This window comes from Streptomyces sp. NPDC033216 (genome assembly GCF_055577115.1).
Genome location: NZ_JBVIQK010000016.1, coordinates 1 through 55275, shown reverse-complemented (window position 1 = coordinate 55275; position 55275 = coordinate 1). Strand labels below are relative to the sequence as shown.

Genomic DNA, 55275 nt, shown 5'->3' with positions numbered 1-55275 from the left:
CGCCCTCCCGGCCCGGACAGCGGCAACGGCAACGGGAAGGCTTCAGGCGCTCTCCACCCTATTGCCTCGGCCATCGCACCCGGTCACTGCGGTACGCACGGGTCGCAGGCCTACGGGGACCGCCCGCCGCCCCCGGACGGGCACCCGGGTGCCCCCGCGTGTCCCCCCGTGGACCCGTCGGCGGCGGCGCTCATCCCGCGTCCGGCATGCCTGCTCCCGCGGTCGGACCGTCCGGCTCGTCGCCCTCCTGCCGAGGCTGGGGCAGGACCGGCTGGAGGACCAGCATGCGTTCGACGAGACGGAGGAACATCGCCACGTCGCGTATCAGGTCGTCGGCGTCGCGGCGGCTGGCCGCGCCCTGGATGCCGGCCTCGGCGCGGGCGCGGCGCCGGGCTCCGGAGGCGAACAGCGCGCACCACTCGGTCAGTTCGGGCGCGATCTCGGGGAGCACTTCCCACGCGCTCCGGATCCGGGCCCGGCGTCGGGGTGTGGTCTCCGGGCGCCCCCGCGCGGCGAGCACGGCGGCGGCGGTGCGCAGTGCGGCCAGGTGCGCCGTGGCGTACCGCTCGTTGGAGGTGTCGAGGGCGGTGGCCTCGTCCAGTCCGGCGTGGGCCTGGGCGAGCAGGTCGAGGGCGGCGGGCGGGGCCGTGGTCCGGCGCAGCACGGGGTGCACGTCGCTCGCCGGGCCGGTCAGTGAGGGGGCAGGGCCGGTGGCGCGTCGCCGACGTGCGGCTGCTGCGTGGGAGCTGGCCATGACGAACCTCCTGTCGTCTGTGTGACGGCACACTCCTGTCGGGTGGTGCCGTATGTGCCCATCGTGAGCTATGCCACTGACAATCCGTTCTGACCTGGTCTTTTGCTTCGCTCGAAGGTTCGGGTCAACTCGTTGCGCCCGTTCCTGCCGATGGGCCGACGCCGTCGGGGCGCTGCGCCGGCTCAGCACGGGCGGCGGCCCGGAGCCGGTGCGGCACCCCCGCCTTGCGCTGATCGCCTTGACCGCGGAGGCCTTGCGCTGACCGCTCTCCGCGCGCCGCCGCCATGTGTGGGCGCTGGTCCGGTTGCGCCCGGAGCTGCCCCTGTGACCGTGCCACCGCGGCCTCCGGCCGGCCGGGTTCCTGTGACAATCGGGAGCATGGACAGCACCACCACGCCGGTCGGCCGCACCCGCCGCGAGGCCACCCGGCAGAAGCTCTACGAGGCAGCCGTCACGCTCATCGCCGAGCAGGGCTTCTCCGCCACCACCGTGGACGAGATCGCCGAGCGGGCGGGCGTCGCGAAAGGCACCGTCTACTACAACTTCGCGAGCAAGTCGGTCCTCTTCGAGGAGTTGTTGCGGCACGGGGTGGGACTGCTCACCGCCTCCCTGCGGGAGGCCGCCGAGGGCACGGCGCGGGAGGGCGGCAGCCGGGTCGACGCGCTGGACGCGATGATCCGGGCGGGCCTGGTCTTCATCGACCGCTATCCGGCGTTCACCCAGCTCTACGTGGCCGAGCTGTGGCGCACCAACCGGGCCTGGCAGTCCACGCTCATGGTGGTGCGGCGGCAGGCGGTGGCCGTCGTCGAGGGCGTGCTGCGCGAGGGCATCGACAACGGCGAGTTCAGCGACGAGATCGACGTGCAGCTGACCGCTGCCGCGCTGGTCGGCATGGTCCTGGTGGCCGCCCTGGACTGGCAGGCCTTCCAGCCGGAACGGTCCCTGGACGACGTTCACGCGGCCCTGTCCCGGCTGCTCCAGGGACGGGTGAGCGGTCGTCGTTAGCGGCGGAGGCGGACGCGGGCGTACCGCAGGACGCACGGAAGCGCCGGTCCGCTGTGGCCACGTCCCCCGTGTGCCGCCGCGAACCGGCGCTTCCTCGTGCTCCCCCGCTTCCCCCGTTTCCCCCGTTTCCTCCCCCGTTCCCCCGTCTCTCCCCGTCCGGTCGGTCCTGCCTCCGTCCGGTCGGTCCCCCGTGTTTCCCCCGTCCGGTCGTTCCCCCGGGACCCCGTGCCTCGCTTCCGCCGACCGGGCCGACGGAAGGAGCGGTCCAGGACCGGCACCGTCCGCCGCCCCGTGTCGGCGGTGCGGTGCCGGGCCCCGTTCCGTGGGCTCCACTCTTCCGTCCACGCGGGCCGGTCCCCATCCGCGCGCGTACTCATCTCGGCGGCTAGGTACGGCTACTCAGACCCGGATGCCGGCCTCCAGGGCGCCGCACCTCCGCCTGGTGACGATCACCCCCGTCTCCCTACTCCCTGCGGTGCTCACGAGAGGCTGGGCCGACCACGTCGACGTCCACGCGGTGGTGGTGTCCCAGGCCTGTTCAGCGCGGTGGAGGGCGGCTGACAAAGCGGTGGAGGGCGGCCGATAAAGTCGCGGGCATGGCACGGATTACGGTGATCGGCGCCGGGATGGGCGCCATGGCGGCTGCCGCCCGGCTGGCCGTCGCGGGCCACCGGGTGACGGTGTACGAGCGTACGGAGACGTACGGCGGTGCGGTGCGCCGCTTCGAGAGGGACGGGTTCTCCTTCGACACGGGACCCGGTCTGCTGACCCTGCCCGCGGTCTGGCGCGATCTGTTCGTCAAGACCGGCAAGGAGCCGCTGGAGGCCTGCGTCGAGCTGGTCCAGGTCGACCCGTCGGCACGGCACGTGTTCGCCGACGGCACCCAGGCCTCTCTGCCGAACGCCTCGCGCGCGGGTGTCGTCTCCGCCCTGGACGAGGCGCTCGGTCCGGGGACCGGCGGGCGCTGGGGTGACTTCCTGGTCCGGGCCCGCGAGGCCTGGGACCGCACGCGCCGCCCGCTCCTGGAGGAGCCGCTGTGGCCGAACTGGTCGGTGCTGGCCGATCGCGAGCCCTATCCGTCGGTGCCGCACAAACGGCTGCTGCGCACCCGCCGGGCCGGCACGCTCGCCGAGGTCGGCGCCTGGGAGCTGCGCGACCCCCGCCTCGTCGCCCTCCTGGAGAGCCACGCGCTCGCGTACGGCCTCGATCCGCGGGTCACCCCGGCGAGCGCGGCCGTGCTGCCGTACATGGAACACGCCTTCGGCATGTGGACCGTGCGCGGTGGCGTCCGCGAACTGGCCCGTGCGGTGTACGAGCGATGCCTGGCCCGCCGGGTGGAGTTCGTCTTCGGTGCCGAGGTCACCCGGATCGTGGAGAAGGACGGCCGGGCCGTGGGCGTGGAGCTGGCCGGGGGCACCTCCCTGGCTCTCGGCTCCGGAAGCGGCGGGGTGGCGGAGGCGGACTTCGTGATCGCGCCGGGGACGGGCGGCGCAGCGGGTCTGCCGCCTCGCGGTCCGGGCGAGGTGGTGCCCCAGCGGGGCCTGCCGAGCCGGCTGACCGTGCTGCTGGCCCTGCGGGGCGGGCGCCCGGCGGGGACCGCGCACCGGACGGTGGTGCACACGCAGGACCGCGAGGGCGAGTTGGAGGCCCTGTTCGGTACGGCCCCCGCGTCGGCCGCCGGTCCGCCGGTCACGGCACCGACGGTCACGGTGCTGCGGCCCGAGGACCCCGCTCTGGTGCCGGACTCCGCCCATGAGGCGGTCACCCTGAGTGTCGTGGTCCCGGCCGGAGCCGAGCCGCGGACCGATCTGGTGGAGGCGGTGCTCTCCGCCTCCGAGCGTGCCCTTCCAGGCCTGCGGGACCGTGTCCTGTGGCACGAGGTGCGCACCCCGGCGGACATCGCGGAGGAGACCGGGGCGGAGGGCGGGTCCGTCCCCGCGCCCGCGCTGGCGGCGGCCGGGGGCCGACTGCTGCACCCGGCCAACTCCACCGCCCTGCCGGGCCTGTTCACCGTGGGCGGCTGGACGCACCCGGGCGGCGGGCTCGCCCACGCGGGCATGTCGGGCGCGCTGGTGTCAGGACTCGTCGTGGAGGGACCGGAGTTCCGGGGCTCCCAGTGAACGTCGCCCGTACTCGCATCACTCGACACCGGCTGACATGAGCGTCCGTCAGAAGCGGTACTGCTCGTCGTACCCGTGCCCCTGCTGCTGCCCGTCGCCCTGGTAGGGGTACGGCTGCTCTGCCGGGAGTTCACCGGCGTGCGGGTCGTCGGTGGTGCGCTGCTGCGGGACCCAGACGCCGTCGGCCGGGGTTCCGTCGTAACCGCCGGTGCCGTAGTGCTCCTGGCCGTAGCCCTGCTGGGCGTACTGCTGCTGGTCGTACCCGGCGTCGTAGGAGCCGCCGCCGTAGGTCTGGGTACCGATGTAGGGGTCGGAGTAGGCCGCGTACTGCTGCTCGCCGGTGGCGTCGTAGCCGTACTGCTGCTGGCCGTAACCGGAGTAGCCGTCGTAGCCGTACCCCTGGTCGGCGCCCTGGGCGGCGGTCGCGTAATGGTCCTGGGGCTGGGTGGCGGAGGCGGGTGCGGTGTCGCTGTAGACGCCGTAGGAGCCGGTGTCGTCCGGCAGGGGCTGCGGCTCGTACACGGAGGTGGTCTCGGCCGGCGTGGGTCCAAAGGTGCGGGCGACGGGTGTGAACACGTCGTCGCGGTCGTGGTCCTCGTCGCCGTAGCTCTTGTCCTGGCCGTACGCCACGCCGTCGCCCGTGAACGGCGTGCCCTCGTCGTCCTGGCCGTACGCGTCGGGGCCGCCCTCTCCAGCCTCCAGACCGGAGACCTCCAGGGTCGGGTTCTGGCGCGCTCCCTTGCCGCGGCGGCGCTTGGTGCCGTCGTCGCCGGGGCGGCTGACGGCCCAGCCCTCGGCGAAGCCGCGGCGGAACGACAGCGTGACGTACGTCTGGCCGACCGCGAAGGCGGCAGCGCCCACACCGATGACGACGACGGACGGGATCAGCACACCGACCACGACACCGAGGAAGCCGCCGAAGGCGAGCAGCCGGTAGCGCAGCCGGGCCTTGTACTGAAGCAGCACCTCACCGAGCAGCCACAGCGCGACGATGCCGAACGCGATGTAGAGGACCGTCCAGCCCATGTACGCCCCTCTCCCAGCGGCCGCTCCGCTGTGTGTCGTAAGGCGGAGCGACCGGTCTAGGCCTGCGGTGGGTGGTGCAGACCCAGGTTCTCGTAGATTTCCAGCGTCGCCGTGGAGTTGTTGAGCGTGATGAAGTGCAGTCCGGGCACTCCCTCGGCGAGCAGCCGAGCGCAGAACTCCGTGGCGAAGTCGATGCCAATGGAGCGTACAGCGGCCGGATCGTCTTTGGCCGAGAGGATCCGTTCTTTCAGCGCCGCCGGGAAGTGGGCGTTGCTGAGCTGGGGCAGCCTCTCCAGCATCTTCACGCTCGTCACCGGCAGGACCTCGGGGATCACCGGGGTCGCGCAGCCGGCCACCGACACCCGGTCGCGCAGGCGCAGGTAGGAGTCGGGCTCGAAGAACATCTGCGTGATGGCGTAGTCGGCGCCGGCCCGGCACTTGTCGACGAAGCGTGCCACGTCCGTGTCCCAGTCGCTGGAGCGCGGGTGCATCTCGGGGAAGGCGGCGACGCCGACGCAGAAGTCGCCCGACTCCTTGATCAACTGGACGAGTTCGGCGGCGTAGGTGAGGCCCTGCGGGTGCGGCACCCAGTCGCCCATGGGGTCGCCGGGCGGGTCACCGCGCACGGCGAGCATGTTCCGGATCCCCGCGTCGGCGTACTGGCCGATGATGTTGCGCAGCTCGGCGACGGAGTGGTCCACGGCTGTGAGGTGCGCGACCGGGGTGAGGGTGGTGTCGACGACGATCTGCTGCGTCTCCTTGACCGTGGTCGCCCGCGTGGTGCCGCCGGCGCCGTAGGTGACGGAGACGAAGTCGGGGGCCACCGCCTCCACCCGCCGGAGCGCGTTCCACAGGCTCCGCTCGCCCTGGGAGGTCTTCGGCGCGTAGAACTCGAACGAGTACGTCGTCTTGCCGGTGGCCAGGATGTCACGCACGGTGCGGGCGCGGTCGGTCCTGGTGGATGCGGTTCCGAGGGCCATACCCGCAGGTTAGCCAGGGGATGGTCCTCCCCCAACCAGAACTCGGAAATTTGCCCGAATTGTCGACTTGTTGTCCATCCCTTGGACAGGGGGGACGGACGGGCCGGTGTCCAGGCCGCCGGCTCAGATCCCGCGCAACCGCTCGGCGAACTCCGCCGCCGCGGCACCGGGGTCGTCGGCCTCCGTGATCGCCCGGACGACCACGACACGTCGGGCACCCGCCTCCAGCACCTCGTCGAGATTGCCGAGGTCGATACCGCCGATCGCGAACCAGGGGCGCCCGGTGCCCAGCGCCGCCGTGTGACGGACCAGGCCGAGGCCGGGGGCCGGACGGCCCGGCTTGGTGGGGGTCGGCCAGCAGGGGCCCGTGCAGAAGTAGTCGACGCCGTCCTGTACGGCCGCGGCGTCCGCCTCCGCCTCGCTGTGCGTGGAGCGGCCGATCAGGACGCCGTCACCGAGGACGGCGCGGGCCGCGGGGACCGGCAGATCGCCCTGGCCGAGGTGGAGGACGTGGGAGCCGGCGGCGTGGGCGACGTCCGCCCGGTCGTTGACCGCGAGCAGCCTGCCGTGGCGGGCGCAGGCGTCGGCGAGGACCGCCAGGTGCTCGAGCTCCTCGGCCGCCTCGATGCCCTTGTCGCGCAGCTGCACGATGTCGACGCCGCCCGCCAGGACGGCGTCCAGGAACTCCGGGAGGTCGCCCTGGCGCTTCCGGGCGTCCGTGCAGAGGTAGAGACGGGCGTCGGCGAGCTGGGAGCGGGCGGTGTCGGGCATGCGTGGGCCCCCCGGGGCGGTCGGTGGCGCCTCGGGCCTCTCCCGGGGCGGGCGGTGTGCGGCCGTGGCGGACCACGGCCGCACACCTGGCGGTCGTTCGGATCTACGGGGTTCTGTGGAGCGGCTCTCCGGCGGATCTCCGGCTCAGACGGCGAGCGCCTGGGCGCGGCGCTTCACCTCCGTGCCGCGGTTCTCACTCAGCGCCTGCGCCGGCGTCCCGGGCAGGGAGGGGTCGGCGGTGAACAGCCACTCCAGCATCTCTTCGTCCGAGAAGCCGTCGTCCCGCAGCAGGGTCAGGGTCCCGGACAGGCCCTTGACCACCTTGTCCTCGTCGATGAAGGCGGCGGGGACGTGCAGCGCCTTGTTCTCACCACGGCGTACGGCGATGAGCTGGCCGTCCTTGACCAGCTGCCTCACACGCGTCACGTCGACATCGAGCATCTCTGCGATGTCGGGCAGGGTGAGCCAGGCGGGGACGAGAGCATCGATCTTTGCGTCAATCTCGGTCACCCCTCAAGACTGCCATCCCGGACCGACAGTCGGTAGCCGAGCCTCCTCGTGGCGGGGTGAGCCGCCCGCTGGACACGGGGTTCACGCCGTCGCCGCCTTGAGCGGTCTCGCCGGGTCCATGAGCAGCTCCGGGTTCATCGGCGCGCCCGACTCGATCAGCCGGCGGCCCTGCGCGAGGTCGCGGGGGCGGCCCACCGCCAGCAGCGCGACCAGACGGTCCTCCCGCAGCCAGCAGACCGTCCAGGCCGGACCGGCGGGGTCGCCGCGCCACAGGGTGGTGTCGGCGCCGGCGTGGTGGCCGGCGTACTGGACGAAGCGGCCGAACTGCTCCGACCAGAAGTACGGGACCGGGTCGTAGACCGCGGGAGTTTCGCCGGTGGCCGCGCCGAGGATGTTCGCGGCGACCGTGCGCGGGCCCTGGAGGGCGTTGTCCCAGTGGTGGACGAGGAGCCGCTCGCCGTACCGCCCGGAGGGGAAGGACGCGCAGTCGCCGACCGCGTACACGTCGGGCACGGAGGTACGCAGGCTCGTGTCGGCCACCACGTCGCCGTGCGGGCCCAGCTCGATGCCCGAGCCGGTCAGCCAGGCCGTGGCGGGTCGGGCGCCGATGCCGACCACGACGGCGTCGGCGGGCAGCCGGGACCCGTCGTCGAGGAGGACCGCGCCGGGCTCGACGCGTTCCACGCGCGCGTGGGTGCGCAGTCCGGTGCCGCTGTCGGCGTACCAGGCGGTCATCGGGGCGGCCACCTCGGCGGGCAGGGCGCCGGCCAGCGGCCGGTCCGCGGCCTCGACGACGGTGACCGCGCAGCCGGCCTCGCGGGCGGCGGTGGCGAACTCGGCGCCGATCCAGCCGGCGCCGACGACCACGATGTCGTGGCGGTCGGCGAGCACCGGCCGCAGCCGTTCGGCGTCGTCCAGGGTGCGCAGCAGGTGAACGCCGGGGACGCCCTCGGTGCCGGGCAGCCGGATCGGTTCGGCGCCGGTGGCGAGCACGAGGACGTCGTACGGCACGGGGCCGGACCCGGTGTCGAGTTCGTGGTCGGCGGGGCGTACGCCGAGGGCCTCGCTGCCGAGCCTGAGTTCGACACCGAGGCTCTCGAAGTCGACATCGAAGGCGGAGTGCTCGGCCGTGCCGAGCAGGACGGCCTTGGACAGCGGGGGCCGGTCGTAGGGCTGGTGGGGTTCGGCGCCGATGAGGAGCACCGTGCCGTCGAAGCCCTGTTCGCGCAGGGCGACGGCGGTCTGCACCCCGGCCATTCCCGCGCCCACCACGACCACCCGCCGGTCCGCCGGCCTGTCTTCTTCCGTTGTCTGCTCGCTCACCTGATCACCTTAGACAGCTGACGAATCGTCAGTCACCGGCCTGCTCCGTGACCTGCTCCACAACGCTGGTCCCGCTGCCGGCCCGCGACTCCCACTCCCAGGTCTCCTCGAGGCGCAGCCGCCCGTCGGCGAGCTCGACGACCGCCGACACGCAGTGCCCGGACGACGTCGTCCCGTCGCGTCCGAGCTGGACGTACCGGAAGTCGAGCCGGTCCCCCTCCCGGATACCCACCAGGTGCCCGCGTACGACGTCGCCGCCCGCGTAGTCGGCCCAGACCACGCCGTCGCGTTCGTGGTACGTGAAGCGGGTGCGGGTGCCGACCTGACCGGGGGCCTGGTCGGCCACCGGGGCCAGGACCAGACCGTCGAGCGAACGGGCCACGAGCGGAGGCTCCCTTACTGAGACGGACGACGGGGGGCTAGGGTGGCCAACGTAGAGCACTCGCGGGAGCCCGGACGCACCGGGCTGAGAGGGAGGCTGGCGGCCTCCGACCGTACGAACCTGATCCGGGTCATGCCGGCGAAGGGAGGGGCTGGACGCCCATGTCCTCACGCACGTCAGAGGTCCTCGTCCTCGGGGGCGGCATCATCGGGCTGGTCACCGCGTGGCGAGCCGCGCAGCGCGGGTTCGCCACGGCGGTGGTGGACCCCGAGCCGGGCGGCGGCGCCGCGCAGGTGGCGGCCGGGATGCTCGCCGCCGTCACGGAACTGCACTACGGCGAGCAGACGCTGCTCGGCCTGAACCTGGAATCGGCCCGCCGGTACCCGGACTTCGTGGCCGAGCTGACCGAACTCACCGGCCACGACCTCGGCTACCGCCGCTGCGGCACGCTCGCGGTCGCGCTGGACGCCGACGACCGCGCCCATCTACGCGAACTGCACGTTCTGCAACGGCAGTCGGGCCTCGCGTCGGAGTGGCTTTCCGGGCGGGAGTGCCGACGGCTGGAACCCATGCTCGCCCCCGGGGTGCGGGGCGGACTGCGGGTGGACGGGGACCACCAGGTCGATCCGCGGCGGCTGGCGGCGGCGTTGGTGGCCGCGTGCGAACGGGCGGGCGTGACCTTCCACCGCGACTGGGCGGAGCGGCTGACCGTGTCGGCCGGGCGCGCCACGGGGGTCCGCACGCGCGCGGGTACGACGCTCGTCGCGGCGCAGGTGGTGCTCGCGGCGGGCAGTCTGAGCGGGCGTCTCGCGGGCGTCCCGGCGGAGGCGCTGCCGCCGGTGCGGCCGGTGAAGGGGCAGGTGCTGCGGCTGACCGTGCCGCGGCGGTACGCGCCGTTCCTGTCCCGGACGGTACGGGCCGTGGTGCGCGGCAGTCAGGTCTACCTGGTGCCGCGCGAGAACGGCGAGCTGGTCGTCGGGGCCACGAGCGAGGAGATGGGCTGGGACACCACGGTGACGGCCGGGGGCGTGTACGAGCTGCTGCGGGACGCCCACGAACTGGTCCCCGGTATCACCGAGCTGCCGCTCACCGAGACGCGCGCGGGGCTGCGTCCCGGATCACCGGACAACGCGCCGCTGCTCGGGCCGACCGGGCTGGAGGGACTGCTGCTGGCGACCGGGCACTACCGCAACGGCGTGCTGCTGACACCGGTCACCGGGGACGCGATGGCGCATGCGCTGGCCACCGGTGAACTCCCCGACGAGGCCCGTCCCTTCACGCCCAGGCGCTTCCACGCCGCCGCACTCTCGGAGCAGCCCGCATGAAGATCTCGGTGAACGGCGAGCGGCGCGAGGTCGCTCCCGGCACGGCCCTCGACAGCGTCGTACGGTCCCTGACGCCGGCGCCCTCCGGGGTGGCCGCCGCCCTCAACGAGACCGTCGTCCCCCGCGCGCGGTGGTCCGCCACCGCCCTCTCCGACGGAGACCGCGTGGAAGTCCTCAGCGCCGTCCAGGGAGGCTGAGCCATGGCCGACGACCCCTTCGTCCTCGGCGGGACGACGTACTCGTCCCGCCTGATCATGGGAACGGGCGGTGCGCCCAGCCTGGAGACGCTGGAGCGGGCACTGGCGGCGTCCGGGACCGAGCTGACGACGGTCGCGATGCGGCGGGTCGACCCCTCGGTGCACGGGTCCGTGCTGTCGGTACTGGAACGGCTCGGCGTGCGGGTGCTGCCCAACACGGCGGGGTGCTTCACGGCCGGGGAGGCGGTGCTGACCGCGCGGCTGGCGCGGGAGGCGCTGGGGACCGATCTGGTCAAACTGGAGGTCATCGCCGACGAGCGGACGCTGCTGCCCGATCCGATCGAACTGCTGGACGCGGCGGAGACGCTGGTCGACGACGGCTTCACGGTGCTGCCGTACACGAACGACGATCCGGTGCTGGCGCGGAAGCTGGAGGACGTCGGGTGTGCGGCGGTGATGCCGCTGGGGTCGCCGATCGGATCCGGGCTGGGGATCCGCAACCCCCACAACTTCCAGCTGATCGTCGAGCACGCGCGGGTACCGGTGATCCTGGACGCTGGGGCCGGTACGGCGTCGGACGTGGCGCTGGCGATGGAGCTGGGGTGTGCGGGGGTGATGCTGGCGTCGGCCGTGACGCGGGCGCAGGAGCCGGTGCTGATGGCCCGGGCGATGCGGGGGGCCGTGGAGGCGGGGAGGCTGGCCCGCCTCGCGGGCCGCATCCCCCGGCGGCACTTCGCGCAGGCGTCGTCCCCGACGGACGGCCGCGCCGCCCTGGACCCGGAACGTCCGGCGTTCTGACCACGTCTCCCACGCGCGCACCACCGGCGACGGGTACGGCGCTCCCCCGACGTCCTCCGCGTCGTGACCCGGCGCCGCGGTCCCGCGCCGCCGCCCCACCCGCGCACCGCCGGTGGCGGTCGGCCCGGCGGTGTCCCTCGCCCGTGGGGGCCAGCGTCACCGGCCGTCCGCGCCGAGCGTCACGGGTGGTGCGAGGGTGGGAGACCCCTGTGGGGCGGGGCACCGGCGCCCGCTCGTGTCGCTCGTCACAGGTCCGCTTCAGTCCCGCTGCGATACCGGTGTGAGCGGTGAGGGGTGGCGGTGCGGACTCGTAGACTCGCCTGCGTGGACACGACCCTTCAGGACCCTCTGGTCGGGCAGCTGCTCGACGGGCGCTATCGCGTGGACGCGCGGATCGCGGTCGGCGGGATGGCCACGGTCTACCGGGCCGTGGACACCCGCCTCGACCGGGTCCTCGCGCTCAAGGTGATGCATCCGGCCCTCGCGGCCGACGGCTCCTTCGTCGAGCGGTTCATCCGCGAGGCCAAGTCCGTCGCCCGACTGGCGCACCCGAACGTCGTCCAGGTGTTCGACCAGGGGGCCGACGGGTCGTACGTCTATCTCGCCATGGAGTACGTCGCCGGCTGCACCCTGCGTGACGTGCTGCGCGAGCGCGGCGCGCTCCAGCCGCGGGCCGCGCTGGACATCCTGGAGCCGGTGCTGGCCGCGCTCGGCGCCGCGCACCGGGCCGGTTTCGTGCACCGGGACATGAAGCCGGAGAACGTGCTGATAGGGGACGACGGCCGGGTCAAGGTCGCCGACTTCGGCCTCGTCCGGTCCGTGGACACCGTGACCAGCACCACCGGAGCCGTCCTCGGCACCGTCGCCTACCTGGCGCCCGAGCAGATGGAGCAGGGCACCACCGACGCGCGCGTGGACGTGTACGCGTGCGGGGTCGTGCTCTACGAGATGCTCACCGGCGACAAGCCGCACGACGGCGACACCCCGGCCGTGGTGCTGTACAAGCATCTCCACGAGGACGTGCCCCCGCCCTCCGCCGCCGTCCCCGGCATGCCGGTCGCTCTGGACCAACTGGTGGCCTCGGCCACCGCCCGCACCCCGGACGTCCGTCCCGCGGACGCCGTGGCGCTGCTCGCCCAGGTCCGCGAGGCACGCGGCGCGCTCGACGAGGCGCAGCTGGACGCGCTGCCGCCGCAGGCCCTGTCCGCGGACCGCGACATCGCCGAGGACCGCACCAGCGTGATCCCGCGCTCGCTCACGGTCCCGCGCCCCCTGCCGGTGAACGAGGACGCCGACGGCCGCGACGGCGACCCGATGAACCGGACGTCCCGGTTCGCGGCCGAGCCCCCGCCGCCGCCCCGGCGCCGCTCGGTGCGGCCCCGCCGCGGGCTCGTCGCGATCGTCGCCGCCGTCCTGCTGGTGTTCGGCGTCGGCGCGGGCGTCTGGTACATCAACTCGGGCCAGTTCACGAGGGTCCCGGCGGTTCTCACGCAGACCGAGGCGCAGGCCAGACAGCGGCTGGAGGCCGCCGGGCTGGACGTCGGCAAGGTGAAGCACGCCTACAGCGACACGGTGAGGCGCGGCACGGTCATCAGCACCGACCCGGAGCCGGGCGCCCGTATCCGCGACCACGACTCGGTGACCCTCACCGTCTCCGACGGCCCGGAGACCGTGAAGGTGCCGGATGTGAAGGGTTCGCGGCTGGACAAGGCCAAGGAGCTGCTGAAGACGGACGGACTGGAGCCCGGCCGGGTCACCGAGGCGTTCAGCGAGGACGTCGTCAAGGGCTTCGTGGTCAGCAGCAGCCCGCAGGCCGGCACGGAGCGGCGGGCCGGCTCCGCGGTCTCGCTCGTCGTCAGCAAGGGCGGCCCGATCGACGTCCCGGACGTCACCGGCAAGGATCTCGACGACGCACGGGCCGAGCTGGAGGAGGCCGGCCTGGTGGTCGAGGTCTCCGCCGGGGGGGTCAGTTCCGAGTTCGACAAGGGCCGGGTCGCCGCCCAGTCGCCGGGCGCGGACAAGCAGGCCGCCGACGGCGACACGGTGACGCTGACGCTGTCCAAGGGCCCGGAGATGGTCGAGGTCCCGGACGTGGTGGGCGCGAGCGTCGACGACGCCGAGGCCGAGCTGGAGGAGGCGGGCTTCGAGGTCGACGAGGACCGCGGCCTGCTGGGTCTCTTCGGCGACACGGTGAAGAGCCAGTCCGTGGACGGCGGCGACAAGGCCCCCAAGGGATCGACGATCACCATCACCATCCGGTGACGGTGCACGGCGACCACGACGGCCGTCATCGGTGGCGGTGCCGTCCGGTGACCGGGCGGTAGGGGGAGCATGACACCCTGAACGGGTGAGTTCTCCGTCCTCCCCCCTCTCCCGCAACCCTGTCGGCGGTCATGTCCCCGTGGCCGGCGGCCTGCACTCCGTGGGCCTGTCCTACGCCCGTGACCTCACGGCGGAGGCGGTCCAGGTCTTCGTCGCCAACCCGCGCGGCTGGGCCACACCGGCGGGCAACCCGGCGCAGGACGCGGCGTTCCGGGAGGCCTGCGCGGCCGAGTCGATCCCGGCGTACGTGCACGCGCCGTACCTGATCAACTTCGGCTCGCACACCGAGGCGACGGCGCAGAAGTCGGTGGAGTCGCTGCGGCACTCGCTGCGCCGGGGACGGGAGATCGGCGCGCTGGGCGTGGTCGTGCACACGGGGAGCGCGACGGGCGGGCGGGCGCGGTCCGTGGCGCTGAAGCAGGTCAGGGAGTATCTGCTGCCGCTGCTGGACGAGCTGACCCATGACGACGACCCGTTCCTGCTGCTGGAGTCCACGGCCGGTCAGGGCGCCTCGCTCTGCTCGCGGACCTGGGACTTCGGGCCGTACTTCGAGGCGCTGGACGCCCATCCGAGGCTCGGTGTCTGTCTGGACACCTGCCACATCTTCGCGGCCGGGCACGACCTGACCGGCCCGGCGGGTATGCATCAGACCCTCGACCTGCTGGTGGACACCGTCGGTCAGGGCAGGCTGAAGCTGATCCACGCCAATGACTCCAAGGACGTGGCGGGCGCCCACAAGGACCGGCACGAGAACATCGGCGCGGGTCACATAGGCGAGGATCCGTTCCGCGCGCTGATGACGCACCCGGCGACCGCGGGCGTGCCGCTGATCATCGAGACGCCCGGCGGGAAGGAGGGGCACGCGGCGGACGTGGAGCGGCTGAAGAAGCTCCGGGACGGCTGACCCGTCCGGGGCTCCCGACCCGCGCGGAATACCCCCATGGGGTATACGGTTGTTCCAGTCCGACACAGCAACCGTCATCCGACGTTGGGGGCACCGATGCAGCATGACGCGCACGGCACACACGCTCACCACCACGGGACGTCGGCCCGGCCCGCCGGCACCTGGGCCCTGGCCGTCCAGGCCACCCTGCACTGCCTCACCGGCTGCGCCATCGGCGAGGTCCTCGGCATGGTCGTCGGCACCGCGCTCGGCTGGGGCGACGCGGCGACCCTGATCCTGGCGATCGTTCTCGCCTTCTTCTTCGGTTACGCGCTCACCCTGCGCGGCGTGCGGAAGGCCGGCGTCGGCCTCCGAGCGGCCGTCCGGGTGGCGCTGGCCGCGGACACCCTGTCGATCGCCGTGATGGAACTGGTCGACAACGGCGTGCTCGTGCTGTGGCCGGGCGCGATGGAAGCGGGGCTCGGCGACGCGCTGTTCTGGGTGGCGCTGGCGATCGCCCTCGCCGTCGCCTTCGTGATCACCACGCCGGTCAACAAGTGGATGATCGGCCGAGGCAAGGGCCACGCGGTGGTGCACCGGTACCACCACTGACCGGCGAGACGCCAGGAGTCACAGCTCGGGGCCGTCCCCGGGCTCCTCCTGGTACGAGTAGCGCTGCTCTTTCCACGGGTCGCCGATGTTGTGGTAGCCGCGCTCCTCCCAGAAGCCGCGGCGGTCGGCGGTCATGTATTCGACGCCGCGGACCCACTTGGGGCCTTTCCAGGCATAGAGGTGGGGCACGACCAGGCGCACCGGGAAGCCGTGCTCGGCGGTGAGCAGTTCGCCGTCCTTGTGGGTGGCGAAGAGGGTGTGCTCGGCGGCGAAGTCCGACAGCCGCAGGTTGGAGCTGAAGCCGTACTCCGCCCACACCATCACATGGGTGACGTCGGCCGCGGGCGGCACGGCCTCCAGTATGGTCCGTGCCGGGATCCCGCCCCACTCGGCGCCGAGCATGCTGAACTTCGTCACGCAGTGCAGATCGGCCAGCACGGTGGCGTACGGGAGGGCCGTGAACTGCTCGTGGTTCCAGCACCGCTTGTCACCGTCGGCGGTGGCCCCGAAGACCCTGAACTCCCAGCGTTCCGGCCGGAACTTGGGCACCGGGCCATAGTGGGTGACGGGCCAGCCCCGCTGAAGTCGCTGCCCCGGCGGAAGCTCGGTCGCGGCTGGTTCTCCTGATTCTCGCTCCACCGGATGACCCATGTCTCCATCCTGACAGACCCCGACCGGTGCGAATGACCAGGCATGTCCAGAATCGGGCTAGTGGTAACGAACATGGACTAACTTACTAAGTACGCACTTACTGGACGATCTTCGGTGCCGGTGAAATCATGCGGCGGCACTCCCCCGATCCCCCGCACGGAAGGAGCCTCTGCGATGCAGGGCGACCCCGAGGTCCTCGAGTTCCTGAACGAGCAGCTGACCGCTGAGCTGACCGCGATCAACCAGTACTTCCTGCACGCGAAGATGCAGGAGAACTTCGGCTGGACGAAGCTCGCCGCATACACGCGACGCGAGTCGTTCGACGAGATGAAGCACGCGGAGACCCTGACCGACCGGATCCTGTTCCTGGACGGCCTGCCGAACTACCAGCGGCTGTTCCACGTGCGTGTGGGCCAGACGGTCAAGGAGATGTTCGAGGCCGACCGGCAGGTCGAGGTCGAGGCGATCGACCGCCTCAAGCGCGGGATCAAGGTGATGCGCGAGAAGGGCGACATCACGTCCGCGAACATCTTCGAGTCCATCCTCGAGGACGAGGAGCACCACATCGACTACCTCGACACCCAGCTGGACCTGGTGGAGAAGCTCGGTGAGGCGCTGTACATCGCGCAGCTGATCGAGCAGCCGGAGAGCTGAGGCCCGGCAGGCTCAGGCGGCTTCCTCGAGCGCGGTGAGAACGGGCCGGCCCTGGTCGGCCAGATCCCGGCGCGGGCAGGCGCCACGGCCGAGGATCGCCTGGATGCGGCGGACGCAGGAGCCGCAGTCCGTGCCCGCCTTGCAGGCGGAGGCGATCTGGCGGGGCGTGCAGGCACCGGCGTCCGCATGCTGCTGGACCTGCGCTTCTGTCACTCCGAAGCAACTACAGACGTACACGCGGATTCACCTCCCGCCGAGATCGCTAAGGCAAACCTAACCTTACCCGGCGCTCAGAGACCGCAAAAGACGGTGGGGCGCGGATCCCGTGTGATCCGCGCCCCACTTCCGTCCCCGGAACAGGCGGACCCCTCACGGGTCCACCACGTCACCGGTCCCCTACTGGTCCCGGTACATCTCCGCGACGAGGAACGCCAGGTCGAGCGACTGGCTGCGGTTGAGCCGCGGGTCGCAGGCGGTCTCGTAGCGCTGGTGGAGGTCGTCGACGAAGATCTCGTCGCCGCCGCCCACGCACTCGGTGACGTCGTCGCCGGTCAGTTCGACGTGGATGCCGCCCGGGTGGGTGCCGAGGCCCTTGTGGACCTCGAAGAAGCCCTTGACCTCGTCGAGCACGTCGTCGAAGCGGCGGGTCTTGTGACCGGAGGCCGCCTCGAAGGTGTTGCCGTGCATCGGGTCGGTCACCCAGGCGACGGTCGCACCCGAGGCGGTGACCTTCTCGACCAGCTCCGGCAACTTGTCGCGGACCTTGTCGGCGCCCATGCGGACGATGAAGGTCAGCCGGCCCGGCTCCCGGTCGGGGTCGAGGCGCTCGATGTACTGGAGCGCGTCCTCGGCCGTCGTCGTCGGGCCGAGCTTGATGCCGATCGGGTTGCGGATCTTCGAGGCGAACTCGATGTGCGCGTGGTCCAGCTGCCGGGTCCGCTCGCCGATCCACACCATGTGCGCGGAGACGTCGTACAGGCGGCCGGTGCGGGAGTCGACGCGGGTGAGGGCCGACTCGTAGTCGAGGAGCAGCGCCTCGTGGGAGGAGTAGAACTCGACCGTCTTGAACTCCTCCGGGTCCGTCCCGCAGGCGTGCATGAAGTTGAGCGCCTGGTCGATCTCGCGGGCGAGCTGCTCGTAACGCTGGCCGGACGGGGACGACCTCACGAAGTCCTGGTTCCAGGCGTGGACCTGGCGCAGGTCGGCGTAGCCGCCGGTGGTGAAGGCGCGCACCAGGTTCAGCGTGGAGGCGGACGCGTGGTACATCCGCTTCAGACGCTCGGGGTCCGGGACGCGGGCGGCCTCGTTGAAGTCGAAACCGTTGACCGAGTCGCCGCGGTACGTCGGCAGGGTCACGCCGTCGCGGGTCTCGGTGTTCTTGGAGCGCGGCTTGGAGTACTGGCCCGCGATCCGGCCCACCTTCACGACCGGCACGGAGGCCGCGTAGGTGAGGACGGCGCCCATCTGGAGGAGGGTCTTGAGCTTGTTGCGGATCTGGTCGGCCGACACCGCGTCGAAGGCCTCGGCGCAGTCGCCGCCCTGGAGGAGGAACGCCTCTCCCTTGGCGACGGCCGCCATCCGGGCGCGCAGCTGGTCGCACTCGCCCGCGAAGACGAGCGGCGGATACGACTCGAGGTCCGCGATCACTGCGCGCAGAGCCTCGGTGTCGGGGTACTCGGGCTGCTGCGCCGCGGGCAGGTCTCGCCAGGTGTTGCCAGCGCTGGCGCTGGTCTTAGCGTTCACGGTCACGCATCCAACATTACGGGGTCATGTCGAGTGATTTTCGTGCGGCTCGACAGGTGAGACGCCCCGGCGCTCACGTGCGCGTGGGGTAGGGTGCGTCGCATGTTCGCGCTTTCGATCCAGAACTGGTGGTGGACCGCTCGTCCGGCGGCCCACTGACTGCGCGTACGCAAGACTTCGCGAAGGCCGCCCGAGGGGGCGGCCTTCGGTGTTTGCGGGCCCGGCCGTCCCTCTCGACTCCCCCTACCGAGAAGGACACCGTCCCCATGCATCTGCTCGACCTCCTCGCCGATCCCCGCCCGTTCGCCCTGCTGCGCCGCCGCACGCCGGGTCGCGCCACCGAGGACGGTGCCACCGTGGAGCTGCTCCTCGGCCCGGTCTCCGTGCGCGAGCGGCTCGTCGACCTGCCCGACGAGGGCCTCGCGCTCGTGCCGTTCCGTCAGATCCGTGAGCGCGGCTTCGACGTCCGTGACGACGGCACGCCGCTGTCCGTCCTGATCCCCGAGGAGCGGTACGAGATCCCGCTGGCCGAGGCGCTGGACCAGCTCCCCGCGCACGAGGTGCGCGTCGAGGGCGGCGGCTTCGACGTCGGCGACGAGGCGTACGCGCAGATCGTCGCGCGGGTGCTCCGGGAGGAGATCGGCAGGGGCGAGGGAGCCAACTTCGTCATCCGGCGGACGTACGAGGGCGCGATCTCGGGGTTCGGACGGGCCGACGCCCTCGCGCTGTTCCGGCGACTGCTGGAGGGCGAGCGGGGCGCCTACTGGACGTTCGTCGTGCACACCGGGGACCGCACGCTGGTGGGTGCCAGCCCCGAGGTGCATGTGCGGATGTCGGGCGGCACGGTCGTGATGAACCCGATCAGCGGGACGTACCGCTACCCCGACGACGGGCCGACACCCGAGCACCTGCTGGACTTCCTCGCCGACGGCAAGGAGATCGAGGAGCTGTCGATGGTCGTCGACGAGGAACTCAAGATGATGTGCACCGTCGGCGACATGGGCGGCGTGGTGGTCGGGCCGCGGCTGAAGGAGATGGCCCATCTCGCGCACACCGAGTACGAGTTGCGCGGGAAGTCCTCGATGGACGTGCGTGACGTACTGAAGGAGACGATGTTCGCGGCGACCGTCACGGGTTCGCCGGTGCAGAACGCCTGCCGGGTCATCGAGCGGCACGAGGCCGGCGGGCGCGGCTACTACGGGGCCGCTCTGGCACTGATCGGGCGGGACTCCGGCGGGTCGCAGACCCTCGACTCCCCCATCCTCATCCGCACCGCCGACATCGACGCGGCCGGCCGGCTGCGGGTGCCGGTCGGGGCGACGCTGGTGCGCGGTTCGGACCCGGCGGGCGAGGTCGCGGAGACGCACGCGAAGGCGGCGGGCGTGCTGACGGCCCTCGGCGTACGGCCGGCCGGGCCGCGGGTCCGGGAGGCGCGGGCCCGGCTGGCCGACGATCCCCGGGTGCGGGCGGCGCTGGACGGGCGCCGGGCGTCTCTGGCGCCGTTCTGGCTGCGGATGCAGGAGCGGTCCCGGGAACTGACCGGGCACGCCCTGGTGGTCGACGGCGAGGACACCTTCACGGCGATGCTCGCGCATGTGCTGCGCTCGTGCGGGCTGGAGGTCACCGTCCGGCGCCACGACGAGCCGGGACTGCGGGCGGCGGTGCTCGCGCACGAGGGCCCCGTGGTGCTGGGTCCGGGACCTGGCGACCCGACCGACCTGGCCGCTCCGAAGATCCGGTTCCTGCGGGAGCTGACCGCGCGGGTCGTCCGGGACCACCGGCACGGGGTGCTGGGCGTGTGCCTGGGGCACGAGCTGATCGCGGCGGAGCTGGGGCTGGACATCGTACGGAAGGAGGTGCCGTACCAGGGGGCGCAGGCGCGGGTGGAGCTGTTCGGGCGGGAGGAGACCGTCGGCTTCTACAACAGTTTCGTGGCGCGGTGCGACGACGACACCCGGCGGGAGCTGACCGCGCACGGGGTGGAGGTGAGCCGGGCTCGGAACGGGGAGGTGCACGCGCTGCGCGGGACGGGCTTCGCCGGTGTGCAGTTCCATCCGGAGTCGGTGCTCACGCTGGACGGGACGGCGATCGTGCGGCAGCTGATGGGTCAGGTGCGGGGTACCAGCGCGTTCTCGGAGCGGTGGCCGGCGCTGTAGTCCGGGACGCCGCGCACCGTGGCCCGGGCGACCCGGCGGCCGAGGGCGTCCCGGTGCGGTACGCCCGGTGCGAGGCGCGGGGCGTTCGGGGGGGGTGACCGGGCGGACCAGGGTGTTCTCCGAGACGGCCGCAGGGCACGTGTCGAGGAAGGACGGGCCCGCCCCGGCCCGATGCCCGGCCCGCGGCCGTCGGGCGGGCCGGGCATCGGGCCACCCCGGCCCGCCCGACGGGTCACTCGTCGTCGAGGCCGCGCTCTATCGCGTACCGCACCAGCTCCACCCGATTGTGCAGCTGGAGCTTGCCGAGGGTGTTCTGCACGTGGTTCTGGACCGTGCGGTGCGAGATGACGAGCCGCTCGGCGATCTGCTTGTAGCTCAGCCCCTTGGCGACCAGGCGCAGCACCTCGGTCTCGCGGTCGGTGAGCCGGGGCGCGTCCGGTTCGTCGGCGCCGGACGCCGGGCCCGGGTCGGACGCCAGCCGCCGGTACTCGCCGAGCACCAGCCCGGCCAGGCCCGGTGTGAACACCGGGTCGCCGACCGCGGTGCGGCGCACCGCGTCCAGCAGTTCCTCCGTGGACGCCGACTTCAGCAGATAGCCGGTCGCACCGGACTTCACCGCCTCCAGTACGTCGGCGTGCTCGCCGCTCGCGGACAGCACCAGGACGCGCAGCGCCGGGTCGGCGGCGACGACCTCCTTGCAGACCTGGACGCCCGGCTTGGCCGGCAGGTTGAGATCCAGCACGAGGACGTCGGGCGAGGTGGCCCTGGCTCGGCGTACCGCCTGCTCGCCGTCGCCCGCCGTGGCGACCACGTCGAAGCCGGACTCGGCGAGGTCACGGGCGACGGCCTCCCGCCACATGGGGTGGTCGTCGACCACCATCACCTTGATCGGACCCTGTTCCTGGCTCATCGTGTCCCTGCCTTCCCCCGCTCGACATGCTGTCTGGGTACCGTCAGTTCGACCTCGGTGCCCTGCCCCGGCGTCGACACCAGCTCGGCCCCGCCACCGAGGTCACGCAGCCGGCCCCGGATCGACTGGGCGACCCCGAGCCGCCCCTCGCCCTCGGCCTGCGCCAGCCGGCCCTCCGCGATCCCCGGCCCGTCGTCCCGTACGGTCACGATCACCGCGTCGGGCTCGTCCTCCACCAGGATCCACGCCCGAGCCTGCTCACCCGCGTGCTTGCGTACGTTGTCCAGCGCCGCTCCGACGGCCGCGGCCAGTTCCCGGGCGGCATCCGGGGCCAGCAGCACCGGGGCACCGGGCTCGGCGAGGCTGACCCGGGCGGCGGCGAAGGGGGCGAGCAGCGCGCGCAGGTCGACCGGACCGTCCGCGTCGTCGCCTTCGTCCACCGCCACGACGACGGCTCCCTCGGCGGCGTCCCGCGACACCCGCGAGACCGGGACGAGGCCGCCGGAGACCAGCGTGCGCAGGGCGACCTCCTGTTCACCGGCCATCCGGCCCAGCTCGGCCGCCTCGCCGCCGATGACCGCGCCGCGCCGCTGCACCATGGCGAGCACCTGGAGCACGCTGTCGTGGATGTCGCGGGCGAGCCGCTCCCGCTCGCGGGTCGCGGCCTCGATCTCCAGGGCGCGGGCCAGGGTGCGCTCGGAGGCGCGGGCGACCTCGACGACGTAACCGATGGCGATGGAGGCGACCCAGACGAGGATCACGTTGTGGACGGTGTCGCGGGCCGGGTGACCCCGCTCGATCAGGTTGGCGACGGCGACGGGCGTGGAGGCGAACGCGGCCCAGCGCCAGCCGCCCTTGATGGCGAACGCCAGGACCGAGCCGGCCGTCCATATCGACGGCAGGGTGGGACCGCTCTCCTGGATGTGCTGGTCGTTCACGACGAGTGGCGTCAGCAGGATGCCGATGAGCGCGACGAGGAGGTCGGCGGTGAGGAAGCCCCTGGTGCACGCCGTCGCGTTCTGCACGCGGGGCAGGGTGGCGAGCGTCCAGCCGCACAGGACGGCGAAGTAGGCGACGGCGACGCCGGGCCGGTCGTAGTCGTGGTACGCGGTGACGAACAGGCCGACCGCGTACAGCATGGTCAGCACCCGGTAGGCGGTGAGCGCGCGCCACAGCGGCAGCTCGACCGACATCCTCATGACTCTCTCGCGCTTCGGCACTTCCCCCACCCCCCTGAGCCCGGACTGCCGTCTAGGGCTCGGTCCTCTCGGACCTCTCCTTCTTCGCCTGGTCCTTCTCGGCCTGCGCGAGGGCCGCCTTCGCGGCCTTCTCCGCTTCCTTGTCGGCCTTCGCCGCCTCCGCCATCCGCCGCTTGGCGGCCGTCGCGTAGATGTCGACGTACTCCTGGCCGGAGAGCTTCATGATCTCGTACATGACCTCGTCGGTCACCGCGCGGAGCACGAACCGGTCGTGTTCCATGCCGTGGTAGCGGCTGAAGTCCAGCGGCCTGCCGATGCGGATGCCGGGCCGCATGATCTTCGGCATCACCTGGCCGGGCGGCTGGATCTTCTCCGTGTCGATCATCGCGACCGGGATCACCGGGGCGCCGGTGGCGAGCGCCACGCGCGCGAGGCCACCCGGTTTGCCGCGGTAGAGCCGGCCGTCGGGCGAACGGGTGCCCTCCGGATAGATCCCGAACAGCTCACCGCGCTCCAGCACGTCCATGCCGCTCCTGATCGCCGCCTCACCCGCGCCGCGGGCGCCGGAACGATCCACCGGGAGCTGGCCGACGCCCTTGAAGAAGGCCGCCGTCAGCCGGCCCTTCACACCGGGCGTGGTGAAGTACTCGGCCTTCGCGATGAACGTGACCTTGCGGTCGAGGACCGCGGGAAGGAAGAACGAGTCCGAGAAGGAGAGGTGGTTGCTCGCCAGGATCGCGGGTCCCTCGGCGGGCACGTTCTCCAGGCCCTCCACCCAGGGCCTGAAGATCATCTTCAGCGGCCCCCCGACGGAAACCTTCATCGCGCCGTACAACAACCGAGTGCCTCCTGTAAGTGTCGCTCAGACCTTAACCCGGAGTGGTGGCCAAAGGTCCCGACGACCCTGGTCGGTGTCAGTGCGGTCGCGTACGGTGAACTGCACGCCCGTCCCACCGACAACGACGAACAGGAGACCGACGTGCCGGTCCTTCCTGGAGCCGAGCCGTACCGCCACGACGGCGGGGAGGTCGGGATCCTCCTCTGCCACGGCTTCACCGGTTCCCCGCAGTCTCTGCGCCCCTGGGCGCGGTATCTGGCCGGGCACGGCCTGACCGTCTCGCTGCCCCTGCTGCCGGGACACGGCACGCGCTGGGAGGACATGGCGGTCACCGGCTGGCAGGACTGGTACGCGGAGGTGGACCGCGGGCTGCGCGTGCTGCGGGGGCGCTGCGCGCGGGTGTTCGTGGCCGGACTCTCGATGGGCGGGGCCCTGGCGCTGCGGCTCGCCGCGCGGCACGACGCGGTCGAGGGCGTGGTGGTCGTCAACCCGGCGAACAAGGTGCACGGCCTGTCCGCCCGCACGCTTCCGGCGGCCCGTCATCTCGTGCGTACGACGAGGGGGATCGTCAGCGACATCGCCAAGGAGGGGGCCCTGGAAACCGGGTACGACCGGGTGCCGCTGCACGCGGCGCACTCCCTGCGGGCCTTCCTCCGACTGGTCGACGGAGAGCTGCCGCAGGTCACCCAGCCGCTGCTGCTCCTGCGCAGTGTCCAAGATCATGTGGTGCCGGCCGCCGACGCGGCCCGGATCCTGAGCCGTGTCTCGTCGACGGACGTGACCGAGATCCTGCTGGAACAGAGCTACCACGTGGCGACGTTGGACCACGACGCGGACCGGATCTTCGAGGAGACCCTCGCGTTCATCGGCCGGCTCGCACCCAGTGTCGGCAAGGAAGGGACGACCGCAGGTGGCTGAGCACGACTCCGACCGCGAGGACCGCGAGGACCGCGAGGACCGCGAGGACGGCCGCGACCACGAGCCGGAGCAGAGCGTGCCCTTCGACGAGGACGCCGCGTGGGCGGCGATCGTCGCGGGGTACGGCGACGAGCCGGTGGACCCGCCGGGCGCCAAGCCCTTCAAGTCGGTCGAGGACCTGGCGCTCCTGGAGGTGGAGACCAACGACGGAAGCCCGACGGCCGCCGCGCCGTCGGGTGCGGGCGCCGCGGACGAGCCCGGTGAGGAGAAGCAGCCGGCCCAGCCGCTGGGCAGCTCGGTCTCCTTCGCCCCCGGTGTCGGGCCGCGCGACTACTCGCCGGCGGAGCCCGCGGAGACGGATCTCGACGCGGAGGACGAAGGCCACTTCGTGCCGCCCGAGCCGCCGCCGCTGCCCGACGCCGACACCACGGCCAGGTTCGCCTGGCTCGGGGTGATCGGCGGTCCGATCCTGCTCCTGGTGGCGATCCTGCTCGGCTGGGACATGACCTGGTGGCTCACGACGGTCTGCGTCGGCGGTTTCCTCGGCGGTTTCGCCACCCTGGTGATGCGCATGCCCCCGGACGAGGAGGACGACGACGATCCGGGGCGGGGCGCGGTGGTCTGAGAGCCGGGCGGCACCATGCGCCCGGCACTCCGCGGGCGGCCTAGGACACCGGCCCACCCCGGGGGACGACCGCACGGGCAAGCGGCCCCGGCCGTCCTCAGGAGAGGCTCCCTCCATGCCCTTCGCACCGTTCGGCCGCGAAGGCCTCACCGATTCCGCGCGGCCTACCGGCTCCGCGGGACCGCGCCGGACTCCGCCCGGCGGTCGGGGCTCAGACCGCGGGCACCCGCAGAGCGGCCAGGACGGGCAAGTGGTCCGTCGCCGTTCTCAGGTCCGTGTCCGTGATGCCGGGGAGGCCGTGCGGTACCCCGCAGCCCAGGACCTCGACACCGTTCGTCGCGAGGACGGCGTCGATGCGGCGGTCCGGGCCGACGGGCGGGAAGGTCTTGTCACCGCCCCACGGTGTCGTCGTACGGCAGTCCTGGAGTGCGGCGGTCAGGCGGGTGAAAGCGCGTCCGCCGGGGCGCTCGTTGAGGTCGCCGCCCGCGACCGCGTGCGCCACGCCCAGCCCGGCGAGCCGGTCGAGGAGCATCCCGGCCTGTTCGTACCGCTCGGCCTCGTCCAGGCTGAGATGGCAGCTGAGGACGCCGAGGCGGGCACCCGCGAACCGGACGACCGCGGTGGCGAAGCCCCGTCGGTGGTGTCCGGGGATGAGGGGCAGGAGCACGTCCTCGGTGCGCTCGACGGTCGCCCGCAGCGAGCAGAGGACGGCAGGGCCCGCGGCCGTACCGCCGCCGGTGAGGACGACCTGACCGGACGCGGCCGCGAGCCGGGCGAGCTTCTTGCGCCACCGGAAGAAGCGGGGGGCCTCCTGGACCAGGACCAGGTCGGGGGCGCAGGCGGTGATCACTCGGGCGAGGGCGGCGGTGTCGTCGCGCATCGAGCGGATGTTGTAGCTCAGGACGCGGATCACGGCGGAACCGTCGGGTTCCGTACGGGGCTCGGGGAGCGGCCGGGCCGGCGGGAGCGGGAGCGGCCGGGCCGACGAGGGCGGGAGCGTCACCATACCGTCACGATACGGGCTGATCGTCCCGCGGGTGGGAGGATCCCTGGTGGCCGGACGCACGGTTCCCCGCGCCCCGGGAGGGGTGCGGGGAACGTCCCTGCGGCAGAGCGTCGGCACAAGCCGACCGTCACATGATCGGGTCGGGCTCGCGGGCCAGGTCGGCCGCGCCCACCATTCCCGCCTTGTTGCCCAGCCGAGCGGCGATCACGTCCGCCACCGGGCGCCAGTTGCCACCGACCAGCCACCGCTTGTACGACTTGCGGATCGGGTCGAGCACCAGGTCGCCCTCGTCGGAGAGGCCGCCGCCGACGATGAAGGCGGACGGGTCGAAGAGGGAGGCCAGGTCGGCGAGGCCGGCGCCGGCCCAGCGGGCCAGCTCGCGGTAGGAGTCGACGGCTACCGGGTCGCCCTGACGGGCGGCCATGGAGATGTGCTTGCCCTCGATGCCCTCCGGGGTGCCGTCGCCGAGGGTCAGCAGGACCTCGGCGCGCTCGGGGGTGGCGTTGGCGCGCTGCTTGGCGTAGCGCACGAGGGCACGGCCGGAGGCGTACTGCTCCCAGCAGCCCTGCGAGCCGCAGCCGCACAGCAGCCCGTCCGGGACCATGCGGATGTGGCCGAACTCGGCGGCCACCCCGAAGTGACCGCGGCGCAGCTTGTTGCCGATGATGATGCCGCCGCCGAGGCCGGTGCCGAGCGTGATGCAGATGACGTTGCGATGGCCCTTGCCGGCGCCGAACTTGTACTCGCCCCAGGCCGCGGCGTTGGCGTCGTTCTCCACGACGACCGGCAGGCCGACGCGGGCCTCGACCTTCTCCTTGAGCGGCTCGTTGCGCCAGTCGATGTTGGGCGCGAAGTAGACCGTCGAGCGCTGGCGGTTGACGTAACCGGCGGCACCGATGCCCACGCCGACGATCTGGTGACCGGCACGCGCCCCCTCCACCGCGGAGGCGATGGCGTCCACGATGCCCTCGGGCGTACCCGGGGTCGGCACCTTGAAGGTCGAGAGGATGCTGCCTTCCTCGTCGACCACGCCGGCCGCGATCTTCGTGCCGCCGATGTCGACGCCGATGGTGAGTCCCATGAATCCCTCAGTTTCGGTCGAGCCCCGCTACGGCCAACCGTACCCGAGGAGGGCGGCGCCACTACCGCGCGAGCGCCGCCCGGAGGCGCGGGAGGACCGTCAGTCGAGATCGATGCGCTGGCCGGGGCCGGTGCCCCCGTCGTCGTCGCGGGGATCAGCCGGGTCCTCGGTCGGATCGGCGGTGCGGGCGGTCCAGCGCCGCTCCTGCCGCTGGACCGCGGAACGGTAGGCGGCGAGCAGTTCGCCGCCCGCGGCGGCCAGATGGTCGAAGACGTCCGGATTGCGCTCGATGACCGGTTCCACGGCGGCCTTGGCCTGCTGGACGACCTGGCGCACCACCTGCTGTGCGGCGGGTCCGGCGACCGCGCCCAGCAGCGGGGACTGGAGGCCGGAGAGCCTGTCGGCGACCGTGTCGACGAGCCTGCGCAGTTCCTCGGCGGCCGATCCCTGGGGCGCCCCGCGCTCAGCGCGGCGGCGGGCCTTCTCCGCCGCCAGGTCCTCGGCGCAGGCGGTGGCCCAGGCGTCCGCGTCGGTGGCGCGAGGTACCTCGTCGACGGTCTGCTCACCGGTGTCCGACGGGGGAAGCTCTTCGCTCATGACGGGCTCCTGACTACGGTTCGTCCCTACGACGTTACCCGAACGGCGGAACGTCCTTCACCGGGTGCGCGGCCACAGCGCGGGATCCGGCGCGAACCGCACGCGCAGCTCGCCGTCGCGCAGGGCGGCACCCGCCACGGAGCAGCGGCGCAGGGCGGAGGGCAGCGGGACGATCCGGCGGAACGGTCCGGCGGTGACGACGAGTTCGTCGCCGCGGCGGACCAGGTCCAGCTCGTCGCGTATGGCGCCGGGCAGCGGGAGGTGCCACACCAGGACGCCGTCCGCGCCGATCCGGTCCTCGACGGGCCACTCGACCGGGGATGCCACCGGGTTGACGCCCGGCACGGCGAGCGCGGCGAGGTCGTCGGCGCCACGGGGGTCGCGGCCCAGGTGGGCGACGGTCCGCGCGTCGGTCCACTCCGCCAGGGTCTTCTGCTGCTGGGTGTGGAGCCCGGCCAGCCGGTCGCCGGGCTCCTCGGGCAGGACCCTGTTCGCGAGGAGGGACTCCACGGACAGGCCGCGCAGGGCCAGACCGAGGCGGGCGTCACGGACGGCGTCGGCCCCGGCCGGTCCCGGCTCGGCCACCAGCCGCACGGCGGTCCGGCGGTCGGCGAGGACCGCCTCCACGGCGGCCAGCTCCAGGTCCCAGCGGGCGGTCGTCTCGTACAGCCACTCCGCGGGCATGGGAACGCCGGCCAGGCGGCCGAGGACGGGGCGCAGGGCGCGGGCGGCCTGCCGCTCCGGGGGGAGCAGCCGCCGCAGGTAGCGCCGCAGTTCCTCCGGGAGGGCGAGCAGGGCGAGGGCCTGCGGGGCGGGCGGCAGGTCGACGACGAGGAGGTCGTGGCTCTCGGCGAGGGCGGCGTCGCGCAGGGCGCGCAGCAGGGTCAGCTCCTCCGCGCCGGGCAGCGGGGTGACCTCCTCCGGGTCGAGCCGCGAGGCGCCGAGCAGGTCCAGGACGGTCGAGGCGCGGTCCTGGAAGGCGGTGAGGTCGTCCCGGAAACCGGCGGTGGCGTCGGGGCGCCAGGCGGTGAGGTCGGAGCCCGCCTGCACCGGCACCGCACCCGTCGCCACGCCGAGGGCCGTGCCAAGGGTGTCGGTGCGGTCGGCGCTGAGCACGAGGGTCCTCACGCCCTCGCGGGCCGCCGCCAGTGCGGTGGCCGCGGCGACGGTCGTACGGCCGCTGCCGCCGGGGCCGGTGATCAGGAGGGTGCGCATGAGGGTGAACGGTAACGGAAGTCGGGCTTGTGCCCTGTTGACCGGTGCGCGTCGGCCGCGACCGGGCCGGAGGTGGTCGCGCGGCCCGGCGCTGCCGGCGGGGTACCTGCCCCCCTGTCGGCTTCGCTCGATCGGGGGTGCCAGCGCCCGCCCGTGCCACTCCGGGCGGCACGCGAGCCCGCGTCGCGGGGCGGCCCTACTCCCCCGACTCGACCCGCTTCTTCAGGCCCGCCAGCGCCCGGTCGATGATGACCTTCTCCGCCTTGCGCTTGATCATGCCCAGCATGGGGATCTTGACGTCGACCGTCAGCTGGTAGGTGACCTCGGTCGTCCCCGCCGCGGCGGTCTTCAGGAGGTACGAGCCGTCCAGCGAGCGCAGCATCTGGGACTTGACGAGCGTCCAGGAGACCTCGTTCTCACCGCTCCAGGTGTAGGCCAGCGTCTGGTCGTCCTTGATCGCACCCGCGTCCATGACCAGCCGTACCTGCTCGGCCCGCCCCGCGGCGTCGGTCGCGAGGACCTCCGCCTCCTTGACCTCGCCGGTCCAGTCCGGGTAGCGGGCGAAGTCGGCGATGACCGCCATGACGTCGGCCGGTGCCGCCTCGATCGTGATGCTCGAGCTGGTGTATTCCGCCATCGCGGTGGTTCCTCCAGATGCGGGCCGGTAGGGAGAGATCCCCCGTGCGCGAGCGTGCGCACGTGTGTGCAGCGTGAAGGCTACCGCGCGCCCGACCAGCCGCCTTCACCCCGTGGGCCCCGCGCCTCCGCGCCGTGCCGGCCTCACCACTGGAGCGCCCACGGCTTCCCGGTGCCGGCGAAGTGTCCGACGTTGACGCACTCGGTGGCCCCGATCCGCATGCGCCGTACCAGTGGCTGGTGGACATGGCCGAAGAGGGAGTAGCGGGGCCGGGTGCGGCGGATGGCGTCCAGCAGCGCCCGGCTGCCGCGTTCGAAGCGGCGCGCGACGGTGTCGTAGACGAGTTCCGGCACCTCGGGCGGGATGTGGGTGCACAGGACGTCGACCTCGCCGACGGCCTCGATCTTCGCGGCGTACTCCTCGTCGCTGATCTCGTAGGGAGTGCGCATCGGAGTGCGCAGGCCGCCGCCCACGAAGCCGAAGACCCAGCCGCCTATCTCCACGCGCTCCCCGTCGAGCACGGTGGTGCCCGGGCCGGCGTACTCCGGCCACAGTGTCGGCATGTCGACATTGCCGTAGGTGGCGTACGTCGGCGTCGGGAACGCGGCGAACATCTCGGCGTACTGCTTGCGCACCGCCTGCTCGATCACCGTCGCGCGGTCCCCGTCGACGCCGCCCCACAGCCGGGTGCCCAGTTCGCGGGCCTCGGCGAAACGGCGGGCCGTACGCAGTTCGACGATGTGATGCGCGTTCTCCACGCCGAACAGGTCGGGGAAGATGCCGCGGGAGTGGTCGGCGTAGTCGAGGAAGAGGACGAGGTCGCCCAGGCAGATCAGCGCGTCCGCGCCCTCGCCTGCCCGGGCCAGGTCGCGCGCGTTGCCGTGCACGTCACTGACCACGTGGATACGTGTGCTGTGGTTTCCGGACGGGGTGGAGGCCATGTCGATCAAGGGTAGGGGTGTGCGGCATACGTGAACAGTGGGGGCCGACCCTGCGGTTACTGGCCAGTCACTTAGGGGGTGGACTACCGTACGGACTGCAACACCCATCTGTGTGACGCAGCGAACATCTCGCCGGACCCCCCTGTCGAAGAAGCCATACCGGCGGGTAACGTCCGGGCAGTCCAGTCGTGCTCAGCATTTCAACCACCGGATGCGCGAGCACTTGCCCGAGCCTTGGACCGCACCGTCGCATCGCACAACGTCGTGGCGCCGGCGCCCTATGAGGAGCAGCAGTCTTGCGCGAGTTCAGCCTTCCGGCTTTGTACGAGGTCCCCACGGACGGCAATCTGACCGACATCGTCCGGAGAAACGCCGCGCAGCACCCCGACGTCGCCGTCATCGCCCGCAAGGTCGACGGCGTCTGGCAGGACGTCACGGCCACGGCCTTCCTGGCCGAGGTGCACGCGGCCGCCAAGGGGCTCATCGCCTCCGGTGTCCAGCCGGGCGACCGCGTCGGCCTGATGTCACGCACCCGCTACGAGTGGACGCTGCTCGACTTCGCGATCTGGTGCGCGGGCGCGGTCACCGTGCCGGTGTACGAGACCAGCTCGCCGGAGCAGGTGCAGTGGATCCTCTCCGACTCGGGCGCGACCGCCTGTGTCGTCGAGCTGGACGGCCACAGCGCCACCGTCGAGTCGGTGCGTGCCACCCTGCCGGCGCTGAAGCACGTCTGGCAGATCGAGGCAGGCGGCGTCGAGGAACTGCGGCGGCTCGGCACGGACGTCTCCGACGAGACCGTGGAGGAGCGCGGCTCGCTCGCCAAGGCCGACGACCCGGCGACCATCGTCTACACCTCCGGTACGACCGGCCGGCCCAAGGGCTGCGTGCTCACCCACCGCAGCTTCTTCGCCGAGTGCGGCAACGTGGTGGAGCGGCTGCGCCCCCTGTTCCGCACCGACGAGTGCAGCGTGCTGCTGTTCCTCCCGCTCGCGCACGTCTTCGGCCGCCTGGTGCAGATAGCGCCGATGATGGCGCCGATCAAGCTGGGCATGGTCCCGGACATCAAGAACCTCACCGACGAACTGGCGTCCTTCCGGCCGACGCTGATCCTCGGCGTGCCGCGCGTGTTCGAGAAGGTCTACAACGCCGCGCGGGCCAAGGCGCAGGCGGACGGCAAGGGCGCGATCTTCGACAAGGCGGCGGACGCCGCGATCGCGTACAGCAAGGCGCTGGACACCCCGGCGGGCCCGTCGATCGGCGTGAAGATCAAGCACAAGGTCTTCGACAAGCTGGTCTACGGCAAGCTGCGCGCGGTGCTCGGCGGCAGGGGCGAGTACGCCATCTCCGGCGGTGCCCCGCTGGGCGAGCGCCTCGGCCACTTCTTCCGCGGCATCGGGTTCACCGTGCTGGAGGGTTACGGTCTCACGGAGTCCTGTGCGGCGACCGCGTTCAACCCCTGGGACCGGCAGAAGATCGGTACGGTCGGCCAGCCGCTGCCGGGCTCGGTGGTGCGCATCGCGGACGACGGTGAGGTGCTGCTGCACGGCGAGCACCTGTTCAAGGAGTACTGGAACAACCCCGCCGCGACCGCGGAGGCGCTGGCCGACGGCTGGTTCCACACCGGCGACATCGGCACCCTCGACGAGGACGGCTACCTGCGGATCACCGGGCGCAAGAAGGAGATCATCGTCACCGCGGGGGGCAAGAACGTCGCCCCGGCCGTGATCGAGGACCGCATCCGGGCGCACGCGCTGGTCGCGGAGTGCATGGTGGTGGGCGACGGGCGGCCGTTCGTGGGCGCGCTGGTCACCATCGACGAGGAGTTCCTGGGTCGTTGGGCGGCCGACCACGGCAAGCCGGCTGGCTCCACCGCGGCGTCGCTGAGCGAGGACGCCGACCTGCTGTCCGAGATCCAGTCGGCGGTCGACGACGGCAACGCCGCGGTCTCGAAAGCGGAATCGGTGCGGAAGTTCCGCATTCTTCCCTCCCAGTTCACGGAGGACTCCGGCCACCTCACCCCGTCGCTGAAGCTCAAGCGCAACGTCGTGGCGAAGGACTACGCGGCCGAGATCGAGGCGATCTACGGGAAGTAGCCGTAGCCGCACGTCTCCTGACCGGTCGTCATGGCGCGGTGTCCTCGGCGAGGACCCGCGCCATGGTGCGTTCGGCGAGCGCCGTGATGGTGACGAAGGGGTTCACTCCGATCGAGCCGGGCACGAGCGAGCCGTCGGTGACGTACAGCCGCGAATAGCCCTTCACCCGGCCGTAGTCGTCGGTCGCCTTCCCCAGTACGCACCCGCCCAGCGGGTGGTAGGTGAAGTCGTCGGCGAAGACCTTGCCGGAGCCGCCGAACAGGTCGTAGCGGTAGATCGTGGCGTTCGCCGCGTTGATCCGGTCGAACAGCTTCTTCGCCATGCCGACGGACACGGCGCTCTGCGCGGCACTCCAGCCGAGCTTCACCGTCCCCGACGCCGAGTCGTAGGTGAACGCCGCCCGCTGCGGGTTCTTGGTGATCGCCAGATAGAGGCTGACCCAGTGCTCCAGGCCCGTCGGCAGCGGGGCGATCTCCGCGAAGACGGGGTTGGCGGTGTTCGCCCAGTCGTCGATGCCCATGACCGGCATGGTCGACTGATCGGCGCCGACGGTGTCCCACAGGTGGTTCGCCCGTCCGAGCATCACGTTGCCGTTGGTGCCCCACCCGGCTCCCACGCTGGCGTTCAGCGCGGGCAGCGTGCCCGTCTCGCGGGCCCGGACGAGGAGTTCACTGGTGCCGAGGCTGCCGCCGCCGAGGAACAGGTAGGTGCAGCCGTAGTGCGTGGTCCCGACGACGTTCCCGGTGGCGTCGATGCGGTCGGCGGTCAGGACGTAGGTGCCGTCGGCGGTCCGGCTGATCGCGCGGACCTTCTCCATGGTGTGGATGGTGACGTTGCCGGTGCCGAGCGCGGAGGCGAGGTAGGTCTTGTCGAGGCTGCGCTTGCCGTGGTTGTTGCCGTAGATGACCTCCCCGGCGAGCGCCGACTTCGTCGCCGTGCCGGCCGCCTCGCGCCGCATGTACCCGAAGTCGTAGACGCTGGGCACGAAGGTGGTCCTCAGGCCTGCGTTCTGCGCGTGCCTGCGGGAGACGCGGGTGAAGCGGTACCAGTCCGTCGCCTCGAACCATGCGGGGTCCACGGTGTTGACGCCGAGCATCGCACGGGCCCGCGGGAAGTACGTGTGGTACATCTCGGCGGCGTCGACGGTCGGAAACTGCTCGGCGAAGCAGGAGGGGAGCGGGGTGACCGCCATTCCGCCGTTGACGAGGGAGCCACCGCCGACCCCGCGGCCGACGAAGACCGACATGTCGGCGAAGTGCACGCGGTCCAGGACGCCGGGGTAGCGGCTGATGTCCCTGTTGACGACGTCCAGCCAGAGGAAGCTCGCCAGCGGGGCCTCGGTGCGGGTGCGGAACCACATGGAGCGCTGGTCGGGCGCGCTGGTGGAGCAGAACACCTTGCCGTCGGCGCCGGGGGTGTTCCAGAGGCGGCCCATCTCCAGGACGAGGGTGCGGATGCCGGCCTGACCGAGGCGGAGGGCGGCGACGGCGGCGCCGTAGCCGGAGCCGACGACGATCGCCGGGGCGTTGTCGACCGCGTCGGGTTCCGCGGCGGGCTCCGCCGCTCGGGCGGAGTCCAGGGTGATGCGCGTGAAGCCGAGGGTGGCGGCCGTCTGAAGGGCTGCCATGCCGAGGATTTGACGTCTCGTCAGATGACGATCTATCAGGTTGGAGGTCATGTGGGCAGCATGGGCGGATTATCGGGTTCCGCCTAGTGGCCGCGCAGCCTTCGGGGCGCCACCCGTGGTGTTTCGCCGCCCGATCGGGCGGGTGCGGGCCGGTCCACCCGGTGGTGCCTCATGCCCGATCGAGCGGGTGCGGGCCGTCGTGGCTGCTCGCGCTCACGCGGCGGAGCCGCACCTCGGCGCAGCCCCCGCGGCCCCTCGGGGGCTGTGCCGCCGGGCGTTCGCCCGCAGAGGCGTCCGCCTCAGAGCAGTTCCTTCAGACGCTCCGCGAGCAAGTCCCAGCGCCACCGTTCCTCCACCCACCGGCGGCCTCGTTCACCCATGCGCCGGCGCAGTTCGGGGTCGGCGAGGAGGGCGGTGACGCGGTCGGCGGTGTCCTCCGGCGAGGCGCCTCGCACCACCCAGCCGGTCTCGCCGTCGAGCACCGCGTCCGGGGCGCCCCCGGAGTCGCCGGCGACGACGGGGAGGCCGGTCGCGGAGGCCTCCAGGTAGACGATGCCGAGGCCCTCGACGTCGAGTCCGCCCCGGCGGGTGCGGCACGGCATGGCGAAGACGTCGCCGGCGCCGTAGTGGGCGGGCAGGTCCGACCAGGGGACGGCGCCGGTGAAGCGCACGGAGGCGGCGACTCCGGTCTCGTGGGCCAGGCGGCGCAGATCCTTCTCGTAGGGTCCGCCGCCGACGACGAGCAGCACGGTCTCCGGCTCGGCGGCGAGGATGCGGGGCATGGCCCTGATCAACGTGTCCTGGCCCTTGCGCGGCACGAGCCGCGAGACGCACACCACCACCGGGCGGTCCGTGAGCCCGAGACGGGCGCGGACCTCGTCGCCGCCGGAGCCGGGGTGGAAGGTCTTCTCGTCGACGCCCGGCGGCAGTCGCACCATGCGTGCGGCGGCCTCGGGGCTCAGCGCCGTGGCGATCCGCGAACGCGTGTACTCGCCGAGGTAGGTGATCGTGTCGGTCGACTCGCCGATCCGCCTCAGCAGTTGCCGGGCGGCGGGCAACTGGGCCCAGCCGGCCTCGTGGCCGTGGGTGGTGGCCACCAGCCGCCGGGCGCCGGCCTTGCGGAGCGCGGGAGCCATCAGCCCGAGCGGGGCGGCGGCCCCGAACCACACGGACGTGCACCCGTGCTCGCGCAGCAGCCCCACGGCCCGCCGGGTCGCGCCGGGCGTCGGCAGCAGCATGGTCGTCGAGTCCCGTACGACGGTGAAGGGCTGCTGGGCGTCGAAGGCGGCCGTGGCCTCGGCCCCCTCCCGGCCGCGCTTCCAGGTGGAGGCGTGGACGACGACGCGCTCGGGGTCCAGGCGCAGCGCCATGTTGTGGAGGAAGGCCTGGATGCCGCCGGGGCGCGGCGGGAAGTCGTTCGTCACGATCAGGGTCTTGTGCATCGCCGCCGACCTTATCCAAACCGCCCGCACCGCCACGCCCGGCCGTGCCGCACGGCCCGCGCACAGCCGGACAGGAGATCATACGGTCCACATACCCTGACCAAGAGGACGAACAGGGGCAAAGTGGAGTTCATGGACGACAGGCGCTCCCCGGCCGGCCTGACGGGTCTGCTGGGCACCTGGGGCGTGACCCGGCTCATGCTGCTGCTGTGCGTGTTCAAGGTGTACGAATTCCCCGGCCCGGACGTCACCACCGACGTGTCGGTGATCTACCGGGGCTGGTACGACGCGCTGAGCGCCGGGAGCTTCCCACGGGACGACGTCACCTGGCAGTACCCGCCCGCCGCCGCTCTCGCCGTCCTCGCCCCCGCGCTGCTGCCCTTCCTGGACTACGCGCCGGCCTTCTTCGTCCTGGCCTTCCTCGCCGACCTCGCCGTCCTCGTGCTGCTGCTCGGCGCGGGCCGCTCGTCACGCGGCGCCGGGGTCTGGGTGGCGGGCGTCCCGCTGCTCGGCCCGACGGTGTACGCCCGCTACGACCTGACGGTGACCGCGGCCGCGGTGGCCGCGCTGCTCGCGGGTGTCCGGCACCCCCGCATCATGGGGGCGCTGGTCGGCCTGGGGGCGCTGCTCAAGGTGTGGCCGGTGCTGCTGCTGGCCGGCGCCGTGCGGTGGCGGGCCTGGAGCACGGCGGCCGTCACCGTCGGCGCCCTGTCGGCCCTGTTCGCGCTGGCCGCGCCCGGCGCCTTCGCCTTCCTCTCCCACCAGCGGGACCGCGGAACCGAGGTGGAGTCGATGGGCGCCCTGGTCCTCCATGTGGCCCGGCACTTCGGTTGGAGCGGCGAGGTGCTGCTCCACTACGGCTCGGTGGAGTTCGTCGGCCCGCACGTGGGCGCGGTGAGTGACGCGGCCCTCGGCCTGACGGCGGCCGCGGTCGGCTGGCTGCTGCTGTGGCGGCTGCGCGCGAGGCGGTTCGCGCCGCACACCCTCGCGGACGCGGCCTTCACCGCCGTCCTGCTGTTCACCACCACCAGCCGCGTGATCAGCCCGCAGTACCTGGTGTGGCTGGTCGGTCTGGCCGCGGTCTGCCGGTGCTTCCGGGACAGCCGGATGGGGCCCCCGACCGCTCTGGTGCTGGCCGCGTCGCTGGTGACGGTGCTGGAGTTCCCGGTCTGGTTCGACCACGTCGTCGCGAGCGACGCCCTCGGACTGACCCTGCTGTTCCTGCGCAACGGCCTGCTGGTGGCGGCCGCCGTCACCGCGGCCGTGCGGCTGTGGCGCGCGACCGTGCCGCTCGGCGACCCGGGCCGCGTGGAGCCCGGTCAGGCCGCCGGCGCCAAGGGCACGCCGGTCTCCTCCTGACGCCGAGCCCGCCGCAGCAGCACGCCCACCGCCGCGCACTGCACGGCCATCGACAGTGCCGAAGCCAGGGAGACCCCCGCCAGGCCCAGCCCCGACAGGGCGTGGGCAAGGGGCAGTTGGACGACCGTGCCGAGCACGGTCACCCGCAGCAGCAGCGGCGCTCCGCCGCTGCCCTCGAACACCCCGCCGAGTGCGATGAACCCGGCCGTCAGCAGCAGATACGGGCCGATGCAGCGCAGGAACAGCACCCCCTCCCTCGCCACGGCGGGCCCGGCGCCGAAGGCGGCCATGATCCAGGGCGCCGTGGCGGCCAGCAGCAGGGCCGCCACCAGGCCGACGGTCCCGGAGACGAGCAGGGCCTGCCGTCCGATCGCCCACCGCTCCCCCCTTCGGCCCGCACCCAGGGTGTGCGCCGTGTGGATGGAGGCGGCCTGGCGTACCGCGTAGAAGGCCATCGTGGCGACGTACAGGACCTTGTAGACGATCGCGTACGCGGCCACGGCCGTCACCCCGAGCCGGGCGACGACGGCGACCAGCGCGAGGGCGCCGGCCTGGCGCACGGTGAAGTCGAGGGACATGGGCAGCCCGGTCGTCAGCGTCCGCCGCAGGGACGCACGGGTGGACGCGCCGGTGGAGGCGCCCGCCGGGGCCACGGCGGTGACCTTCGCGACCGGCTTCAGGAGGGTGTCGCGGCGCAGCGCCCTCAGGCCCAGGCCGAGGGCCACGCACCGGCACAGCACCGTCGAGGCGGCGGCGCCCCGGACGCCGTACCGGTGGATGAGGAGCGGGTCGAGGACGAGGATCAGCGCGTTGGCGAGCAGGGCGAGGCGCATCGGGGTCCTGGTGTCGCCGGCCCCCTTGAGAAGGCCGTCGACCAGGTTCTGCGCGAAGAAGACGGCCACGCCCGGCATGGAGATCGCCAAGTAGGCCACGGCGAGGCCGAGCGCGGGTCCGTCGTCGCCGCCGAGGACCAGCCGGGCCAGGGGTTCGCGCAGCAGGAAGCCCCCCACGGCGACGACGGGGGTGACCACCGCGCAGAGCGCCCAGCCGCCCCGTACGGCCGCGCGCACGGCCGCCGGATCGCGTGCGCCGCGGGCGTGCGAGACCAGCACGGTCGTCCCGGAGGCGAAGACCAGGGCGATGCCGAGCAGCACGTTCTCGGTGTTGGTGGCGACCGCGACGGCGGCGACCGCGGGTCCGCCGAGCCGGGAGACCCAGACGGTGTTGATCAGCCCGGCGGCCACGGAGGCGACAAGCGAGAAGTAGACCGGGCGGGCGAGCGTGACCAGGTGCTCGCGGTGGCTGCGCACGGTGGGTCTCCGTCCTGTCGGCCCCGAGGGCACGTGGGAGTGCCTACCTCGAATCGAGATAGCTCGATAAGAGGTAGCATGGGGTGCCGGTGACCGCAAGGAGGAGTCCGCCCCGATGCTGGAACTGTCGATCCTCGGCTTCCTCGCCGAGCAGCCGCTGCACGGGTACGAGCTGAAGGAGCGCATCAAGGCGCTCAGCGGCCATGTCCGCCCGGTCAGCGACGGCGCGCTCTACCCGGCCATCACCCGCCTGGTGGCGGCCGGCAAGCTCGACCAGCACACCGAGGAGGGTGCGAGCGCGGTCCCGCGCCGGATGCTGTCGCTGACCGAGTCCGGCCGCGCGGACCTGCTGGAACGGCTACGGCACCCCAGACAGACGGAGATCACCGACCAGGTCCGCTTCAACACCGTCCTGTCGTTCCTGCGCCACCTGCCCGACCCGCACGAGCAGGCGGCGGTGCTGCGCCGCCGACTGGACTTCCTCCTGACGCCGTCGAGCTTCTTCTACCGGGAGGGCGAACCCGTACGGGCCGAGGAGACCGAGGACCTGTTCCGGCAGGGCATCCTGCGGGTCGCGAGGGCCACCGGCGAGACCGAGCGTGCCTGGCTCGAAGAAGCCATCGCCGTACTGGACAAGCGGCGGGCGGAGACCGATCGGAGCAGTGCTCAGCCCAGTTCGTCGTGAAGGTACTGCCGCCAATCTGCGGCGAAGTCCTCCAGCGTCGTCCCCAGCACGCTCCCCATCGCCCCCTCGACCGCCCCCGGCCGCTCGCCGCGCTCCCCCACGGCCCGGTAGAAGGCGACGAGCCGCTCCTCGCCCCACCGCTCGGCGATCATCCGGCAGGCCGTCCAGCCGCCCTCGTACGCCCGCGCCAGCCGCGCCGCGTCCCCGGCGAAGCCGAAGTCGCCGTCGGGCGGCAGCTCGTCCGGCACCTGGCCCTCCCGGACGGCCTTGCGCAGCTCGGGGGCGGCCTCGTCCGGGGTGCGTCCGGTGCCGCGGTAGCCGACCCAGTCGGCATACCCCTCGGACAGCCACAGCGGCGTCGCCTCGTTGGTGTCGGCCCGGGTGGCGACGTGCGTGGTCTCGTGGGTGAGGACCACCTGCCGGCCCACCGGGCCGAGCATGGCGTAGGCGTCCGGGTTGACGATGACCCGGTCCGCCGGCGCGTCCGGCCCGCCGCCCGTCTCCCCCGTGGTGACCGCGGCGATCCCCCGGTACGAGGAGGCGGGCGAGCCGAGCAGCGCCGCCATGCCCTCCAGCGACTTCGGTACGAGGACGACGACCCGCCGGGCCCAGTCGGTGCCCCACGCCTGCGAGACCGCGGGGACGGCCCGGTCGGCGAGCCCGGCGAAGCTCCGCAGCAGCTCGCCGGAGTGGCCGACGCCGAGAACGAGACTGTGCGCGCCCCGGACGACGGTGACCGCGCCCTGGTCCCAGAGCTGCTGGCCGGCCTCGCGCGCGGGCTTCTCGGAGACCACGGCCCACCGCCCGGCCCCGTCCCGGGTCAGCCGCAGAGCGCGTGCCACCGTCACCGGAGCCCTGTCGTGGCCCTCGATGCGGTAGCTCAGCTCCGCGTCGGCCGCTGCCTCGTCGCCGCCGGGCCGCACGTCGGTGACCCGGTAGGACCAGGCGGCCAGCGGCACGGCCCGCAGCCGGGTGTATCCGGCGGGGTCCCCGGTGGTGGCGTAGGCGGCGGCGTCATGGGCGAGGACGGCGGCGGCCCGCCGGTCCAGCACCCGCTGCACCTCGGCCCTGGCGGTGTCCGTGGCGGGCCGCCCGCCGCAGCCCACGAGCAGGGCGAGCAGCAGCACCGCGAGCCCCACGACTCCGGATCCGCGCGCCCGCCTGCGACCAGCCATCCCCCCGATCGTACGGCGAGTCGCCCCGGGCGGAACCCGTCCGGCGTCCGCCGCACACCCCCGTCAGGGCCTTGTCACCGACGACACCGGCATCATCCCGACCGGGTCGTAACGCACGGGTGCGCCGGGGTAGGGGGCATGGATGACCTGGCCGTTGCCCGCGTACATGCCGACATGACTGGCGTCGGAGCGGTAGGTGACGATGTCGCCGGGCCGCGCCTGGGAGAGCGGGACCCGCCGCCCGGCGTGCGCCTGGGCCTGCGAGGTCCGCGGCAGGGAGATCCCGGCCTGCGCGTACGACCACTGCACCAGGCCCGAGCAGTCGAAGCCGGTGGGGCCGTTGGCGCCCCACACGTACGGCCTGCCGAGCGCGGAGCGGGCGGCGGCCAGGGCGGTGGCGGCACGGCCCGAGGCGACGGCGCCGCCGGGGGCGGGGAGGTCGGAGCGGCCGGACCGGGAGGCCCGGTCGTAGGCGGCACGCTCGGCGGACGGCAGGGAGTTCAGCAGTTGCCGGGCCCGGGCGAGCTTCCGCTCGACGGTCCGTTTGTGCTTCTCGGCGGCCACGCGACTCTTCTCCAGCTCCCCCAGCTTGCGGGTGGCCTCCGCGCGCTCCTGGGCGAGTTCGCGCAGGGCGTCCTGGAGGTCCTTCAGCTCACCGGCCTGGTGGGTGGTGATGCGGTCGAGGACGGAGGCCTTGTCGAGGTAGTCGGCCGGGTCGTCGGAGAACAGGAGCGCCAGGGACGGGTCGAGGCCACCGGAGCGGTACTGGGCGCCGGCCAGGGCGCCGAGCTGCTCACGCAGCCCGTTGACGCGCTCCTGCTTGCGGGCGATCCGGTCCTGGGAGTCGCCGACCTGCCGGCGCAGGACACCGGCCCGCTCCCCGGCCTCGTTGAAGGCCTCGGTGGCCTTCTCGGCGGCCTCGTAGAGCCGGTCCACCTCGGTCCGGGCGTCCTCGTGCGGGGCGGCCGTGGCCGGCACGGTGGTGGAGACGGCGCCGAGGGCGGCTGCGGCGGCGGACAGGACGCACAGGGCGCCCCTGTCGAACCCGGACGGTGCAAGGCGGCGATGGGACCCCACGGGAAGCCGCGCTCCTTCCACTGGCGGACAGAGACCGTCCCCGGCACGAGTACCGGGGAAACGCGGCAGACAGTAGCCCCGTGACGGGGGGCCCACCAAAGAACCTCTGCGGCCACACAACGTGACACCCCGCCTCTGACGCAGGTCATGGGCGGGGTGTGGGGTCAGTTCGCGTCGCGGTGATTCGCCCGTTCGGGCGTCACTGTGTCGCGATCCCGGATGCTCAGATCCGGACGCCGAACTGGAACGGCATGTTGTTGATGGACTCGTAGCGCACGACCGTGCCGGTGCGCGGGGCGTGCAGCACCTGGCCGTTGCCCGCGTAGAAGCCGACGTGGTGCTGGTCGCCGTAGAAGATGACCAGGTCGCCGACCTTGAGGTCGGACTGGGAGTAGATGCGCGTGCCGGCGTTGGCCTGGGCCTGCGAGGTGCGCGGGATACCGACGCCGGCCTGGGCGTACGCCCAGGAGGTCAGGCCGGAGCAGTCGAAGGAGGACGGGCCGGTGGCGCCGTAGACGTAGGGCGAACCGATCTTGCTCTGGGCGGCCTGGAAGGCGGCCATGGCGCGGCCGGAGGCGGGGCCGGTGTTGCCGAGGTCGACCCGCTCGCCGGCGTCGCGGCTGGCGCGGGCGTCGTCGGCGGCCAGGTCGGCCTTCTCCTTGGCCGTGAGCGTGTTGAGGAGCTTCTGCGCCTCGGCGAGCTTGCCCTGGACTTCCTTCTTCTTCTTGCCCAGTTCGGTGCGGGTGGAGGCGAGGTCCTTGAGCTTGTCGGAGGCCTCCGCGCGATCCTGGGCCAGCTCGCGCTGCTTCTCCTGGATCTTCCTCAGCGACTCGACCTGCTGGGCGCTCAACTGGTCGGCGGTGGACGCCTTGTCGAGGTAGTCGTCCGGGTCCGAGGACAGGAACAACTGGAGGGAGGAGTCGATGCTGCCGGAGCGGTACTGGGCCGCCGCCGCCAGGCCTATGGACTCACGCAGCTCGTTCAGCTCGTCCTGGCCGCGGGCGACGTTGTCCTGGATCGTGGAGATCTCCTTCTGGAGCTTCTCCTGCTTCTCCTTGGCCCCGTTGTACTTCTCGGTGGCCTGCTCCGCGTCTTCGTAGAGCTTGTCGACCTTGGACTTGACCTCGTCCTTGCTGGGCTTCTCGCTCGGAGCGGCGTTGGCGGCCTGCGAGCTCAGGGCGACAGCGGCGGCGGCCGCGGTGGTCAGCACGGTCACGCGCGTGCGACTCGGCTGCTTGGGTCGACGGTGGGACGCCACGGAGAGCGAGCTCCTTCTTGTGAGTGATCACTCGTGCGGAGGTTCGAAGGCAGACCCTAGTGACCTTCTTGTGATCACTTCAAATCCTGGAGCCGAAAAAGTCGGTGACGCACTGCATTTATTACACACAACCCACATGCAGTGACGCGGGATTGACGCTACGTTGCGTGACGTTTGCGTCAATTCGGGCATTGACCCTTTACGTTGACCTTCAGGCCAGGCGCTTCAGGAGCACCGCAGAAGCGACAGGTCGGGCCCCCGCCCTGGCCACCCCGTCGGCCACCTCACGGTCCGTCGAGGCGACGATGACGGGCCGGCCGGGCGGCTCGGCCCGCACCAGCTGGCGGATCAGCTCGTCGGCGGTGATCCCCGGCTTGGAGAACAGCACCCGCACCCCGCGCGGCGGGGCCAGCAGCACCGGCGCGACCAGCTCGGCTCCGTCGAAGACACAGGTGACCTCGGCGCCGGTCTGCGCGGCGAGGGCCGAGAGCTGCCCGAGCAGCCGCAACCTCTGCTTCTCCAACGGCATCTGCGGATAGCCGGTCTTGGTGACGTTGTAGCCGTCGACGACGAGATGCGCCTGCGGCAACGCGAGCAACTGGTCCAGGATCGCCGGGTCGTTCTCGGACAGGGCTCGGGCGGCGATGTCCTTCGGAGTCATCCGGCCGGGCTCCACCGCGTCCACGGTCTCCGCCGGACGCACCGACACCGGCGGCAACGCCAGTTCCCTGCGCAGCCCTTGGGCCGATTCCAGCAGGGTGTCCAACAGCAGCCGCACCCGCATGTCCTCGACGCTGCGCCCCTCGCGGGCCGCCCGCCGGGTGGCCTCCAGCGCGGCCTCCGCCTCGCCGAGCCGCGCCTTCAACCGCCGTGACTCGCTCTCGGCCGCGGACACCTGCGCCTGCCCCTCGCTCCGTACGGCGTCCATCTCGCCCTGGAGCTTGCGCAGCGCGGCCTCACCGCGCTTGACGTCGTTGAGGGCCGACCGCAGTTTGCGATGCAGCGACTCGCCCTCCCGCCTCGCCGCGTCCAGTTCGCCGCGCAGCCGCTCGGTCTCGGTCCGGGTCAGCTCGCGGGCCTCGGCGAGCTGTTCGCGCAGCCGCTCCAGCTCCGCCCGGCTCTCCTCGCCGGCCCGCTCGGCGTCCGCCCGCTGGGCTTCCTCGCCGGCAGCGGTGACCAGCTTCACCCAGCCGGTGGGGCGCAGTACGTAGGCCGCGGCCGCCACGTCGAGCGGGTCCGCGGCCGGGGGCGGCGAGCCGGAGTCCAGGGCACCGGCCAGTTCCGGCTGGGCCTCTCTGAACTTCTCGGCGATGCGCTGCCGGAACAGCGGATCGGTCTCCAGGGCGGCCGCCATCGCGTTGCCCGCGAACTTGGCTCGCCGGTTCGGGGCGAACCGGGCGTACTGCCGCAACTGGCCGGGCAGTTCGGCGACGGTCAGGCCGCCGAAACCGTCCGAGACGATCTGCACGACCCGGCGTCGTACGCCGTCGGGCAGCGGACGGTCGAGCACCTCGGCGGCGCCGTCGCCCGGCCCCCCGCCCGTGGTCTCCACCATCCGTCACACCCCACTACCTGTGCGGGGCCAGCTCCCTCAGGAGCCGGCACCCGGCCTGTCCACCAGTTCCACCTGATCCACGGCGTTGCACCAACGGCACCTCACCGACTCGATGGTCTCACTGACCACCTCGCGCTCCTCCACCTTCGCCTCACCGGCGAGATCGAGGTGGACGTACTCGACGACCTTCGACGAGCGCGTCACGTCGAACCGCGTGAGGTTGCCGCAGAGAGTGCAGCGCCACCGCGTCGTGGCGGTCGGCAGGGGAACCGTCATCGTGACCGTCCGCTTCCTTCTAGTGTCCGTCTTCCGGGACCGGGGCGCGCTCGACGCTCCCCGGAGCATGTGGCTCGCAACCCTACGGCCTGGCGGGTACTCGCCGCCCGTCCGTCCACGGCGGCGAGGCGGTCCGGCATGGTACGTCCCGTTACGTCATGCTCTGTAGCCATGATCAGCCACTGGAGCAGGCCTCTCGGCCGAGCCGTCCGACACCCCGCGGCGCCGGTGACGTACGCACTGATGGCCGTGTGCTGCCTGGTCTTCGTGATCGGTCCGGCCTCGGGCCTCGACCCGGTGTACGGCACCGGCGAGGAGGCGGCACTGGCGCAGCGCGCCTATTTCCGCCGGTGGGGCGTGATCCCCGCAGACCTGTTCGAGGGTACGACCGGCGCCGCCCTCACACCCCTCACCGCCCTGTTCGTCCACGGCAGCTGGGTGCACCTGTTGGGCAACATGCTCTTCCTCCACGTCTTCGGGGCGATGACCGAGCGCCGCATGGGCCGCGTCGAGTTCACGCTCTTCTACCTCGGCTGCGGCGCGCTGGCACTGCTCGGTTACGCCGCCGTCAACGCCGACTCCGAGCAGTCCCTGGTCGGCGCCTCCGGGGCGATCTCGGCGGTCCTCGGCGCGTTCCTGTACCTGTTCCCCCGGGCCCGCGTCACCAGTCTCCTGCCGTTCCTCTTCTTCCTGCCGCTGCGCTTCCCGGCCTGGGTCGTGCTGCCCTTCTGGGCGGCGCTGCAATGGGTGGCGGCGGGGCGGGCGGGGCCGGGGCCGGGTGTGGCGTACCTGGCACACCTGCTGGGCTTCGGACTGGGCTTCGTCTACGCGTGGGCCCGGTTCACCCGGCCCACTAGAGTGAACAGCAGCCCAGCTCCGGCCCCCGAGGGAGAGAACCAGCCGTGATCACCGCGATCGTCCTCATCAAGACCAGCGTGGACCGGATCCCCGAGATCGCGGAGTCGATCGCTTCGCTGGAATCCGTGAGCGAGGTGTTCTCCGTGACCGGGACCTACGACCTGATCGCCATGGTGCGGGTGCGCCAGCACGAGGATCTCGCCGAGGTCATCCCGGGGCGGATCAGCAAGATCCCGGGCGTGGAGGTGACGGACACGCACGTCGCTTTCCGCACGTACTCGCAGCACGACCTGGAGGCGGCGTTCGCGATCGGTCTGGACTCCTGACCGTCCGAACCCGCCTCCGGCGCGAACGGCCGCCTACACCACCGGGACGCAGCGGCCGTCCTCCGTGCGGTAGCGCCACTTCGCGCCCTCGGCCACCAGCTCCCCCACCGCCGTCACGAAGCGGTCGACGTGCTCGTCGGGAGTGCCCGCGCCGAAGCTCACGCGGATCGCGTTGAGGGACTTCTCGCCGGGGGCCGCCTCCGGAGCTCCGCACTCGCCCTGGGCCTGTGGGTCGCCGCCCAGGAGGGTGCGGACCAGGGGGTGGGCGCAGAAGAGGCCGTCGCGGACGCCGATGCCGTACTCGGCGGAGAGCGCGGCGGCGAAGTGGGAGCTGTTCCAGCCGTCCACGACGAACGAGATCACGCCGACCCGGGGCGCGTCGTCGCCGAAGAGGGACAGGATCCGCACCTCGCGGACCTCTGCGAGGCCCGCGCGGACCTTCTCGACGAGGTACTGCTCGCGGGCCACCAGCGTGTCGAAGCCCGCCTCGGTGAGCGCCTTGCAGGCGGAGGCGATGGAGTAGGCGCCGATGACGTTCGGGGAACCCGCCTCGTGCCGGGCGGCGCTCTCGTGCCACTCCACGTCCACTCCCCCGTCCTGGCGCCGGGCGACCTTGCGGCTGGCGCCGCCGCCGGCGAGGTACGGCTCGGCCGCCCGCAGCCAGTCCGCGCGGCCGGCCAGGACGCCGGACCCGAAGGGGGCGTACAGCTTGTGGCCGGAGAAGGCGACCCAGTCGACGTCGAGGTCACGGACGGACACCGGGTGGTGCGGGGCGAGCTGGGCGGCGTCCAGGACGATCCGGGCGCCGTGCGCGTGGGCCGCGGCGGCCAGTTCGCGTACCGGCCACAGCTCGCCGGTGACGTTGGAGGCGCCGGTGACGCAGACCAGCGCCGGGCCCCGCGGGTCGCGGGCGGCGAGGGCCCGCTCCAGGGTGGCGACGGCCTGGCGCGGGGTGCGCGGGGCGTCGAGGTAGGTGACCCGCGCGTCCTTCCAGGGCAACAGCGAGGCGTGGTGCTCCGTCTCGAAGACGAAGACCTGGCAGCCGGAGGGGAGGGCGGCGGCGAGGAGGTTCAGGGAGTCGGTGGTGGAGCGGGTGAACACCAGCTGGTCGTCGGGACGGCAGTCGAGGAAGTCGGCGACCGTCCGGCGGGCGTTCTCGAAGAGGTCGGTGGAGAGCTGGGAGAGGTATCCGGCGCCGCGGTGGACGCTGCCGTAGTAGGGGGCGTAGGCGGCCACGTCGTCCCAGACCCGCTGGAGGGCGGGGGCGCTGGCGGCGTAGTCGAGGGCCGCGTAGCTGACTTCGCCGCCGGTGACGAGCGGGACGGTCACATCCCGCCCGAGAACGGGCAGCGGGGCACAAATGGCGTGGACGGCGGCAGCGGTGGAGACGGACATGGCTGAACTCCCGTGGAGGCAGGCGGACTCGCCGCGCGAGCGGCCGTGGCTCGAGCGCGGGAATGGCTGAACAGGGATGTGCGGAGGCGGGGCTCTGCGGCCCTATCGCATTCGCTTGCTCACGGAAGACTCCTCGACGACCAGGACCCCTGGTGTGGCGAGGGGTCCGCGCTTGCCGTGGACCTTTCTGTCCACAGCCTGGTCTTCACCCGGGGCACCCCGCCACGGACGGAGGGTTGCCGGACAGTCGGCCGGGGCCTCATGACTGTCGCTCATGACCTGGTAGAGCATTTTGCCATACGATCATCCGCGCGCAAGGCGCAGTCCGGATGATGGACCGCGCCCCGCGTCGCACCGTACGGGCGGTCAGGCGTGGGTGGCGGCCGCCCAACGTTCCAGCGTCCGCTTCGCCGCCCCCGAGTCGAGGGACTCCGCGGCCCTGGCCATGCCCGCCCGGATCTGCTCGGTGAGCGACGCCGCGGTCGGTTCCAGGGCGACCAGGGCGGCCGCCGAGTTCAGCAGGACGGCGTCCCGGACCGGGCCCGTCGCGCCGTCCAGCAGCGCGCGCGCCACCTCCGCGTTGTAGGAGGCGTCGGCACCCCGCAGGGCCTCGACGGGAACGAGGTCGAGGCCGACGTCCCGCGGGTCGAAGGACTCCTCCGTCACCTTGCCGTCGCGGACGACCCAGACGCGGGAGGTGGAGGTGGTCGTCAGCTCGTCGAGGCCGTCGTCACCGCGGAACACCAGCGAGGAGTTGCCGCGCTCGGCGAAGACGCCGGCGACGATCGGCGCCATGCGCGCGTCCGCGACGCCGACCGCCTGGGCCCGGACCTTGGCCGGGTTGGTCAGCGGGCCGAGCAGGTTGAACACCGTGCGGATGCCCAACTGGCCGCGGGCGGCGCCGGCGTGACGCAGCGCCGGATGGAACCTGACCGCGAAGCAGAAGGTGATGCCGGCCTCCTCGGCGACCTCGGCCACCCGTTGCGGGGTCAGGTCGAGGCGGACGCCGAGCTTCTCCAGGACGTCCGAGGCGCCGGACGCGGAGGACGCGGCCCGGTTTCCGTGCTTGACGACCTTCACGCCCGTGCCGGCCACGACGATCGAGGACATCGTCGAGATGTTGACCGTCTTCGCGCCGTCGCCGCCCGTGCCGACGATGTCGACGGCCGGACCGGGCACCTCGATCACGTTCGCGTGCTCGTACATCGCGCGGACGAGCCCGTTGATCTCCTCGACGGTCTCGCCCTTGGCGCGCAGCGCCACCACGAACCCGGCGATCTGGGCGTCGGTGGCCTCGCCGCGCATGATCCGGTCCATCGCCCACGCCGTGGCGTCGGCGCTCTGGTCACGGCCGTACAGCAGGGCGTTCAGCACGTCGGGCCAGGAACGGTCCGCCGCGGTGTCGCCTCCGGCGGGGGTCACAGCGCTCATAAGCCGCTCCTGGGTCAGTGTGGTCCCGCTCCACGGGACGCGCGTCTCGACAGGACCACCCTATCCAGCCCCGGACAGGGCGAAGGGCCCCGTCCGTGCACCGGACGGGGCCCTTCGCGTTGCGTGGCGACGCAGTGATCAGTGGTGGCCGTGGCCGCTCGTGATCTCCTTGTACTCCTCGACGGTCGGCTTGGGGATCTGGCTCTCCTCGCCGTAGTACGCCTTGCTCAGCTTGGCGCGGACCTTCTCGGTGCGCTTCACCTTGCGCTCGACGCCGTTCTCGTCGACCGTAGGGCCGATCTCGGCGGGCTTGTACTGCTCGTGCGAGGTGAGCGTGTAGAGCGCCTCCTGGCTGAGCGGCTCGTGCACCTCGATGAACTCACCGTGCGGCAGACGCTTGATGGTGCCGGTCTCACGACCGTGCAGCACCTTGTCCTTGTCGCGGCGCTGGAGGCCGAGGCAGATCCGCTTGGTGATCACGAAGGCGATGACCGGTCCGGCGAAGAAGCCGATCCGGACGAACCAGGTGACCGCGTTGATCGACAGGTGGAAGTGGGTGGCGAAGATGTCGTTGCCACCACCGATCAGCATGATCAGGTAGCCGGTGACCCAGGCGACACCGAAGGCCGTACGGGTCGGGGCGTTGCGCGGGCGGTCCAGGATGTGGTGCTCGCGCTTGTCGCCGGTGACCCACGACTCGATGAACGGGTACATCGCGATCACACCGAGGAACAGACCGAACAGCACCAGCGGGACGAACACGCCCAGGACCAGCGTGTGGCCCCAGAAGTTGATCTCCCAGCCCGGCATGGCGCGGATCAGGCCCTCGGCGAAGCCCATGTACCAGTCGGGCTGGGCACCCGTCGACACCTGGTCCGGCCGGTAGGGACCGATGGCCCAGATCGGGTTGATGGAGGCGATGCCGGCGAGGAGCGCGATGAACCCGAAGACCAGGAAGAAGAAGCCTCCGGCCTTCGCCATGTAGACCGGCAGCAGCGGCATGCCGACGACGTTCTTGTTGGTGCGTCCGGGACCCGCGAACTGGGTGTGCTTGTGGTAGAAGACCAGGATCAGGTGGCCGACCACGAGCCCGAGCATGATGCCCGGCAGCAGCAGGATGTGGATCGAGTAGAACCGCGCGACGAAGTCGCCGCCCGGGAACTCCCCGCCGAACAGGAACATCGAGATGTACGTGCCGACGATCGGCACGGACAGGATCGCGCCCTGGGTGAAGCGGACACCGGTGCCGGAGAGCAGGTCGTCCGGGAGCGAGTAGCCGGTGAAACCGGTGAACATGCCCAGGACGAACAGCAGGAAGCCGAACAGCCAGTTGATCTCGCGCGGCTTGCGGAAGGCGCCCGTGAAGAAGACGCGCATCATGTGCACGAACATGCCGGCGAGGAAGATGACCGCGGCCCAGTGGTGGATCTGACGGATGAGCAGACCACCGCGCACATCGAAGGAGATGTGCATGGTCGAGTTGAAGGCCTCGGACATCAGCTGACCCTGGAGCGGGACGTAGCTGCCGTGGTACTCCACCTCGTTCATCGACGGGTGGAAGAACAGCGTCAGGTACACACCCGTCAGGATGATGATGATGAAGCTGTAGAGGCAGATCTCACCGAGCATGAAGGACCAGTGGTCCGGGAAGATCTTGCGCATGTTGGCCTTGGCCAGGGAGTAGATCCCCAGGCGGCCGTCGGCCCAGTCGGCGACCCGCTCGCCCGCGGGCGCCTTGCGGCGGTCGTCCTTGTTACTCATCCGCGCTCCCAGAAGGCAGGACCGACGGGCTCTTCGAAGTCGCCGAGCGCCTCGAGGTAGCCCTCGTCGTTCACGCCGATGCGCAGCTGCGGCAGGGCGTGGCCGGCGGGACCGAAGATCACTCGGGCGCCGTCGGACAGGTCGAAGGTGGACTGGTGGCAGGGGCACAGCACGTGGTGCGTCTGCTGCTCGTACAGGGAGATCGGGCAGCCCACGTGGGTGCAGATCTTCGAGTACGCCACGATGCCCTCGTGCGACCACTCGAGCTCGCGCTTGTCCTTGATGTCGTCCGGCTGGATGCGGACGATCATCAGGGCGGCCTTGGCGATCTCGGTCTGGAAGTCGTGGTCCTCCTCCTCCAGGCCTTCCGGCTTGGCGAAGGTGAGGGAGCCGACGGCGACGTCGGAGGCACGCAGCGGCTCGTTGGTGTTCATGTTGACGAGCAGCTTGCCCTTGGCCCACAGCGTGTGCCGCAGCTTGTTCTCGGGCAGCGGACCGAGGTCGCGCAGCAGGACGACGCCGGAGAGCGGGAACAGGGCCAGCGCGCCGAACATCGTGTTGCGGATCAGCTTGCGGCGGCCCAGCGCGGACTCCCTGGCGCCGTCCCGGAAGTCGGCCATGACCTTGGCCTTGACCTCCGGCGCCGCCTCGATCGGGTGACGCTCGTCGGCGACCTCCACGTCGGACATCAGGGTGCGGGCCCAGTGGACCGCGCCGGCGCCGATGCAGAACAGGGCCAGCCCCAGCGTCACGCCGAGCGCGAAGTTCAGCGCGCTGACGTGCCCGAGCGGGAAGAGGAAGACCGTGGTGTCGGGCGAGATCGTCACGTAGGCGGCGATGAAGGCGACGGTGGCCAGCATCGACAGCGTGAACAGGAGGGCGACCGCACGTTCGGACCGCTTGGCGGCCCGCTCGTCGACGTCCTGGATCCGGTGCTCGTGGGGCGGCAGGCCGGGGTCGGCGAACGGGTGCTTCTCGTCCGCCACGTCCACCGCACCGTGCGCGTGGTCCTGCTCAGCGGGCAGGTTCTCTTCTGGAATGTCTTGGCTACTCATGACTTCTTGGCCTTTGCGGTCCGAGCGGCAACCCATACGGCGACGGCGATCAGCCCGCCCAGACCGAAGATCCAGCCGAACAGTCCCTCGGCGACCGGGCCGATGCCGCCCAGCTCGAGACCGCCGTAGCTGGCCGTCTCCTCACCGTTGACCGCCTTCAGGTAGGCGATGACGTCCTTCTTGTTCTGCTCCGTCAGCGTGCTGTCGGGGAAGGAGGGCATGTTCTGCGGGCCGGTCTGCATGGCCTCGTAGATGTGCTTCGGGCTGACGCCGTCGAGGGGCGGTGCGTACTTGCCCCGGGTCAGGGCGCCGCCCTTGCCGGTGAAGTTGTGGCACTGAGCGCAGTTGGTGCGGAACAGCTCACCGCCCTTGGCGATGTCCGCTCCCTCGGGACCGTACTGGGCCTCGGTGGGGACGGACGGGCCGGCGCCGAGGGAGGCGATGTACGCGGCGAGCTGGTCGATCTCGGCCTGCGTGTAGATGTTCCGCTTCTGCGGCACCTGGGCGCTCTGGGAGGTCGCGGCCGGCATCCGGCCGGTGGCGACCTGGAAGTCGACGGCCGCGGCGCCCACGCCGACCAGGCTCGGACCGTCGGAGGTGCCCTGACCGCCGGTGCCGTGGCAGCTGGCGCAGCCGACGGCGTAGAGCTTCTTGCCCTCGTCGATGGCGAGGGACTGGGCGGTTTCGTCTGCCTGCGCCTTGCTCGCGGGTGCGAACGCGGCGTACAGCCCCCCGGTGCATGCCAGCGCGAGGAGTAGGACGACGAGCGCCGCCAATGGATGGCGTCGTCGTGCGGAGAGCTTTTTCACGGATTACCCCGGTGTCAGGATCTTCTGCGTCGATGCTTCTGGGACGGGTGCGGGATCGGGCCCGGCTACTTGATCAGGTAGATCGTGGCGAAGAGGCCGATCCAGACGACATCGACGAAGTGCCAGTAGTAGGACACGACGATGGCCGCGGTCGCCTGTTCGTGGGTGAACCTCTTCGCCGCGTAGGTGCGGCCGAGGACGAACAGGAAGGCGATGAGGCCACCCGTCACGTGCAGGCCGTGGAACCCGGTGGTCAGGTAGAAGGCCGAGCCGTACGGGTCGGAGGAGAGCGAGAGCCCGTCCTTCTTGACCAGCTCGGTGTACTCGTACACCTGACCGCCGATGAAGATCGCACCCATCACGAAGGTGACGATGAACCACATCCTGAGCTTCTTCACGTCACCGCGCTCGGCGGCGAAGACGCCGAGCTGACAGGTGAGGGAGGAGAGCACCAGGATCGTGGTGTTGGTCGCCGAGAACGGAAGGTTCAGCGCATGCGCCATTTCCTTCCAGTGATCGGGACCGGTCACCGATCGCAGGGTGAAGTACATCGCGAAGAGGGCCGCGAAGAACATCAGCTCGGAACTCAGCCAGATGATGGTTCCGACGCTGGTGAGGTTCGGCCGATTGACCGACGGGTGCGCGTGCCCGGTTTCTACTGTCGTTGCTGTCGCCACGACCGACATTATGTCGGTCGCTTATCCCGCCCTCACTCCCGGGGGTGCCGTTCGGAGTGTTCGCACCTCGTGTACTGCCCGTATGGCCCATCGCAGGCATGTTCCAACAGGTGTTGGCGACCGGCCCGGGGGAGTAGCATCCGCCCCATCGGTACCCGAAGTTCCACTCCAATGACGCGGAGGAACCATGCAGGCGACCGCCACGGTGCTGGTCTACAGCGACGACGCCGACACCAGGGAGCAGGTGCGGTTGGCCGCCGGCCGTCGGCCGGCTCCGGACGCGCCCCTGGTCGAGTTCCTGGAGTGCGCCACGCCCGCCGCCGTGCTGACGGAGCTGGACAAGGGCGGGATCGACGTGTGCGTGCTGGACGGCGAGGCCGCGCCCATGGGCGGCATGGGGCTGTGCCGGCAGATCAAGGACGAGGTGTTCCGCTGCCCGCCGGTGCTGCTGCTCATCGGGCGGCCGCAGGACGCGTGGCTGGCGACGTGGAGCCGGGCCGACGCGGCGGTGACGCTGCCGGTGGACCCCGTGGAGCTCGCGGAGGCCCTGGCGGCGGTTCTGCGCCGCAGGAACCTCGTGGGCGCCTGAGGGGCGGGGGCGGGGTCCTCGGGCCGGCCGCGAACCGTCCGGGGCTGTCGCGCCCGCGCCCTGTACGCGTCGGCCCCGCCGGCCTTCGGGGCGCGTCACGCAGCCGCGGGCCGCAGCCGTGACGTGTCCTCCTGGGCCTTCTGCCTGGCACCGGTCAGGGCGCTGCCCTCGCGCCACTTCTTCCAGTCCAGGTTCCAGTCGCCGAAGCCGTTGCCGAAGGCCTCCATCGTGCGGCCGCCGCTGTTGACGACCTGGACGATGTCACCCTCGCGGACGTTGTCGAAGAACCACTGCGCGTTGGCGGTGCTCATGCCGACACAGCCGTGGCTGACGTTGGCGTAGCCCTGGGAGCCGACGGACCAGGGGGCGGCGTGGACGTACTCGCCGCTCCAGGTGACACGGGTGGCGTAGTAGACGGGCAGGTCGTACGACTCCGAGGAGCCCTCGGCGATGCCGACGGTGGTGCCGCGCATCCGTACGAAGTACTCCTTGCCCAGGACGACCTTGACGCCGTTGCGGGTCTCGAAGCCGGGCTTTCCGGTGGTGACGGGGATCTTCTTCACCTCTTCACCGTTGCGGTACAGCGTGAGGGAGTGCGAGGAGGCGTCGGCGACCGCGATGACGCGGTCGCCGATGGTGAGTTCGACGTCCTTGGCCTTGCCGCCCCAGAGCCGGTCGCCGACCTTGATGCCGTCCAGGTTGCTGTGGACGCGGACCGCGGCGTGGGCGGGCCAGTAGTCCTGCGGGCGGTAGTGGAGCGTCTTGTCGTCCACCCAGTGCCAGGCGCCCTGTACGGAGGGCTTGGAGTCGACCTTCAGGGCGCGTTCCACGACGGCTCGCTGGAGGGGGTCCCTGACGGGCCGGCTCAGTTCGGCGGTGACGGGCCGGCCGACGCCGTAGGTGCCCGCGCCAGGGCCGAAGGCGACGGTCAGCCGCTTCTTGTCGGTGGGTTTGCCCGTGTCGAAGGTGAGGACCCGGCGGCCGGGTGCCCCGTCCTCGTCCTCGGTGCTGACGCGGACCGTGTAGTGGGCGTTGGCGGCCAGCGGCTCGGTGCTGTGCCAGCGGCTGCCGTCGGCGGCGAGTTCGCCCGCCACGTAGCGTCCTGTGGCGTCCAGGGCGGTGACGTCGGTGATCCGTTCGTCGGAGTCCTTCGCCCTGATCTCCAGGGGCTTGTCCGGGTCGGCCTTCTCGGTGTCGCCGTGGGGGACGCTGAAGGAGATCTGGTCCGTCGCGTCGTACGGACGTGAGGCGAGCGGGTTGCCGTCCGAGCCGCAGGCGGTTGCGCCCGCGACCAGGGCGATCACCAGCAGCGTGCAGCTGACGACGGTGCGGGGCCGGGGTTCGTGGCTCATGGCTTCACGCTAGGGAGCCGCGTCAACCACGGCGCGCTGGGTGACACGTACGGGCGACCCCGATTACGGCAAACGCAGGAGCCCGGACGCTCCTGTCGGAGTGTCCGGGCTCTGTCGCGCGGAGGGTGTGCTACTGGGTGCGGTTCTCACCGCGGTAGTACTCGAAGACCCAGCCCCACAGGCCGATGAGGATCAGCGGGGCGGAGAAGTAGAGCAGCCACCAGCCGACCGCGACACCCAGGAAGGCGAGGGCGCCGCCGACGGCCAGGGAGAGCGGCTGCCAGCTGTGCGGGCTGAAGAAGCCCAGCTCGCCGGCGTCGTCCGCGACGTCCGCCTCCTTGTTGTCCTGGGCACCGGTGTCGACCCGCCGGGCGGTGAAGCCCAGGTAGAAGCCGACCATGATGCACAGGCCGAAGGCCAGGAAGAGGGCCGTGGTGCCGGCCGGCTCCTTCGACCACACGCCATAGACGACCGCCATGGCGAGGACGAAGACGCTCAGCCAGATGAACATCTTGCCCTGGATCTTCACTTGCCGGCCTCCTTGCTGCCCGCGATGGCGCCGGCGCCGTGACCGGCGTGCTCCAGCTGCTCGAGCGCTGCGATCTCGGGGTGGTGCAGGTCGAACGCCGGGGATTCGCTGCGGATCCGCGGCAGGGTGAGGAAGTTGTGCCGCGGCGGCGGGCAGGAGGTCGCCCACTCCAGGGAGCGGCCGTAGCCCCACGGGTCGTCGACGCCGACCGGCTTGCCGTACTTGGCGGTCCTCCACACGTTGTAGAAGAACGGCAGGACGGACAGGCCGAGCACGAACGAGCTGATCGTCGAGATCGTGTTCAGGGCGGTGAAGCCGTCGGCGTTGAGGTAGTCCGCGTAGCGGCGCGGCATGCCCTCGGCGCCCAGCCAGTGCTGGACCAGGAAGGTGCCGTGGAAGCCGACGAACAGGGTCCAGAAGGTGATCTTGCCGAGGCGCTCGTCGAGCATCTTGCCGG

The 55275-nt window shown here is 71.9% G+C and carries 55 protein-coding genes and 2 riboswitches; of the genes, 19 read left to right on the top strand and 36 right to left on the bottom strand.

Going from position 1 to position 55275, the window contains the following annotated elements; genetic code table 11:
• Positions 1–190: 190 nt before the first annotated feature.
• Entirely contained in the window at positions 191–754 is a 564-nt protein-coding gene (locus ACZ5Y0_RS25815; RefSeq protein ID WP_469131059.1) for an SAV_6107 family HEPN domain-containing protein, read from the bottom strand.
• A 378-nt stretch (positions 755–1132) separates the two neighbouring features.
• Between ACZ5Y0_RS25815 and ACZ5Y0_RS25810 the strand changes: the two genes are divergently transcribed.
• Positions 1133–1759 (top strand): TetR/AcrR family transcriptional regulator, encoded by a 627-nt coding sequence (locus ACZ5Y0_RS25810; RefSeq protein ID WP_469131058.1) that lies wholly within the window; start codon positions 1133–1135, stop codon positions 1757–1759.
• 596 nt (positions 1760–2355) lie between these two features.
• Positions 2356–3879 carry a phytoene desaturase family protein gene (locus ACZ5Y0_RS25805; protein ID WP_469131057.1) on the top strand — a complete coding sequence of 508 codons (1524 nt, stop codon included), beginning with the start codon at positions 2356–2358 and terminating at the stop codon, positions 3877–3879.
• Positions 3880–3927: 48 nt separating this feature from the next.
• On the opposite strand, the gene ACZ5Y0_RS25800 is transcribed toward ACZ5Y0_RS25805, so the two are convergent.
• The 6 genes from ACZ5Y0_RS25800 to ACZ5Y0_RS25775 form a co-directional block, all read right to left on the bottom strand.
• Positions 3928–4905, bottom strand: a complete 978-nt coding sequence (locus ACZ5Y0_RS25800) for an SCO2102 family sporulation regulator (RefSeq protein WP_469131056.1) — start codon at positions 4903–4905, stop codon at positions 3928–3930.
• Between the two features lie 56 nt (positions 4906–4961).
• Positions 4962–5885, bottom strand: coding sequence for a methylenetetrahydrofolate reductase [NAD(P)H] (gene metF / locus ACZ5Y0_RS25795; RefSeq protein WP_469131055.1), 924 nt, complete (start codon positions 5883–5885; stop codon positions 4962–4964).
• A gap of 123 nt (positions 5886–6008) precedes the next feature.
• The gene (gene thiE, locus ACZ5Y0_RS25790; RefSeq protein WP_469131054.1) at positions 6009–6656 is read right to left on the bottom strand and encodes a thiamine phosphate synthase; all 648 of its coding nucleotides are present in this window, start codon (positions 6654–6656) and stop codon (positions 6009–6011) included.
• Positions 6657–6800: 144 nt separating this feature from the next.
• A complete protein-coding gene (locus ACZ5Y0_RS25785) occupies positions 6801–7166 on the bottom strand; it encodes an Rv2175c family DNA-binding protein (protein WP_469131053.1) in 366 nt (121 codons plus the stop codon).
• Positions 7167–7247: 81 nt separating this feature from the next.
• Positions 7248–8489 (bottom strand): NAD(P)/FAD-dependent oxidoreductase, encoded by a 1242-nt coding sequence (locus ACZ5Y0_RS25780; RefSeq protein WP_469131052.1) that lies wholly within the window; start codon positions 8487–8489, stop codon positions 7248–7250.
• Positions 8490–8517: 28 nt separating this feature from the next.
• On the bottom strand, positions 8518–8871 hold the full coding sequence (locus tag ACZ5Y0_RS25775) for an avidin-fold protein (protein WP_469131051.1): 354 nt from the start codon (positions 8869–8871) through the stop codon (positions 8518–8520).
• Between the two features lie 52 nt (positions 8872–8923).
• A riboswitch (TPP riboswitch) is annotated at positions 8924–9035 on the top strand.
• On the opposite strand from ACZ5Y0_RS25775, the gene thiO reads away from it, so the two are divergent.
• The 6 genes from thiO (at position 9033) to ACZ5Y0_RS25745 (ending at position 15008) form a co-directional block, all read left to right on the top strand.
• Positions 9033–10196 (top strand): glycine oxidase ThiO, encoded by a 1164-nt coding sequence (thiO, locus tag ACZ5Y0_RS25770; protein ID WP_469131050.1) that lies wholly within the window; start codon positions 9033–9035, stop codon positions 10194–10196. It overlaps the preceding riboswitch by 3 nt.
• The gene (gene thiS, locus ACZ5Y0_RS25765) at positions 10193–10393 is read left to right on the top strand and encodes a sulfur carrier protein ThiS (protein ID WP_469131049.1); all 201 of its coding nucleotides are present in this window, start codon (positions 10193–10195) and stop codon (positions 10391–10393) included. The genes thiO and thiS overlap by 4 nt, the downstream gene beginning before the upstream one ends.
• A 3-nt stretch (positions 10394–10396) precedes the next feature.
• Positions 10397–11191 (top strand): thiazole synthase, encoded by a 795-nt coding sequence (locus ACZ5Y0_RS25760; RefSeq protein ID WP_469131048.1) that lies wholly within the window; start codon positions 10397–10399, stop codon positions 11189–11191.
• Between the two features lie 324 nt (positions 11192–11515).
• Complete coding sequence (gene pknB, locus ACZ5Y0_RS25755) at positions 11516–13453, top strand: Stk1 family PASTA domain-containing Ser/Thr kinase (RefSeq protein ID WP_469131047.1); 1938 nt, start codon at positions 11516–11518, stop codon at positions 13451–13453.
• A gap of 85 nt (positions 13454–13538) precedes the next feature.
• Positions 13539–14417, top strand: coding sequence for a deoxyribonuclease IV (locus tag ACZ5Y0_RS25750; protein WP_469131046.1), 879 nt, complete (start codon positions 13539–13541; stop codon positions 14415–14417).
• 96 nt (positions 14418–14513) lie between these two features.
• A complete protein-coding gene (locus ACZ5Y0_RS25745) occupies positions 14514–15008 on the top strand; it encodes a DUF4396 domain-containing protein (protein ID WP_469131045.1) in 495 nt (164 codons plus the stop codon).
• Between the two features lie 18 nt (positions 15009–15026).
• Here ACZ5Y0_RS25745 and ACZ5Y0_RS25740 read toward each other — a convergent pair whose 3' ends face one another.
• Positions 15027–15659: a sulfite oxidase-like oxidoreductase gene (locus ACZ5Y0_RS25740; RefSeq protein WP_469131044.1), complete on the bottom strand. Its 633-nt coding sequence runs from the start codon at positions 15657–15659 to the stop codon at positions 15027–15029.
• A 174-nt stretch (positions 15660–15833) separates the two neighbouring features.
• Between ACZ5Y0_RS25740 and bfr the strand changes: the two genes are divergently transcribed.
• Positions 15834–16313 carry a bacterioferritin gene (gene bfr, locus ACZ5Y0_RS25735; RefSeq protein WP_469131043.1) on the top strand — a complete coding sequence of 160 codons (480 nt, stop codon included), beginning with the start codon at positions 15834–15836 and terminating at the stop codon, positions 16311–16313.
• A 12-nt stretch (positions 16314–16325) separates the two neighbouring features.
• On the opposite strand, the gene ACZ5Y0_RS25730 is transcribed toward bfr, so the two are convergent.
• Together ACZ5Y0_RS25730 and ACZ5Y0_RS25725 are read right to left on the bottom strand one after the other, a co-directional pair.
• Complete coding sequence (locus ACZ5Y0_RS25730; RefSeq protein WP_469131042.1) at positions 16326–16550, bottom strand: (2Fe-2S)-binding protein; 225 nt, start codon at positions 16548–16550, stop codon at positions 16326–16328.
• Between the two features lie 159 nt (positions 16551–16709).
• Complete coding sequence (locus ACZ5Y0_RS25725; RefSeq protein WP_469131041.1) at positions 16710–18062, bottom strand: class II 3-deoxy-7-phosphoheptulonate synthase; 1353 nt, start codon at positions 18060–18062, stop codon at positions 16710–16712.
• A gap of 96 nt (positions 18063–18158) precedes the next feature.
• Here ACZ5Y0_RS25725 and ACZ5Y0_RS25720 point away from each other — a divergent pair, with 96 nt between their 5' ends.
• Both ACZ5Y0_RS25720 and ACZ5Y0_RS25715 read left to right on the top strand, forming a co-directional pair.
• On the top strand, positions 18159–18215 hold the full coding sequence (locus ACZ5Y0_RS25720; protein ID WP_467517322.1) for a trp operon leader peptide: 57 nt from the start codon (positions 18159–18161) through the stop codon (positions 18213–18215).
• 107 nt (positions 18216–18322) lie between these two features.
• Complete coding sequence (locus ACZ5Y0_RS25715) at positions 18323–20212, top strand: anthranilate synthase family protein (protein ID WP_469131040.1); 1890 nt, start codon at positions 18323–18325, stop codon at positions 20210–20212.
• Positions 20213–20444: 232 nt separating this feature from the next.
• Here ACZ5Y0_RS25715 and ACZ5Y0_RS25710 read toward each other — a convergent pair whose 3' ends face one another.
• Genes ACZ5Y0_RS25710 through ACZ5Y0_RS25700 form a run of 3 tightly spaced genes read right to left on the bottom strand, consistent with a single transcriptional unit; the run spans position 20445 to position 23144 of the window.
• The gene (locus tag ACZ5Y0_RS25710) at positions 20445–21122 is read right to left on the bottom strand and encodes a response regulator (RefSeq protein WP_469131039.1); all 678 of its coding nucleotides are present in this window, start codon (positions 21120–21122) and stop codon (positions 20445–20447) included.
• Entirely contained in the window at positions 21119–22342 is a 1224-nt protein-coding gene (macS, locus tag ACZ5Y0_RS25705) for a MacS family sensor histidine kinase (RefSeq protein ID WP_469131038.1), read from the bottom strand. The genes ACZ5Y0_RS25710 and macS overlap by 4 nt, the downstream gene beginning before the upstream one ends.
• Before the next feature lie 31 nt (positions 22343–22373).
• Positions 22374–23144, bottom strand: a complete 771-nt coding sequence (locus ACZ5Y0_RS25700; protein ID WP_469131037.1) for a lysophospholipid acyltransferase family protein — start codon at positions 23142–23144, stop codon at positions 22374–22376.
• A 156-nt stretch (positions 23145–23300) separates the two neighbouring features.
• On the opposite strand from ACZ5Y0_RS25700, the gene ACZ5Y0_RS25695 reads away from it, so the two are divergent.
• Both ACZ5Y0_RS25695 and ACZ5Y0_RS25690 read left to right on the top strand, forming a co-directional pair.
• Positions 23301–24077 (top strand): alpha/beta hydrolase, encoded by a 777-nt coding sequence (locus ACZ5Y0_RS25695; protein ID WP_469131036.1) that lies wholly within the window; start codon positions 23301–23303, stop codon positions 24075–24077.
• Positions 24070–24702, top strand: a complete 633-nt coding sequence (locus tag ACZ5Y0_RS25690) for a hypothetical protein (protein WP_469131035.1) — start codon at positions 24070–24072, stop codon at positions 24700–24702. The genes ACZ5Y0_RS25695 and ACZ5Y0_RS25690 overlap by 8 nt, the downstream gene beginning before the upstream one ends.
• Positions 24703–24913: 211 nt before the next feature.
• Here the strand turns inward: ACZ5Y0_RS25690 and ACZ5Y0_RS25685 are convergent, their stop codons facing one another.
• The 6 genes from ACZ5Y0_RS25685 to ACZ5Y0_RS25660 all read right to left on the bottom strand — a co-directional run bounded on the left by ACZ5Y0_RS25685 (position 24914) and on the right by ACZ5Y0_RS25660 (position 30137).
• Entirely contained in the window at positions 24914–25708 is a 795-nt protein-coding gene (locus ACZ5Y0_RS25685) for an endonuclease/exonuclease/phosphatase family protein (RefSeq protein ID WP_469131034.1), read from the bottom strand.
• A 127-nt stretch (positions 25709–25835) separates the two neighbouring features.
• On the bottom strand, positions 25836–26789 hold the full coding sequence (locus tag ACZ5Y0_RS25680) for an ROK family glucokinase (protein ID WP_469131033.1): 954 nt from the start codon (positions 26787–26789) through the stop codon (positions 25836–25838).
• A 99-nt stretch (positions 26790–26888) separates the two neighbouring features.
• Positions 26889–27386 (bottom strand): DUF5304 domain-containing protein, encoded by a 498-nt coding sequence (locus ACZ5Y0_RS25675; protein ID WP_469131032.1) that lies wholly within the window; start codon positions 27384–27386, stop codon positions 26889–26891.
• 57 nt (positions 27387–27443) lie between these two features.
• Positions 27444–28601 (bottom strand): ArsA family ATPase, encoded by a 1158-nt coding sequence (locus tag ACZ5Y0_RS25670; protein ID WP_469131031.1) that lies wholly within the window; start codon positions 28599–28601, stop codon positions 27444–27446.
• 196 nt (positions 28602–28797) lie between these two features.
• Positions 28798–29238, bottom strand: coding sequence for an SRPBCC family protein (locus tag ACZ5Y0_RS25665; protein ID WP_469131030.1), 441 nt, complete (start codon positions 29236–29238; stop codon positions 28798–28800).
• 143 nt (positions 29239–29381) lie between these two features.
• Positions 29382–30137 (bottom strand): metallophosphoesterase family protein, encoded by a 756-nt coding sequence (locus ACZ5Y0_RS25660; protein WP_469131150.1) that lies wholly within the window; start codon positions 30135–30137, stop codon positions 29382–29384.
• Between the two features lie 338 nt (positions 30138–30475).
• Between ACZ5Y0_RS25660 and ACZ5Y0_RS25655 the strand changes: the two genes are divergently transcribed.
• Positions 30476–32272 (top strand): AMP-dependent synthetase/ligase, encoded by a 1797-nt coding sequence (locus ACZ5Y0_RS25655; RefSeq protein ID WP_469131029.1) that lies wholly within the window; start codon positions 30476–30478, stop codon positions 32270–32272.
• 28 nt (positions 32273–32300) lie between these two features.
• Here ACZ5Y0_RS25655 and ACZ5Y0_RS25650 read toward each other — a convergent pair whose 3' ends face one another.
• Both ACZ5Y0_RS25650 and ACZ5Y0_RS25645 read right to left on the bottom strand, forming a co-directional pair.
• Positions 32301–33950: a GMC oxidoreductase gene (locus tag ACZ5Y0_RS25650; RefSeq protein ID WP_469131028.1), complete on the bottom strand. Its 1650-nt coding sequence runs from the start codon at positions 33948–33950 to the stop codon at positions 32301–32303.
• 248 nt (positions 33951–34198) lie between these two features.
• Positions 34199–35341: a glycosyltransferase family 4 protein gene (locus tag ACZ5Y0_RS25645; protein ID WP_469131027.1), complete on the bottom strand. Its 1143-nt coding sequence runs from the start codon at positions 35339–35341 to the stop codon at positions 34199–34201.
• A 132-nt stretch (positions 35342–35473) separates the two neighbouring features.
• Here ACZ5Y0_RS25645 and ACZ5Y0_RS25640 point away from each other — a divergent pair, with 132 nt between their 5' ends.
• Complete coding sequence (locus ACZ5Y0_RS25640) at positions 35474–36700, top strand: glycosyltransferase 87 family protein (protein WP_469131026.1); 1227 nt, start codon at positions 35474–35476, stop codon at positions 36698–36700.
• Here ACZ5Y0_RS25640 and ACZ5Y0_RS25635 read toward each other — a convergent pair.
• Positions 36661–38010, bottom strand: coding sequence for an MATE family efflux transporter (locus ACZ5Y0_RS25635; RefSeq protein ID WP_469131025.1), 1350 nt, complete (start codon positions 38008–38010; stop codon positions 36661–36663). The genes ACZ5Y0_RS25640 and ACZ5Y0_RS25635 overlap by 40 nt on opposite strands.
• A gap of 115 nt (positions 38011–38125) precedes the next feature.
• Between ACZ5Y0_RS25635 and ACZ5Y0_RS25630 the strand changes: the two genes are divergently transcribed.
• Positions 38126–38695, top strand: coding sequence for a PadR family transcriptional regulator (locus ACZ5Y0_RS25630; RefSeq protein WP_467517288.1), 570 nt, complete (start codon positions 38126–38128; stop codon positions 38693–38695).
• Here ACZ5Y0_RS25630 and ACZ5Y0_RS25625 read toward each other — a convergent pair.
• The 5 genes from ACZ5Y0_RS25625 to ACZ5Y0_RS25605 all read right to left on the bottom strand — a co-directional run bounded on the left by ACZ5Y0_RS25625 (position 38677) and on the right by ACZ5Y0_RS25605 (position 44036).
• The gene (locus ACZ5Y0_RS25625; RefSeq protein WP_469131024.1) at positions 38677–39870 is read right to left on the bottom strand and encodes a hypothetical protein; all 1194 of its coding nucleotides are present in this window, start codon (positions 39868–39870) and stop codon (positions 38677–38679) included. The two genes, ACZ5Y0_RS25630 and ACZ5Y0_RS25625, sit on opposite strands and share 19 nt — an antisense overlap.
• Before the next feature lie 63 nt (positions 39871–39933).
• Positions 39934–40947 carry a C40 family peptidase gene (locus tag ACZ5Y0_RS25620; RefSeq protein ID WP_469131023.1) on the bottom strand — a complete coding sequence of 338 codons (1014 nt, stop codon included), beginning with the start codon at positions 40945–40947 and terminating at the stop codon, positions 39934–39936.
• 223 nt (positions 40948–41170) lie between these two features.
• Positions 41171–42205 carry a C40 family peptidase gene (locus ACZ5Y0_RS25615; protein WP_469131022.1) on the bottom strand — a complete coding sequence of 345 codons (1035 nt, stop codon included), beginning with the start codon at positions 42203–42205 and terminating at the stop codon, positions 41171–41173.
• A 211-nt stretch (positions 42206–42416) separates the two neighbouring features.
• Entirely contained in the window at positions 42417–43760 is a 1344-nt protein-coding gene (locus ACZ5Y0_RS25610; protein WP_469131021.1) for an NYN domain-containing protein, read from the bottom strand.
• Between the two features lie 36 nt (positions 43761–43796).
• Positions 43797–44036: a hypothetical protein gene (locus ACZ5Y0_RS25605; RefSeq protein ID WP_073491882.1), complete on the bottom strand. Its 240-nt coding sequence runs from the start codon at positions 44034–44036 to the stop codon at positions 43797–43799.
• A gap of 171 nt (positions 44037–44207) precedes the next feature.
• Here ACZ5Y0_RS25605 and ACZ5Y0_RS25600 point away from each other — a divergent pair, with 171 nt between their 5' ends.
• Both ACZ5Y0_RS25600 and ACZ5Y0_RS25595 read left to right on the top strand, forming a co-directional pair.
• Positions 44208–44942, top strand: coding sequence for a rhomboid family intramembrane serine protease (locus ACZ5Y0_RS25600; RefSeq protein ID WP_469131020.1), 735 nt, complete (start codon positions 44208–44210; stop codon positions 44940–44942).
• Positions 44939–45220 carry an Lrp/AsnC family transcriptional regulator gene (locus ACZ5Y0_RS25595; RefSeq protein WP_469131019.1) on the top strand — a complete coding sequence of 94 codons (282 nt, stop codon included), beginning with the start codon at positions 44939–44941 and terminating at the stop codon, positions 45218–45220. The genes ACZ5Y0_RS25600 and ACZ5Y0_RS25595 overlap by 4 nt, the downstream gene beginning before the upstream one ends.
• A 33-nt stretch (positions 45221–45253) precedes the next feature.
• On the opposite strand, the gene ACZ5Y0_RS25590 is transcribed toward ACZ5Y0_RS25595, so the two are convergent.
• The 6 genes from ACZ5Y0_RS25590 to ctaE all read right to left on the bottom strand — a co-directional run bounded on the left by ACZ5Y0_RS25590 (position 45254) and on the right by ctaE (position 52357).
• Positions 45254–46615, bottom strand: a complete 1362-nt coding sequence (locus ACZ5Y0_RS25590; RefSeq protein ID WP_469131018.1) for an aminotransferase class V-fold PLP-dependent enzyme — start codon at positions 46613–46615, stop codon at positions 45254–45256.
• Positions 46616–46778: 163 nt separating this feature from the next.
• A riboswitch (SAM riboswitch) is annotated at positions 46779–46895 on the bottom strand.
• A gap of 86 nt (positions 46896–46981) precedes the next feature.
• Positions 46982–48046 carry an anthranilate phosphoribosyltransferase gene (gene trpD / locus ACZ5Y0_RS25585; protein WP_469131017.1) on the bottom strand — a complete coding sequence of 355 codons (1065 nt, stop codon included), beginning with the start codon at positions 48044–48046 and terminating at the stop codon, positions 46982–46984.
• 138 nt (positions 48047–48184) lie between these two features.
• Positions 48185–49807 (bottom strand): cytochrome bc1 complex cytochrome b subunit, encoded by a 1623-nt coding sequence (gene qcrB, locus ACZ5Y0_RS25580; RefSeq protein ID WP_469131016.1) that lies wholly within the window; start codon positions 49805–49807, stop codon positions 48185–48187.
• Positions 49804–50862: a cytochrome bc1 complex Rieske iron-sulfur subunit gene (gene qcrA / locus ACZ5Y0_RS25575; RefSeq protein ID WP_469131015.1), complete on the bottom strand. Its 1059-nt coding sequence runs from the start codon at positions 50860–50862 to the stop codon at positions 49804–49806. Before qcrA ends, qcrB begins: the two co-directional genes overlap by 4 nt.
• Positions 50859–51671, bottom strand: a complete 813-nt coding sequence (gene qcrC / locus ACZ5Y0_RS25570; RefSeq protein WP_469131014.1) for a cytochrome bc1 complex diheme cytochrome c subunit — start codon at positions 51669–51671, stop codon at positions 50859–50861. Before qcrC ends, qcrA begins: the two co-directional genes overlap by 4 nt.
• Before the next feature lie 65 nt (positions 51672–51736).
• Positions 51737–52357: an aa3-type cytochrome oxidase subunit III gene (gene ctaE / locus ACZ5Y0_RS25565; protein WP_356559036.1), complete on the bottom strand. Its 621-nt coding sequence runs from the start codon at positions 52355–52357 to the stop codon at positions 51737–51739.
• A gap of 178 nt (positions 52358–52535) precedes the next feature.
• On the opposite strand from ctaE, the gene ACZ5Y0_RS25560 reads away from it, so the two are divergent.
• Positions 52536–52937 carry a hypothetical protein gene (locus ACZ5Y0_RS25560; RefSeq protein WP_469131013.1) on the top strand — a complete coding sequence of 134 codons (402 nt, stop codon included), beginning with the start codon at positions 52536–52538 and terminating at the stop codon, positions 52935–52937.
• 95 nt (positions 52938–53032) lie between these two features.
• Here the strand turns inward: ACZ5Y0_RS25560 and ACZ5Y0_RS25555 are convergent, their stop codons facing one another.
• The 3 genes from ACZ5Y0_RS25555 to ACZ5Y0_RS25545 all read right to left on the bottom strand — a co-directional run.
• Positions 53033–54289 (bottom strand): L,D-transpeptidase, encoded by a 1257-nt coding sequence (locus ACZ5Y0_RS25555; protein WP_469131012.1) that lies wholly within the window; start codon positions 54287–54289, stop codon positions 53033–53035.
• Positions 54290–54419: 130 nt separating this feature from the next.
• Positions 54420–54818 (bottom strand): cytochrome c oxidase subunit 4, encoded by a 399-nt coding sequence (locus ACZ5Y0_RS25550; RefSeq protein WP_469131011.1) that lies wholly within the window; start codon positions 54816–54818, stop codon positions 54420–54422.
• The coding region (locus ACZ5Y0_RS25545) for a cbb3-type cytochrome c oxidase subunit I (protein WP_469131010.1) at positions 54815–55275 on the bottom strand (461 nt) is incomplete at its 5' end. The genes ACZ5Y0_RS25550 and ACZ5Y0_RS25545, both read right to left, overlap by 4 nt.

What these genes read in the sequence shown, in the direction of transcription:
- metF (WP_469131055.1), bottom strand. Translation starts at nt 5,885, where the DNA reads ATGGCCCTCGGAACCGCATCCACCAGGACCGACCGCGCCCGCACCGTG.
- thiO (WP_469131050.1), top strand. Translation starts at nt 9,033, where the DNA reads ATGTCCTCACGCACGTCAGAGGTCCTCGTCCTCGGGGGCGGCATCATC.
- qcrA (WP_469131015.1), bottom strand. Translation starts at nt 50,862, where the DNA reads ATGAGTAGCCAAGACATTCCAGAAGAGAACCTGCCCGCTGAGCAGGAC.
- ctaE (WP_356559036.1), bottom strand. Translation starts at nt 52,357, where the DNA reads ATGTCGGTCGTGGCGACAGCAACGACAGTAGAAACCGGGCACGCGCAC.
- ACZ5Y0_RS25590 (WP_469131018.1), bottom strand. Translation starts at nt 46,615, where the DNA reads ATGTCCGTCTCCACCGCTGCCGCCGTCCACGCCATTTGTGCCCCGCTG.
- ACZ5Y0_RS25675 (WP_469131032.1), bottom strand. Translation starts at nt 27,386, where the DNA reads ATGAGCGAAGAGCTTCCCCCGTCGGACACCGGTGAGCAGACCGTCGAC.
- ACZ5Y0_RS25610 (WP_469131021.1), bottom strand. Translation starts at nt 43,760, where the DNA reads ATGGTGGAGACCACGGGCGGGGGGCCGGGCGACGGCGCCGCCGAGGTG.
- ACZ5Y0_RS25815 (WP_469131059.1), bottom strand. Translation starts at nt 754, where the DNA reads ATGGCCAGCTCCCACGCAGCAGCCGCACGTCGGCGACGCGCCACCGGC.
- ACZ5Y0_RS25800 (WP_469131056.1), bottom strand. Translation starts at nt 4,905, where the DNA reads ATGGGCTGGACGGTCCTCTACATCGCGTTCGGCATCGTCGCGCTGTGG.
- ACZ5Y0_RS25760 (WP_469131048.1), top strand. Translation starts at nt 10,397, where the DNA reads ATGGCCGACGACCCCTTCGTCCTCGGCGGGACGACGTACTCGTCCCGC.
- ACZ5Y0_RS25715 (WP_469131040.1), top strand. Translation starts at nt 18,323, where the DNA reads ATGCATCTGCTCGACCTCCTCGCCGATCCCCGCCCGTTCGCCCTGCTG.
- ACZ5Y0_RS25740 (WP_469131044.1), bottom strand. Translation starts at nt 15,659, where the DNA reads ATGGGTCATCCGGTGGAGCGAGAATCAGGAGAACCAGCCGCGACCGAG.
- ACZ5Y0_RS25650 (WP_469131028.1), bottom strand. Translation starts at nt 33,950, where the DNA reads ATGACCTCCAACCTGATAGATCGTCATCTGACGAGACGTCAAATCCTC.
- bfr (WP_469131043.1), top strand. Translation starts at nt 15,834, where the DNA reads ATGCAGGGCGACCCCGAGGTCCTCGAGTTCCTGAACGAGCAGCTGACC.
- thiS (WP_469131049.1), top strand. Translation starts at nt 10,193, where the DNA reads ATGAAGATCTCGGTGAACGGCGAGCGGCGCGAGGTCGCTCCCGGCACG.
- ACZ5Y0_RS25560 (WP_469131013.1), top strand. Translation starts at nt 52,536, where the DNA reads ATGCAGGCGACCGCCACGGTGCTGGTCTACAGCGACGACGCCGACACC.
- ACZ5Y0_RS25685 (WP_469131034.1), bottom strand. Translation starts at nt 25,708, where the DNA reads ATGGTGACGCTCCCGCCCTCGTCGGCCCGGCCGCTCCCGCTCCCGCCG.
- trpD (WP_469131017.1), bottom strand. Translation starts at nt 48,046, where the DNA reads ATGAGCGCTGTGACCCCCGCCGGAGGCGACACCGCGGCGGACCGTTCC.
- ACZ5Y0_RS25605 (WP_073491882.1), bottom strand. Translation starts at nt 44,036, where the DNA reads ATGACGGTTCCCCTGCCGACCGCCACGACGCGGTGGCGCTGCACTCTC.
- thiE (WP_469131054.1), bottom strand. Translation starts at nt 6,656, where the DNA reads ATGCCCGACACCGCCCGCTCCCAGCTCGCCGACGCCCGTCTCTACCTC.
- ACZ5Y0_RS25700 (WP_469131037.1), bottom strand. Translation starts at nt 23,144, where the DNA reads ATGAAGGTTTCCGTCGGGGGGCCGCTGAAGATGATCTTCAGGCCCTGG.
- ACZ5Y0_RS25555 (WP_469131012.1), bottom strand. Translation starts at nt 54,289, where the DNA reads ATGAGCCACGAACCCCGGCCCCGCACCGTCGTCAGCTGCACGCTGCTG.
- ACZ5Y0_RS25665 (WP_469131030.1), bottom strand. Translation starts at nt 29,238, where the DNA reads ATGGCGGAATACACCAGCTCGAGCATCACGATCGAGGCGGCACCGGCC.
- ACZ5Y0_RS25710 (WP_469131039.1), bottom strand. Translation starts at nt 21,122, where the DNA reads ATGAGCCAGGAACAGGGTCCGATCAAGGTGATGGTGGTCGACGACCAC.
- ACZ5Y0_RS25640 (WP_469131026.1), top strand. Translation starts at nt 35,474, where the DNA reads ATGGACGACAGGCGCTCCCCGGCCGGCCTGACGGGTCTGCTGGGCACC.
- ACZ5Y0_RS25645 (WP_469131027.1), bottom strand. Translation starts at nt 35,341, where the DNA reads ATGCACAAGACCCTGATCGTGACGAACGACTTCCCGCCGCGCCCCGGC.
- ACZ5Y0_RS25680 (WP_469131033.1), bottom strand. Translation starts at nt 26,789, where the DNA reads ATGGGACTCACCATCGGCGTCGACATCGGCGGCACGAAGATCGCGGCC.
- ACZ5Y0_RS25670 (WP_469131031.1), bottom strand. Translation starts at nt 28,601, where the DNA reads ATGCGCACCCTCCTGATCACCGGCCCCGGCGGCAGCGGCCGTACGACC.
- ACZ5Y0_RS25745 (WP_469131045.1), top strand. Translation starts at nt 14,514, where the DNA reads ATGCAGCATGACGCGCACGGCACACACGCTCACCACCACGGGACGTCG.
- ACZ5Y0_RS25600 (WP_469131020.1), top strand. Translation starts at nt 44,208, where the DNA reads ATGATCAGCCACTGGAGCAGGCCTCTCGGCCGAGCCGTCCGACACCCC.
- ACZ5Y0_RS25625 (WP_469131024.1), bottom strand. Translation starts at nt 39,870, where the DNA reads ATGGCTGGTCGCAGGCGGGCGCGCGGATCCGGAGTCGTGGGGCTCGCG.
- qcrB (WP_469131016.1), bottom strand. Translation starts at nt 49,807, where the DNA reads ATGAGTAACAAGGACGACCGCCGCAAGGCGCCCGCGGGCGAGCGGGTC.
- ACZ5Y0_RS25810 (WP_469131058.1), top strand. Translation starts at nt 1,133, where the DNA reads ATGGACAGCACCACCACGCCGGTCGGCCGCACCCGCCGCGAGGCCACC.
- ACZ5Y0_RS25805 (WP_469131057.1), top strand. Translation starts at nt 2,356, where the DNA reads ATGGCACGGATTACGGTGATCGGCGCCGGGATGGGCGCCATGGCGGCT.
- ACZ5Y0_RS25630 (WP_467517288.1), top strand. Translation starts at nt 38,126, where the DNA reads ATGCTGGAACTGTCGATCCTCGGCTTCCTCGCCGAGCAGCCGCTGCAC.